The sequence below is a fragment of the Polaribacter litoreus genome, assembly GCF_054584775.1.
The window spans coordinates 1-57,671 of the sequence record NZ_JBTLRD010000010.1; the positions used below are offsets into that span (position 1 = coordinate 1).

55 protein-coding genes, 1 tRNA gene and 1 pseudogene (1 of these 57 running past the window's edge) are annotated in these 57,671 nt (G+C 30.2%); 20 read left to right on the forward strand and 37 right to left on the reverse strand.

Annotated features, from left to right (window positions below; all coding sequences use genetic code 11):
- Both ACW9UN_RS09965 and ACW9UN_RS09970 read left to right on the forward strand, forming a co-directional pair.
- Positions 1-225: pseudogene (locus ACW9UN_RS09965) on the forward strand (polyprenyl synthetase family protein); the annotation flags it as partial.
- Between the two features lie 200 nt (positions 226-425).
- Positions 426-563 (forward strand): hypothetical protein, encoded by a 138-nt coding sequence (locus ACW9UN_RS09970; protein ID WP_459486117.1) that lies wholly within the window; start codon positions 426-428, stop codon positions 561-563.
- On the opposite strand, the gene ACW9UN_RS09975 is transcribed toward ACW9UN_RS09970, so the two are convergent.
- Complete coding sequence (locus ACW9UN_RS09975; RefSeq protein WP_459486118.1) at positions 552-716, reverse strand: hypothetical protein; 165 nt, start codon at positions 714-716, stop codon at positions 552-554. The two genes, ACW9UN_RS09970 and ACW9UN_RS09975, sit on opposite strands and share 12 nt — an antisense overlap.
- A gap of 194 nt (positions 717-910) precedes the next feature.
- Here ACW9UN_RS09975 and ACW9UN_RS09980 point away from each other — a divergent pair, with 194 nt between their 5' ends.
- Positions 911-1,207: a hypothetical protein gene (locus ACW9UN_RS09980; RefSeq protein WP_459486119.1), complete on the forward strand. Its 297-nt coding sequence runs from the start codon at positions 911-913 to the stop codon at positions 1,205-1,207.
- Here the strand turns inward: ACW9UN_RS09980 and ACW9UN_RS09985 are convergent.
- Complete coding sequence (locus tag ACW9UN_RS09985; RefSeq protein WP_459486120.1) at positions 1,196-1,516, reverse strand: hypothetical protein; 321 nt, start codon at positions 1,514-1,516, stop codon at positions 1,196-1,198. The genes ACW9UN_RS09980 and ACW9UN_RS09985 overlap by 12 nt on opposite strands.
- Positions 1,517-1,698: 182 nt before the next feature.
- Here ACW9UN_RS09985 and ACW9UN_RS09990 point away from each other — a divergent pair.
- From ACW9UN_RS09990 to ACW9UN_RS10010, 5 genes are all read left to right on the forward strand, one after another.
- Positions 1,699-1,772 (forward strand) — tRNA-Ile (locus ACW9UN_RS09990).
- Positions 1,773-2,016: 244 nt separating this feature from the next.
- Positions 2,017-2,355, forward strand: a complete 339-nt coding sequence (locus ACW9UN_RS09995; protein ID WP_459486121.1) for an MGMT family protein — start codon at positions 2,017-2,019, stop codon at positions 2,353-2,355.
- Between the two features lie 168 nt (positions 2,356-2,523).
- Positions 2,524-3,663, forward strand: coding sequence for an Mrp/NBP35 family ATP-binding protein (locus ACW9UN_RS10000; RefSeq protein ID WP_459486122.1), 1,140 nt, complete (start codon positions 2,524-2,526; stop codon positions 3,661-3,663).
- 6 nt (positions 3,664-3,669) lie between these two features.
- Positions 3,670-3,906 carry a NifU family protein gene (locus ACW9UN_RS10005; RefSeq protein WP_459486123.1) on the forward strand — a complete coding sequence of 79 codons (237 nt, stop codon included), beginning with the start codon at positions 3,670-3,672 and terminating at the stop codon, positions 3,904-3,906.
- A 68-nt stretch (positions 3,907-3,974) separates the two neighbouring features.
- Entirely contained in the window at positions 3,975-5,030 is a 1,056-nt protein-coding gene (locus ACW9UN_RS10010; protein WP_459486124.1) for an NAD(P)/FAD-dependent oxidoreductase, read from the forward strand.
- Positions 5,031-5,291: 261 nt separating this feature from the next.
- Here the strand turns inward: ACW9UN_RS10010 and ACW9UN_RS10015 are convergent, their stop codons facing one another.
- The 4 genes from ACW9UN_RS10015 to ACW9UN_RS10030 form a co-directional block, all read right to left on the reverse strand.
- On the reverse strand, positions 5,292-5,933 hold the full coding sequence (locus tag ACW9UN_RS10015; protein ID WP_459486125.1) for an O-methyltransferase: 642 nt from the start codon (positions 5,931-5,933) through the stop codon (positions 5,292-5,294).
- Positions 5,934-6,058: 125 nt separating this feature from the next.
- Entirely contained in the window at positions 6,059-6,322 is a 264-nt protein-coding gene (locus tag ACW9UN_RS10020; protein ID WP_459486126.1) for a hypothetical protein, read from the reverse strand.
- Positions 6,323-6,325: 3 nt separating this feature from the next.
- Positions 6,326-6,892 (reverse strand): sigma-70 family RNA polymerase sigma factor, encoded by a 567-nt coding sequence (locus tag ACW9UN_RS10025; protein ID WP_459486127.1) that lies wholly within the window; start codon positions 6,890-6,892, stop codon positions 6,326-6,328.
- Between the two features lie 27 nt (positions 6,893-6,919).
- On the reverse strand, positions 6,920-7,420 hold the full coding sequence (locus ACW9UN_RS10030) for a nuclear transport factor 2 family protein (RefSeq protein ID WP_459486128.1): 501 nt from the start codon (positions 7,418-7,420) through the stop codon (positions 6,920-6,922).
- A gap of 139 nt (positions 7,421-7,559) precedes the next feature.
- Between ACW9UN_RS10030 and panB the strand changes: the two genes are divergently transcribed.
- The 5 genes from panB to ACW9UN_RS10055 are packed head-to-tail and all read left to right on the forward strand — an operon-like array spanning position 7,560 to position 10,638.
- Complete coding sequence (panB, locus tag ACW9UN_RS10035) at positions 7,560-8,378, forward strand: 3-methyl-2-oxobutanoate hydroxymethyltransferase (RefSeq protein ID WP_459486129.1); 819 nt, start codon at positions 7,560-7,562, stop codon at positions 8,376-8,378.
- Between the two features lie 60 nt (positions 8,379-8,438).
- Positions 8,439-9,377 carry a 2-hydroxyacid dehydrogenase gene (locus ACW9UN_RS10040; protein WP_459486130.1) on the forward strand — a complete coding sequence of 313 codons (939 nt, stop codon included), beginning with the start codon at positions 8,439-8,441 and terminating at the stop codon, positions 9,375-9,377.
- 24 nt (positions 9,378-9,401) lie between these two features.
- Complete coding sequence (locus tag ACW9UN_RS10045; RefSeq protein ID WP_459486131.1) at positions 9,402-9,860, forward strand: DUF1801 domain-containing protein; 459 nt, start codon at positions 9,402-9,404, stop codon at positions 9,858-9,860.
- A 3-nt stretch (positions 9,861-9,863) separates the two neighbouring features.
- Positions 9,864-10,250, forward strand: coding sequence for a VOC family protein (locus ACW9UN_RS10050; protein WP_459486132.1), 387 nt, complete (start codon positions 9,864-9,866; stop codon positions 10,248-10,250).
- 34 nt (positions 10,251-10,284) lie between these two features.
- A complete protein-coding gene (locus ACW9UN_RS10055; protein WP_459486133.1) occupies positions 10,285-10,638 on the forward strand; it encodes a hypothetical protein in 354 nt (117 codons plus the stop codon).
- A gap of 290 nt (positions 10,639-10,928) precedes the next feature.
- Here the strand turns inward: ACW9UN_RS10055 and ACW9UN_RS10060 are convergent, their stop codons facing one another.
- Both ACW9UN_RS10060 and ACW9UN_RS10065 read right to left on the reverse strand, forming a co-directional pair.
- Positions 10,929-11,213 carry an addiction module antidote protein gene (locus ACW9UN_RS10060; RefSeq protein ID WP_459486134.1) on the reverse strand — a complete coding sequence of 95 codons (285 nt, stop codon included), beginning with the start codon at positions 11,211-11,213 and terminating at the stop codon, positions 10,929-10,931.
- A gap of 1 nt (position 11,214) precedes the next feature.
- On the reverse strand, positions 11,215-11,517 hold the full coding sequence (locus ACW9UN_RS10065) for a type II toxin-antitoxin system RelE/ParE family toxin (RefSeq protein WP_459486135.1): 303 nt from the start codon (positions 11,515-11,517) through the stop codon (positions 11,215-11,217).
- Between the two features lie 84 nt (positions 11,518-11,601).
- Here ACW9UN_RS10065 and ACW9UN_RS10070 point away from each other — a divergent pair, with 84 nt between their 5' ends.
- The 3 genes from ACW9UN_RS10070 to ACW9UN_RS10080 all read left to right on the forward strand — a co-directional run bounded on the left by ACW9UN_RS10070 (position 11,602) and on the right by ACW9UN_RS10080 (position 15,781).
- Positions 11,602-11,781 (forward strand): hypothetical protein, encoded by a 180-nt coding sequence (locus ACW9UN_RS10070; RefSeq protein ID WP_459486136.1) that lies wholly within the window; start codon positions 11,602-11,604, stop codon positions 11,779-11,781.
- A gap of 333 nt (positions 11,782-12,114) precedes the next feature.
- Positions 12,115-14,853 (forward strand): class I SAM-dependent DNA methyltransferase, encoded by a 2,739-nt coding sequence (locus tag ACW9UN_RS10075; protein WP_459486137.1) that lies wholly within the window; start codon positions 12,115-12,117, stop codon positions 14,851-14,853.
- Between the two features lie 268 nt (positions 14,854-15,121).
- Positions 15,122-15,781: a PQLLE family protein gene (locus ACW9UN_RS10080; protein WP_459486138.1), complete on the forward strand. Its 660-nt coding sequence runs from the start codon at positions 15,122-15,124 to the stop codon at positions 15,779-15,781.
- A 228-nt stretch (positions 15,782-16,009) separates the two neighbouring features.
- Here ACW9UN_RS10080 and ACW9UN_RS10085 read toward each other — a convergent pair whose 3' ends face one another.
- The 11 genes from ACW9UN_RS10085 to rplU all read right to left on the reverse strand — a co-directional run bounded on the left by ACW9UN_RS10085 (position 16,010) and on the right by rplU (position 27,801).
- Positions 16,010-17,815, reverse strand: a complete 1,806-nt coding sequence (locus ACW9UN_RS10085) for a lysophospholipid acyltransferase family protein (protein WP_459486139.1) — start codon at positions 17,813-17,815, stop codon at positions 16,010-16,012.
- Between the two features lie 203 nt (positions 17,816-18,018).
- Positions 18,019-19,272, reverse strand: coding sequence for an aspartate kinase (locus ACW9UN_RS10090; protein WP_459486140.1), 1,254 nt, complete (start codon positions 19,270-19,272; stop codon positions 18,019-18,021).
- A gap of 108 nt (positions 19,273-19,380) precedes the next feature.
- Positions 19,381-20,628, reverse strand: coding sequence for a molybdopterin molybdotransferase MoeA (locus ACW9UN_RS10095; RefSeq protein ID WP_459486141.1), 1,248 nt, complete (start codon positions 20,626-20,628; stop codon positions 19,381-19,383).
- Positions 20,629-20,760: 132 nt separating this feature from the next.
- Entirely contained in the window at positions 20,761-21,753 is a 993-nt protein-coding gene (gene moaA, locus ACW9UN_RS10100; protein WP_459486142.1) for a GTP 3',8-cyclase MoaA, read from the reverse strand.
- Positions 21,754-22,167, reverse strand: a complete 414-nt coding sequence (locus ACW9UN_RS10105) for a YeeE/YedE thiosulfate transporter family protein (protein ID WP_459486143.1) — start codon at positions 22,165-22,167, stop codon at positions 21,754-21,756.
- Positions 22,168-22,228: 61 nt separating this feature from the next.
- Positions 22,229-22,786 (reverse strand): YeeE/YedE family protein, encoded by a 558-nt coding sequence (locus tag ACW9UN_RS10110; RefSeq protein WP_459486285.1) that lies wholly within the window; start codon positions 22,784-22,786, stop codon positions 22,229-22,231.
- A gap of 2 nt (positions 22,787-22,788) precedes the next feature.
- The gene (locus ACW9UN_RS10115; protein WP_459486144.1) at positions 22,789-24,021 is read right to left on the reverse strand and encodes a 3-deoxy-D-manno-octulosonic acid transferase; all 1,233 of its coding nucleotides are present in this window, start codon (positions 24,019-24,021) and stop codon (positions 22,789-22,791) included.
- A 224-nt stretch (positions 24,022-24,245) separates the two neighbouring features.
- Positions 24,246-24,956 (reverse strand): response regulator, encoded by a 711-nt coding sequence (locus ACW9UN_RS10120; RefSeq protein ID WP_459486145.1) that lies wholly within the window; start codon positions 24,954-24,956, stop codon positions 24,246-24,248.
- A gap of 19 nt (positions 24,957-24,975) precedes the next feature.
- Entirely contained in the window at positions 24,976-26,883 is a 1,908-nt protein-coding gene (locus ACW9UN_RS10125) for a sensor histidine kinase (RefSeq protein ID WP_459486146.1), read from the reverse strand.
- Positions 26,884-27,006: 123 nt separating this feature from the next.
- Positions 27,007-27,267: a 50S ribosomal protein L27 gene (rpmA, locus tag ACW9UN_RS10130; protein WP_298990115.1), complete on the reverse strand. Its 261-nt coding sequence runs from the start codon at positions 27,265-27,267 to the stop codon at positions 27,007-27,009.
- A gap of 27 nt (positions 27,268-27,294) precedes the next feature.
- Entirely contained in the window at positions 27,295-27,801 is a 507-nt protein-coding gene (rplU, locus tag ACW9UN_RS10135) for a 50S ribosomal protein L21 (protein ID WP_459486147.1), read from the reverse strand.
- A 267-nt stretch (positions 27,802-28,068) separates the two neighbouring features.
- Here rplU and ACW9UN_RS10140 point away from each other — a divergent pair, with 267 nt between their 5' ends.
- Positions 28,069-29,382, forward strand: coding sequence for a M16 family metallopeptidase (locus tag ACW9UN_RS10140; RefSeq protein WP_459486148.1), 1,314 nt, complete (start codon positions 28,069-28,071; stop codon positions 29,380-29,382).
- A gap of 47 nt (positions 29,383-29,429) precedes the next feature.
- On the forward strand, positions 29,430-31,475 hold the full coding sequence (locus tag ACW9UN_RS10145) for a M16 family metallopeptidase (RefSeq protein ID WP_459486149.1): 2,046 nt from the start codon (positions 29,430-29,432) through the stop codon (positions 31,473-31,475).
- 69 nt (positions 31,476-31,544) lie between these two features.
- Here the strand turns inward: ACW9UN_RS10145 and ACW9UN_RS10150 are convergent, their stop codons facing one another.
- The gene (locus ACW9UN_RS10150) at positions 31,545-32,417 is read right to left on the reverse strand and encodes a DMT family transporter (protein WP_459486150.1); all 873 of its coding nucleotides are present in this window, start codon (positions 32,415-32,417) and stop codon (positions 31,545-31,547) included.
- A gap of 112 nt (positions 32,418-32,529) precedes the next feature.
- On the opposite strand from ACW9UN_RS10150, the gene ACW9UN_RS10155 reads away from it, so the two are divergent.
- Positions 32,530-32,964 carry a cation transporter gene (locus ACW9UN_RS10155; RefSeq protein WP_459486151.1) on the forward strand — a complete coding sequence of 145 codons (435 nt, stop codon included), beginning with the start codon at positions 32,530-32,532 and terminating at the stop codon, positions 32,962-32,964.
- A 77-nt stretch (positions 32,965-33,041) separates the two neighbouring features.
- Here the strand turns inward: ACW9UN_RS10155 and ACW9UN_RS10160 are convergent, their stop codons facing one another.
- Together ACW9UN_RS10160 and ACW9UN_RS10165 are read right to left on the reverse strand one after the other, a co-directional pair.
- Positions 33,042-34,988, reverse strand: a complete 1,947-nt coding sequence (locus tag ACW9UN_RS10160) for a beta-helix domain-containing protein (RefSeq protein WP_459486152.1) — start codon at positions 34,986-34,988, stop codon at positions 33,042-33,044.
- 220 nt (positions 34,989-35,208) lie between these two features.
- Positions 35,209-37,947, reverse strand: a complete 2,739-nt coding sequence (locus tag ACW9UN_RS10165) for a TonB-dependent receptor (protein WP_459486153.1) — start codon at positions 37,945-37,947, stop codon at positions 35,209-35,211.
- Positions 37,948-38,203: 256 nt separating this feature from the next.
- Between ACW9UN_RS10165 and ACW9UN_RS10170 the strand changes: the two genes are divergently transcribed.
- Positions 38,204-40,459, forward strand: a complete 2,256-nt coding sequence (locus tag ACW9UN_RS10170) for an inorganic phosphate transporter (protein ID WP_459486154.1) — start codon at positions 38,204-38,206, stop codon at positions 40,457-40,459.
- A gap of 13 nt (positions 40,460-40,472) precedes the next feature.
- Here ACW9UN_RS10170 and ACW9UN_RS10175 read toward each other — a convergent pair whose 3' ends face one another.
- The 15 genes from ACW9UN_RS10175 to hppD form a co-directional block, all read right to left on the reverse strand.
- Complete coding sequence (locus tag ACW9UN_RS10175) at positions 40,473-42,674, reverse strand: patatin-like phospholipase family protein (protein WP_459486155.1); 2,202 nt, start codon at positions 42,672-42,674, stop codon at positions 40,473-40,475.
- A complete protein-coding gene (gene uvrC, locus ACW9UN_RS10180) occupies positions 42,664-44,469 on the reverse strand; it encodes an excinuclease ABC subunit UvrC (RefSeq protein WP_459486156.1) in 1,806 nt (601 codons plus the stop codon). The genes ACW9UN_RS10175 and uvrC overlap by 11 nt, the downstream gene beginning before the upstream one ends.
- Positions 44,470-44,499: 30 nt before the next feature.
- Positions 44,500-45,105 (reverse strand): DUF4230 domain-containing protein, encoded by a 606-nt coding sequence (locus ACW9UN_RS10185; protein WP_459486157.1) that lies wholly within the window; start codon positions 45,103-45,105, stop codon positions 44,500-44,502.
- A gap of 75 nt (positions 45,106-45,180) precedes the next feature.
- The gene (locus ACW9UN_RS10190) at positions 45,181-45,816 is read right to left on the reverse strand and encodes a lipoprotein signal peptidase (RefSeq protein WP_459486158.1); all 636 of its coding nucleotides are present in this window, start codon (positions 45,814-45,816) and stop codon (positions 45,181-45,183) included.
- Between the two features lie 119 nt (positions 45,817-45,935).
- The gene (locus ACW9UN_RS10195; protein WP_459486159.1) at positions 45,936-46,799 is read right to left on the reverse strand and encodes an aldo/keto reductase; all 864 of its coding nucleotides are present in this window, start codon (positions 46,797-46,799) and stop codon (positions 45,936-45,938) included.
- 1 nt (position 46,800) lies between these two features.
- On the reverse strand, positions 46,801-47,553 hold the full coding sequence (locus ACW9UN_RS10200) for an SDR family NAD(P)-dependent oxidoreductase (protein WP_459486160.1): 753 nt from the start codon (positions 47,551-47,553) through the stop codon (positions 46,801-46,803).
- Positions 47,554-47,792: 239 nt separating this feature from the next.
- Positions 47,793-48,725 carry a hypothetical protein gene (locus tag ACW9UN_RS10205; RefSeq protein ID WP_459486161.1) on the reverse strand — a complete coding sequence of 311 codons (933 nt, stop codon included), beginning with the start codon at positions 48,723-48,725 and terminating at the stop codon, positions 47,793-47,795.
- Between the two features lie 122 nt (positions 48,726-48,847).
- Positions 48,848-49,294 (reverse strand): hypothetical protein, encoded by a 447-nt coding sequence (locus ACW9UN_RS10210; RefSeq protein WP_459486162.1) that lies wholly within the window; start codon positions 49,292-49,294, stop codon positions 48,848-48,850.
- Between the two features lie 153 nt (positions 49,295-49,447).
- Positions 49,448-52,174: a TonB-dependent receptor gene (locus tag ACW9UN_RS10215; protein ID WP_459486163.1), complete on the reverse strand. Its 2,727-nt coding sequence runs from the start codon at positions 52,172-52,174 to the stop codon at positions 49,448-49,450.
- A gap of 216 nt (positions 52,175-52,390) precedes the next feature.
- Positions 52,391-53,959: a glucose-6-phosphate isomerase gene (gene pgi / locus ACW9UN_RS10220; protein ID WP_459486164.1), complete on the reverse strand. Its 1,569-nt coding sequence runs from the start codon at positions 53,957-53,959 to the stop codon at positions 52,391-52,393.
- Positions 53,960-53,962: 3 nt separating this feature from the next.
- On the reverse strand, positions 53,963-55,237 hold the full coding sequence (locus ACW9UN_RS10225) for a M23 family metallopeptidase (protein ID WP_459486165.1): 1,275 nt from the start codon (positions 55,235-55,237) through the stop codon (positions 53,963-53,965).
- Between the two features lie 153 nt (positions 55,238-55,390).
- The gene (locus tag ACW9UN_RS10230; protein WP_459486166.1) at positions 55,391-56,164 is read right to left on the reverse strand and encodes a DUF3108 domain-containing protein; all 774 of its coding nucleotides are present in this window, start codon (positions 56,162-56,164) and stop codon (positions 55,391-55,393) included.
- A gap of 102 nt (positions 56,165-56,266) precedes the next feature.
- Entirely contained in the window at positions 56,267-57,184 is a 918-nt protein-coding gene (locus tag ACW9UN_RS10235; RefSeq protein ID WP_459486167.1) for a tryptophan 2,3-dioxygenase family protein, read from the reverse strand.
- 3 nt (positions 57,185-57,187) lie between these two features.
- A complete protein-coding gene (locus ACW9UN_RS10240; RefSeq protein WP_397444914.1) occupies positions 57,188-57,451 on the reverse strand; it encodes a hypothetical protein in 264 nt (87 codons plus the stop codon).
- A 90-nt stretch (positions 57,452-57,541) separates the two neighbouring features.
- On the reverse strand, positions 57,542-57,671 hold the 3' portion of the coding sequence (gene hppD, locus ACW9UN_RS10245; RefSeq protein ID WP_459486168.1) for a 4-hydroxyphenylpyruvate dioxygenase. The gene runs 1,031 nt beyond the window's last position; only the last 130 of its 1,161 coding nucleotides appear in the window; its start codon lies beyond the right edge, outside the window; it ends in the stop codon at positions 57,542-57,544.

Here is a 57,671-nt window from a genome sequence, read left to right on the forward strand (position 1 = left end):
CAAAAGCTTGCCTATTTTTACAGAAAAAAATTAAAGGATAATTCAATTAAAATTACTGAGGTTACTAGAATATTTGAATTAAACGATATCCCTATTCTAATAAAAGAACAAATAGAAGATTATACAGAAAAAGCGTTTAGTACCTTATTAAAAATGGATATCAGCGAAGCCAATAAACAAAATTTAAAGAATTTAGGCTTATGGTTAATGAACAGAACGTGTTAATGTATAAAATAAGTTGCTAATTAAGTAAAAATAGAGTAATTAAATTAGTTCAACATCTACACAAATAAGCAATATCTATTTTTAGATAAGCTATTAGTAGCAATTAATTTTATACGGTGTTGGCAACAGTATTTTTATTAGTTGTTATCATTTCCTTTATTAGCACGATTATTTTTTATTAATCTTTAAATTATTGTGTTATGGTTGTAAAAGTTGAGGATCCACACAAGGATAGAAAAACTAAATTAAAAGAAGCTTTAAAAGGACTTTCTTATTCAGAAGCCTCTAAATTATTGTATGAATTTGAAAAAGAACTTACATCTGAATTAATCATCTAATTTAGAGTTAATCTTATTCAGAGTTTCTGATATTTTTTCTAAGTTCTCATTTAAATCACTTAAATGAGTGTTTGCTTTATCAATAGATGTTTCAACTCTATTTTTTAAATCTGTTAATTCATCTTTGATTTCTTTTAATTTTTTTTCCGACATTTTATTTAATTTTTAATTGTTTGTGTTTTCTTTTTTAAAATGTTTTTCAAATAAACCTAAATCTATTCCTAATGAAGAATTAGATGAATTTGATAGACGTTTTGGTTTTATGTTAAAAAATAATTTAGATAGTGTAGATTCGTATAATATGGTTAAAGATTATTTTTATTCAAATCAGAAATAAATTTTTTATTATGTTCGATTTTATTCATTCTTATTTATTAGAGAATAACTTTCAAATTAACAAAGAAAGTACAGCTATTATTTATTATAAGTACCTTTCAGATGTTGTTACTGATAGTGGAAAAAGAAATAGGTTTGAGGTTTTAATTCAAAAAGACAATCTAATTACTATTTCTCAAACTTTAGAAAACCATATAAAAAACTCGGAATCTCATTCTATTATTTGTCGTGATTTTTATGTTAAAAAAATAGAGGATTTAAAATACTTATTTTCAAGCAATCTTTGTTCTGAATATTTACTTTCGTGATTTTATATGAATTAATTCTCCAGACACAACAAGTCCAAATCTTGTTGTTAAAGCTAAATAATCATTAATATTTCCTTTTACGGGTTTTCTTTTTATACTTCCTTTATATTTAAGTAATTCATATTTCACTATAGATTCTAATTGATTTAAATAATTTTCTCTTGAAACTAAACTTTCTTTTTCTTTTGTTATTTCGTTGTTTAATAAACTTTCAATAGAATCAAAATGATATTCATTTTCAGAATATATATCTATTTTATCTTCTAATGATTTAAGCCTTTTAATTTTTTCATCTTTCTCTATTTCCATTCTATTTCTTTTTTATATTGTTGCCAACTGTGTAGTAAAACCCTTTCTTTTTCTCTTTTTTAAAATAGCCTTTTAATTTAAAGATATTTAAAAAATGAAAGTTTCCATTTAAAACACAAGAAATTCTAAATTTATTTGCAAATAATTTAAAATAAATAGTACATTTGCAAACCAAAATTATAGGTCCTATAGCTCAGTTGGTTAGAGCACCTGACTCATAATCAGGTGGTCCATGGTTCGAGTCCATGTGGGACCACTTTTTAAAACTCAACTAACTTATTATTAAGGGGTTGAGTTTTTTTATTGTCATAAATCCCCACTACATTTACCACATTAAAAAAAAGGTACTCTTACTATAAAGTTTATTCTAAGAAAAATATTTCATTTTAAAGCAAAAATTTTTATCTAAAAAAAATAAACGAGCATTTTAGGAATCATACAAATTCAACAAAATTTATAAGAATAAAAAACTACTTTTATCACGTTTTAAACGATAAATTATGACTAAAAAATCGGATAATTTTTTTGAAAAAGTTTATGTTGTAGCACGTAAAATTCCTTTTGGACGCGTTACAAGTTATGGAGCCATTGCCACTTATTTGGGTGCTGCAAGATCAGCAAGAATGGTAGGTTGGGCTATGAACAATTCGCACACACAATCAGAAGAAGTTCCTGCACACAGAGTAGTCAATAAAAAAGGATTGTTAACAGGCAAACATCATTTTAATGGCACCAATTTAATGCAACAATTACTAGAAAGCGAAGGCATTGTTGTTATTGATAATCAAATTCAAGATTTGGATAAAGTTTTTTGGAATCCTTCAGAACATTTGTCTTAATATCTCCTAATTTTTTAAAAATTTAGTAATAATTGCAACCTATCAATCCATAAACAAACATAATTTATTTACTTTATTTTATAATTTGTAAGGCGTATCTTTGTAGTGTAGACTAAGTAGTAAACTAAACGTTACTTACAACTATAGATAAAAGCCAAAAACGAAGGAATGAGTTTTAAAAAACAAGATATATACAACGCATTAGAAACGATTACAGCTCCTGGAGAAGGTAAAAGTTTGGTAGAAAATAATAATATTAAAAATGTAGTTATTTTTGGTGATGAAGTAAATGTAGATGTTACTATCAGCAACCCAACTTTACAAGCAAAAAAGAAAGTTGAAGCTGAAATTACCAAAGCCATTAAAACCAATGTTGATGAAAAAATTGACGTAAAAATCAATTTAAAAGTAGAAAAAGCAGCACCAAAAGAAGATCCGAATTTAATTAAAGGAAAACCAATCCCGAATATTAAAAATATTATAGCAATTGCCTCTGGTAAAGGAGGTGTTGGTAAATCTACAATAACCTCTAATCTTGCTATTTCTTTAGCAAAAATGGGGTTTAGTGTAGGGGTTTTAGATGCAGATGTTTATGGACCATCGCAACATATTATGTTCGATGTAGAAAAAGAAAAACCACTTTCTGTAAATGTAGATGGTCGTTCTAAAATGAAACCGATAGAAAATTATGGAGTTAAATTATTGTCTTTAGGCTTTTTTACAAATCCAGATCAGGCTGTAATTTGGCGAGGACCAATGGCATCTAAAGCTTTAAAACAATTAATTTTTGATGCTGCTTGGGGCGAATTAGATTTCCTTTTAATCGATTTACCACCAGGAACAGGAGATGTACATTTGTCTATTGTACAAGCTTTACCAATTAATGGCGCAGTTGTAGTTTCTACACCACAAAACATTGCATTGGCAGATGCTAAAAAAGGAGTTGCAATGTTTCAGCAAGACAGCATAAAAGTTCCTGTTTTAGGAATCATAGAAAATATGGCATATTTTACGCCAGAAGAATTACCTAACAATAAATACTATATCTTTGGTAAAGATGGTGCAAAAAACCTTGCAGAAGATATAAATACAACCTTTTTAGGAGAAATACCTTTAGTACAAAGTATTCGTGAAGCTGGAGATGTTGGGCATCCAGTAGCTTTACAAGAAGATACTGTTTTAGAAAAATCATTTAGCGATATTACCAAAGAAATGGTAGCTCAATTATTAAAAAGAAATGCAAATTTACCACCAACAGAAGTTGTTAGAATTACAACAATGAGTGGCTGTAGTGCAGTAAAAAAATAATGTAAAATGACAGCAGAAGAAACACATAAAAATGTAGAAAAAGCGCTAGATGAAATTCGTCCGTTTTTAATGAGTGATGGTGGTAACATAAAGTTACTTTCTATAGAAGATGCCATTGTAAAAGTGCAATTAGAAGGCGCTTGTACAGGATGTTCTGTAAATCAAATGACCTTAAAAAATGGTGTAGAAGCCACTATAAAAAAATATGCACCACAAATACAAGAAGTCATTAACGTAGCTTAACCTTGTGTGACTTTTGTCACATTCCATATAAATTTGAAAACCTATTTTTGTCCTTTTATTCAAGGAAAATGATTTCAACAGATATACTTATTATAGGTGCAGGACCCACAGGGTTGTTTACCGTTTTTGAAGCTGGTTTATTAAAGCTACGTTGTCATTTAATTGATGCTTTACCTCAAGCAGGTGGGCAATGTTCAGAAATTTATCCTAAAAAACCCATTTACGATATTCCTGCTTATCCAGAAATTTTAGCCGGAGATTTAACAGACAAATTAATGGAACAAATTAAACAATTTGAACCTGGTTTTACCTTAGGAGAAAGAGCAGATACTATTGATAAACAAGAAGATGGTTCTTTTATTGTTACTACAAATAAAGGCACAAAACATCATGCAAAAGTAGTGGCAATTGCTGGTGGATTAGGTTCTTTTGAACCAAGAAAACCACCTATACCTAATATTGCTAATTTTGAAGATAATGGGGTTGCCTATATTATTCGAGATCCTGAAGTTTATAGAAATAAAAAAGTAGTTATTGCTGGGGGTGGAGATTCTGCTTTAGACTGGTCTATCTTTTTAGCTGATGTAGCTTCAAAGGTTACTTTAATTCATAGAAGAAACGAATTTAGAGGTGCTTTAGATTCTGTTGATAAAGTGCAAGAATTAAAAGATGCTGGAAAAATAACTTTAATTACTCCTGCAGAAGTAAAAGGAATTATAGGAATTGATAAAGTACAAGGCGTTTCTGTGCTTAAAAAAGCAGAGGAACCATTTACCATTGAAACCGATTATTTTATTCCTTTATTTGGTTTATCTCCAAAATTAGGACCAATAGCAAATTGGGGCTTAGAAATCGAAAAAAATGCCATTAAAGTAAACAATGCTTTAGATTATCAAACCAATATTCCAGGAATTTATGCCATTGGCGATGTAAATACGTATCCAGGGAAGTTAAAGTTGATTTTATGTGGTTTTCACGAAGCAACTTTAATGTGTCAAAGTGCCTACAAGCGCATTTATCCTGATAAAAAATATGTGATGAAATATACTACTGTTGGTGGTGTAGAGGGTTTTGACGGAACTAAAAAAGAAGCACCAAAGGCAGTGATTAAAAAAATTGAATAATCGATTGATTTCTATAGACCTTTCAAGTTTTTAAAACCTGAAAGGTCTATTATCATAAGTACTATTAAGAATGTCTTTTCGACCTTGTAGAGAAATCTTTAAAATTTAGATTTTTCGACGCTATTGCATTCCATTAAAAATGATTATTTATACTTTAAAATAAATTGCTTAATTTAAGCATAAATTAAAATTTTGGTTGCGTTAACTTCAATACATTTTACTCCTTTTATGAATGGATTGGGGTTGAGTATTTTGTGTAAACTACTTTACTCTACTCACAGTTAATCCGTCTCTAATAGGCAGTAAAACCGTTTCTATTCTATCATCTGTATTTAGCAAGGCATTATAGGCTAACAATATTTTTGTGTCTTTGTCTTTAGGATGTAACTCTTCTACAATTTTTCCACTCCAAAGCACATTATCAGATAAAATAATTCCTCCAGGATTCATTTTATCAATAATTAAATGAAAATAATTAATGTAATTTGATTTGTCTGCATCAATAAAAACCAAATCGAAATTCTCTTTTAGTTCTGGGATAATTTTTGTGGCATCTCCAACAATCTGTGTAATTTGATTTCTAAAACCCGATTTTTCGAAATACTTATTTTGTAAAGTCTCTAATTCTTCGTTTTTATCAATGGTTATAATTTTTCCATTGGTGGATAAACCTTCGGCCAAACACAATGCAGAATACCCTGTGTACGTACCAATTTCTAAAATGGTTTGGGGTTGCACCAATTTGGCAATCATCGACAAAACTCTACCTTGAAAAGCACCACTTAACATTCTAGGGTTCAACACTTTTTGCCAAGTTTCTTTGCTTAATTCTTTTAATAAATTAGGCTCTTGTTGCGAATGCGCTACAACATAATTGTCTATTTTTTCTGGTAAAAAGTGCATTTAATAAGTGTTTTACTAATAATAAATAAGCTTTCAAAAATATAAAAAAACGGAATCTATATTGCTATAAATTCCGTCAATCTAACAAAAAATCAAAAATACGGTTTTGATAAAACCGAAAAAACTTAAGGTTTATAATTTTTTAATTGCCTCTTTAATTCTTCCTTATCTTCTTCTGTCATACAGTGTACAATATGTTTACAACTTTTAGCATGACCCTTATAAATTTTAGTTAATGTCATATTTTGCTTAGTATATTTTAAGCAAATTTTACATCGTAAAAAATGGATGTTTAATTTTATTTTATCTAATAATGTAGCTGCACCATACTGATTTTTATCGCATATGGTAGTTGCTTCATCGCAAGTAATCATCAATTTTTGAAACATTTTCTAATTATTAAACCAATTATCTTCCATACACTTTCTTAATTGAGTTCTGGCTCTGTGGATGATAACCCATAAATTTGACGCTGTTATGTCTAGTTCCTTACAAATTTCTTCGGTTTCAAATTCTTGAATGGTTTTCATTCTAAAAACCATAGCGTATTTTTCTGGTAAATTATCTATACAAACGTCTATTTGGCTTTTTAATTCTTCATTTTCTATGGTTTTTTCTGATGCATTATCCCAACTTTGTGGTACACGTTCTTCTAACCAACTACCTTCATTTTCGCCATCATTATAAAAGTTCATTCTAATTTCGGCTTGTCCTTTCTTAGAATTTATTTTTCTATAATGGTCTATTACTTTTCTTTTTAAGATGGATACTAACCAAGTTCTTTCAGTAGATTTTCCTTGAAAATTCTTTGCAGATTTTAATCCTGCAAAAAACGTTTCTTGTACCAAATCTTTTGCCAAATCACTGTTATTAACACGTACAACAGCATAATTAAACAGGTAATCTGCATAATTATCTATCCATTTATTTGGTGCTAAAGTAACTTTTGTTTTAGGCATCTTAAATTTTAAAAATCAAATATAATGCTATTTTTTTTCTTTTAATACCTTACAACTTTCTCTTCTTCGCATATCTACCAAATAAATAATTTCCCATGTGCCATTATTATAAAATAGTTGAAAAGAATTGGCTCCACAATGACTAAAATTGCCATTAAAATAAAACTCATAAGGTGTCCATACAGAAGCTAAATTTCCATCAATCTTAATATCAAAAGACAATAATTTTTCTAAATACATATGCTTAGGATTTTTATTTGCTATAGACGTTAACAATTGTTGTTTAGAATCTGTTTTTAGAATGTTTTCTCCTTTTTTATTGGTTGATGTTGTTTGTATTTTAACATCCTTATGCAACGTACTTTTTAGCAAAGTACTATCACCTTTGTGTAAGCCATCAAAAAAAGTTTCGATTACCTTTTTTATCTCTAAAGTACTTTTATTGTACTCTTCTCCACTTGGTTTTTCTTGCGCTGTAAGTGTTATCGAAAAAATAAGGATTACTAAATAAGTAATAATTTTTTGCATTGTACATCAATTTTAAAGCTCTAAATTTAATTAAATAACTGAAATACAATACAAATCAAAATCAAATTAACGAATTATTAACTCGTTAAACATCTGCTTTTATTTCTTACTTTTACCAAAGTCTAAAAATCTAAAAAATATGTCGACAGCAAAAAAACAGTACAAAAGAATTACTGTAAAATCTTTGGTAGATATGAAAGCAAATGGAGAAAAAATCTCGATGTTAACAGCTTACGATTATACCATGGCAAAGATCTTAGATAAAGCAGGTTTAGATGTGCTTTTAGTAGGTGATTCTGCTAGTAATGTTATGGCTGGTCATGAAACTACGCTGCCTATTACATTAGATCAAATGATTTATCATGCAAGCTCTGTTGTAAGAGCCATAGAACGTTGTTTGGTTGTGGTAGATTTACCTTTTGGTAGTTATCAATCAGATCCAAAAGAAGCTTTACGTTCTGCCATTAGAATTATGAAAGAATCTGGTGCTCATTCTATAAAATTAGAAGGTGGTAAAGAAATTAAGGAGTCTATAAAACGTATTTTAAATGCAGGAATCCCTGTAATGGGTCATTTAGGATTGACACCACAATCTATCTATAAATTTGGTACTTATACTGTAAGAGCCAAAGAAGAACAAGAAGCAGAAAAATTAATGCAAGATGCGTTAATGTTAGAAAAAATAGGTTGCTTTGCACTTGTTTTAGAAAAAGTGCCTGCAGCTTTGGCTCAAAAAGTTGCTGAAGCTATTTCTATACCAGTAATCGGAATTGGAGCAGGAAATGGTGTTGATGGCCAGGTTTTGGTTACGCATGATATGATTGGAATGACGCACGAATTTAATCCTCGTTTTTTACGTAGGTATTTAGACTTGTTTTCTGATATGACTGGTGCTTTTGAAAGTTATGTAGATGATGTAAAGTCTGGTGATTTTCCTAATGATAAAGAGCAGTATTAAGGCCCATCCTAACCTTCCCAAAGGGAAGGAATTTATTCTAAATTTTACTTTATTAAGAATATGAAAATTCTTCATTTAGATACAAATCACCCTTTATTAATAAATCAACTGAATGATTTAGGTTTTACAAATCATGAGGACTATACTTCATCAAAACAAGAAATCGAAGCCAAAATTCATTTGTATGATGGTTTTATCATTAGAAGTCGATTTAAAATTGATAAAACTTTTTTAGACAAAGCCACAAACCTAAAATTTATTGGTAGAGTTGGTGCTGGTTTAGAAAATATAGATTGCGATTATGCAGCATCAAAAAACATTGTACTAATTGCTGCTCCAGAAGGTAATAGAAATGCAGTTGGCGAACATGCTTTAGGAATGCTTTTATCACTTTTTAATAAATTAAATAAAGCAGATAGCGAAGTTAGAAAAGGAAAATGGTTACGCGAAGAAAACAGAGGAATTGAACTTGATGGAAGAACTGTAGGCTTAATTGGTTATGGAAATATGGGGAAATCTTTCGCAAAAAAATTACGTGGTTTTGATGTTGATGTAATTTGTTACGACATAAAACCTAATGTTGATGATGCCAATTGTAAACAAGTTACTTTATCAGAATTACAAGCTAAAGCTGATGTTTTAAGTTTACACACTCCACAAACTGAGCTTACTAAAAATATGATAAATACAGCGTTTATCAATAATTTTAAAAAGAATTTTTGGTTGATAAATACTGCACGTGGAACATCTGTAGTTACCAAAGATTTGGTTGATGCTTTACAAACGGGTAAAATTTTAGGTGCTGGTTTGGATGTTTTAGAATACGAAAAATCGTCTTTCGAAAACTTATTTTCTGATGATAAAATGCCAGAAGCTTTTCAATACTTAATCCATTCAGAGAATGTGCTTTTATCTCCTCATGTTGCTGGCTGGACAGTTGAAAGCAAAGAAAGATTGGCACAAACCATTGTCGATAAAATACAAGCAAAATTTTGTTAACTTGTTGTCATCAAAATTGATGTTATGCAATACAAAGCAAATTCACCAGAAGAGTATATTTCTCAAGTTCCTGAAGAACGAAAAGAAACTTTACAAAAATTAAGAAAAACCATAAAAGACAATTTACCTGATGGTTTTGAAGAAGGTATGCAATATAATTTTATCAGTTATTTTGTACCTCATTCTATTTATCCAGATGGTTATCATTGCAACCCAAAAGAACCTTTACCTTTTATGAGTTTTGCATCACAAAAAAACGCTGTTAACTTTTATCATTCAGGCATTTACGCTAATCAAGATATTTATAATTGGTTTGTTGCAGAATACCCAAAATACTGTAAACGTAAGTTAGATATGGGTAAAAGTTGTGTGCGTTTTAAAAAAATGGATGAAATTCCTTATGAATTAATTGCAGAATTAGTTCGTAAAATATCTGTAGACGATTGGATAAATACCTACGAAACTGCTTTAAAAAAGAAATAAAAAATGAAAAATAGAGTTACAGGAATTGGAGGCTTGTTTTTTAAATCTGATGATCCAAAAGCAGCAAAAGATTGGTACAAAAAACACTTAGGTTTTAATACTGATGATTGGGGTGCTACCTTTTGGTGGAAAGACAAACAAGGCAATGACGCTTCTACGCAATGGAGCCCTTTTGCCCAAAAAACAGATTATTTTGAACCTTCTAAAAAAGACTTTATGTTTAACTATAGAGTCGAAAATTTAGTAGAATTGTTATCAGAATTAAAAAAAGAAGGTGTTACCATTGTTGGTGAAATGCAAGAATTTGAATATGGTAAATTCGGCTGGATTTTAGATAACGAAGGTAATAAAATAGAACTTTGGGAACCTGTATATCAGGCTTTTAAATAAATAAAAAAAATAATTAACTATAAATCTAAATATTATGTTATATAAAAAAAGTAATTTATATAAGAGAGAAATCAACCAAACTGTCGAAAATTTAAATACTCAAAATAGTACCTCTAAAATTAAAGATGGCGCTAAAAGTGTAATTGATGGTGCAAAAGAAAAAATTAATGAAACTTTTACTGATGAAAACATAGAAAAAGTAAAACAAAAGGCCACTGAATTTACAGATGATGCTAAAGAAGCTTTTGATATTATTTCTGAAAAAGGATCAGAATTTGCACATGAAGCTGCAGAACATTTAGCCGAATTTGCTGATGATGCTCAAGAAGAAATTAAGGAAGCTACAGCCAAAGTAAAAAACTTCTTAAAGAAGATTACTAGTAAATAAGTAGATGAAGTTTTTATCCAACTATCCAACAGAGATTTTAATAATCACATTTTTTTATCTGCTGTTGAAAAGTTGTTCGATTGGAAAAAGGTACTATTTCTTTTATCAAAAATCATTTTTAAAAACTCGCCTTTAAAAAATAGTGTTTCTATCGTTCTCGGCTATGAGTAGTTGCGTGGTATAGCACTTAACTTTGCAAGTACACACCAAACTGAAAATTCGATAGGATTTTCAGAAGTAGGCGAGAACAAGCAATTACTTATAGCCATTGTTGTGGTGTCGTTTTTTTATTACGCAGATATTGGTTTCACGTTAATTTGTCCGCCAATGGCTTTAAGTACTTTCATTATTGTTCCAAATTGTGGTTTTGATCCGTCCGATAATGCTTTATATAAACTAGGTCTGCTCATACCAGTTTTTTCCGCAATTTTAGTCATTCCAATTGCCTTTGCAATATGTCCGATTGCAGCAATCAAATCAGAACTTTCTCCATCTTCGAGAACTGTATTCAGATATTCAGCAATCATTTCTTCGCTGTCCAAATAGTCCGCAATATCAAATTTTGTAGTTGCCATATCAATCATTTTTTATGCTGTTCCAGATTTTTTTCGCTTTCTCGATGTCCTTTTGTTGGCTTGATTTATCTCCGCCAATTAAAAGAATCACAATTTTACGCTCTTTTTCTTTAAAATATATACGATAGCCTTTTGCGTAATTGATTCGTATTTCGCTTATTCCATCACCAACAGGTTTACAATCTCCAAAATGTTCATCAGTTTCGAGTTTCTGAATTCGGAATAGGATTTTAGATTTCGCTCGAATATCTTTGAGTTTTCTAATCCACTTATCAAATTCAGATGTTTTTTCGATGATAATCATTTAAAATGTATCCACTTAGATACAAATATAGTTTAAATTTTGGATTTATCACAGAAATTTCGGTAATCTAAATGTTGGTCATAAATGCACCACAACTTATTACTAACTGTAAATTCTTTTTCTCAATTTAAAGCAAGTATTTATACAGAAAGTTATTTTGGTTTAGAAGTAAATTTATCAGAAAAAATAAGTACAGAGTTAAGGTTCAATAGAAATAAAAACAAATGGCATTACGTTAGAATAAAATTAAAGATAGCGCACTAAAATTCTCAACCAAATGGGCAGAAGAAACCAAAGAACGTGCTTAAAAAAATAGCAGTGAAGTGCAAACTACAAGGGTTGTACTTTTCTGCTATTTTAATGTATAAACTGAAACGAATAGCCTACAACTCCCTTACTACACTTACACAACAACCTTGTACACAAGCTAAAACCAGCCGAATATTTTAGCACTTATCGTTTTTACCAACGCTCTAAAAACCATAAGAGCTACAATTCCTCACCACTTCAGAACTGTAATTTTAACTTTCAAACAATAGAATAAAAAACTACTTTAGTACTTTGTAAAAAATTGAACTAAAAAAGAAATAAAACCAAATGGCATTAAGTTGGAATGAAATTAAAGACAGAGCGTTAAAATTCTCAAACGAATGGGCAGAAGAAACCAAAGAACGTGCTGAAAAAGATAGTTTTTGGAATGACTTTTTTAATGTTTTTGGAATATCACGAAGACGAGTGGCAACCTTTGAAGAACCTGTAAAAAAATTAAGTGGTAATCAAGGATTTATAGACCTCTTCTGGAAAGGTACTTTACTGGTTGAACACAAATCTAAAGGAAGAAATTTAGACAAAGCTTTTGAACAAGCTACCGACTATTTTCCTGGTCTTAAAGAACACGAACTACCAAAATACATTTTGGTTTCTGACTTTGATAAAATCAAATTGTTTGACCTCGACGAAAAAACAGAACACGAATTCCACGTTTCTGAATTGTATAAAAATGTAAAACTCTTTGGCTTTATAGCCGGCTATCAAAAAAGAACTTTTAAAGAAGAAGACCCAGTTAATATTAAAGCTGCTGAATTAATGGGCAAATTGCACGACCAACTCGAAGCGTTTGGTTACGAAGGGCATCATTTAGAAGTCTATTTAGTGCGTTTGCTTTTCATTCTGTTTGCAGACGATACCAGTATTTTCGAAAAAGATACATTTAAAGAGTTTTTAGACCAAAAAACAAATGAAGATGGTAGCGATTTAGGGGCATTAATGGCGCAGTTTTTCCAAGTTTTAAATACACCTAAAGAAAAACGATTTAAAAATTTAGACGAGCATTTAAACCAATTTCCGTATGTAAATGGTAAACTCTTCGAAGAGTTTTTACCAATAGCTTCTTTCAATTCAGAAATGCGTCGCATTTTATTAGAAGCTTGTGGTTTAGATTGGGGTAAAATATCGCCCGCAATTTTTGGTTCACTTTTTCAAAGTGTAATGAATCCCGAAGAACGTAGAAATTTAGGAGCGCATTATACATCAGAAAAAAATATTTTTAAACTTATTAAACCGCTATTTCTTGATGAATTAAGAGCAGAATTTGAAAAAGTAAAATCAAATTCTAAAAAACTAAAAGAATTTCATCATAAATTATCTACTTTAAAATTTCTTGACCCTGCTTGTGGTAGTGGTAATTTCTTAATTATTACTTACAGAGAATTACGTTTGTTAGAAATTGACGTTTTGCGAGAACTCTTTAAAAAAGGCGAACAGGTTTTAGATGTTTCTTCTATTCTTTGGTTAGATGTAGACCAATTTTACGGAATAGAATATGACGAATTTGCAGCAAAAATAGCCGAAGTTGCCATGTGGTTGATAGACCACCAAATGAATATGCGAGTATCTGAAGAATTTGGGCAATATTTTGCACGTTTGCCATTAAAAAAAGCGGCTAAAATTGTACACGGTAATTCTTTGCGCATCCAATGGGAAGACGTAGTACCTAAAACAGAACTCTCTTATATTGTTGGGAACCCTCCTTTTTATGGTAAAAAAGAGCAGACCAAAGAACAAAAAGAAGACATGAAATTAGTTTTTGGTAAAATAAAAGGAGCAGGTGTTTTAGACTATGTAACTGCATGGTATTACAAAGCCTCAGCATTCATTAATTCAACCAATATAAAAACTGCATTTGTTTCAACAAATTCTATTGCACAAGGTGAACAAACAGGGATTCTATGGAACGAATTGATAAATAATTTTAAAATAAAAATTCATTTCGCTCACCAAACTTTTCAATGGAAAAATGAAGCTAAATCAAATGCAGCTGTTCACTGCGTAATTATTGGTTTTGCTAATTTCGACATTAAAAATAAAAGCATTTTTATTTATGAAAATATTAAAGGTGAACCTTATCAAAAATCAGTTAAAAATATAAACCCATATTTAGTTGAAGGTAATGAAGTGGTTGTATTATCAAAACAGAAACCTATTTGTAATGTATCTCCAATGAATTATGGAAGTATGCCAATTGATAATGGTAATTTAATTTTAAGTGATGAAGAAAAAATAATCTTTTTAAATAAAGAAAGTTTTATTAAGCCATTAATAAAAAAGTATACAGGAGGTTATGAATTTATAAATAACAAAAAAAGATGGTGTTTATGGCTAGTCAATGTTAACCCAGAATTAATAAGAAAATCAAGTAGTGTTCTTGATAGAATAAAACTAAATAAAAAATTTAGAGAAAATAGTAAAAGAAAAAACACAAACAAACTAGCACTTACTCCTACTTTATTTGGTGAAATAAGACAACCTAATAAAAATTATCTTATTGTACCAAAAGTATCTTCTCAAATTAGAAAATTTATTCCAATGGCAATTCTCCCACCGAGTACAATTGCAAGTGGTAGTTCTTTAATAGTACCCAACGTTACAACGTATGAGTTTGGCATTTTAACTTCAAGTATGCATATGACTTGGGTAAATTATACTTGTGGCAGAATGAAAAGCGATTACCAATATTCCTCTTCAATAGTTTACAATAATTACCCTTGGCCATTTGAACCTAGCGATAAAAACAAACAAAAAGTAGAACAAAAAGCACAAAAAATTTTAGATGTAAGAGCTAAATTTCCTGATAGCAGTTTAGCAGATTTATATCATCCTCTTACGATGCCTTCAAATTTAGTGAAAGCACATCAAGAGTTGGATAAAGCAGTCGATTTATGTTATAGACCACAAGCTTTTACAAATGAAACTGCACGTATAGAATTTTTGTTTGATTTGTACAATCAATATACAGCACCTTTATTAACTGAAAAGAAAATCAAAAAAAAGAAATAGTGTACAAAATTACTATTTGTTAAAGAAGATGATAAGTCCAACAAAAAAAACGTTAAGAAAACAAAGAAAAACAGTAAATTAGGCACAGCAAAACATAAGGAGTGAAAAAAACCCAATAAGGAACACAAAACCAACTACAAGGAGCAGACCAAAAGCCATAAGGAAAAGAAAAAAAACTGTAAGGAATGCACCAAAACTTGTAAGGAATAGGCAAACATCCGTAAGGAGATAGCAATAAACACAATAATAACTAAAAACAATTGCAAAAATGGCAACAAAAAGAACATTATCAGAAGCAGAAACCTTAGAACAGTACAGAGTAGCACTCGAAAACACAGAAAGTCAAACAGAAATAGCCACTATTATGGCAGAATTTGGCTATGACGAAACCTTGTTAACAGAAGGCAAAACCTTATTAACAAAAACAAGAGAAGCCTTTGACTTCAACAAAAAAGAAGACGACGAAACCACAACATCTTATGGTAATTTTTCCGCTACAAAAGAAAATTTAGCAAAAACATACGGGCTACACAGAAAAAAAGCGAAAGTAATTTTCAGAAAAGAGCCCACCATATTAAGTAGATTGGCATTAACAGGTAGTTTACCATCAGCTTATATTAAATGGTTAGAAACCGTTAAGAAATTTTATGCAGTAGCCTCAGAAGATACAGCCCTACAAACCAAACTACTAAGGCTAAAGATAACCCCAGAAGAAATAAACGAAACCATTGCATTAATAACCAATTTAGAAGAAGCAAGAGCCGCCTATTTACGCGAAAAAGGAGAAAGTCAAGATGCTACCAAAGCAAAAGACAAAGCATTTGCAGAAATAGACGACTGGATGAGCGAATTTTATGCAGTGGCAAAGATAGCCTTAGAAGACAAACCACAACTTTTAGAATCAATCGGAAAATTTGTAAGAAGTTAGCAACTAGTGCATTCAGCACATTGCCAAGCGCAACAAAGAGCGTAAACTTAGTACACAAATTGCACATTCAAATCATAAACCAATCACAACAGTCTGCGTACAACCACGTGCAAAAAAGTACCATTACTAGCCAATTCACGAAAGTCCTAACGGACTTTCTATTGGCTATTTATTTGCTAACCTTAGTACTTAAACAATACAACTTTCTTATAGAAACAGGTAAAAAAACTACCCCTTATTCAGCTCAGCAGCCTTTTTCTCTAGCTCTGCCTGGAATTCTTCCATAACAGGTTTTACAGTGCTTTCTGGTATGTCTGCTACTTTAATGTACATTAAACCATCTACAGCATTGTTAAATTTTGGGTCTACATTAAAGGCCACCAAACGTGCATTTTGTTTCACGTATTTTTTAATTAAAACAGGAATTCGTAATGCGCCAGGCTCAATTTCATCTATAATTTTATCGAACTTTTGCATATCTGCTTTGGTAGCATCAAACACAAAATCTTTATCGCCATCTTTTAACTTTACCTTGTATTCTTTCTTCGGATAAATATATTGCGCAATATAAGGATCGTAATAATGAGATTTCATAAACTCAATCATCAATGATTTTGAGAAGTCAGAAAATTGATTGCTAATAGAAACACCACCCATTAAATATTTATGTTCTGGATATCGTAAAGTAACATGCACAATTCCTTTCCAAAGTAAAAACAGAGGCATTGGTTTTTGTTGGTATTCGCCAATAATAAAAGCACGTCCCATTTCTATGGTGTTTTCCATCATTTGATGCAATTCTGGCTCAATTCTAAACAAAGTTTGCACGTAAAAACCATTAATGCCGTATTTTTTATAAATTTCGCTTCCAAGGCCCATTCTATATGCACCTACTAAACAATTGGCAACACTATCCCACAAAAACAGATGATAATAATATTTGTCATATTTATCTAAATCTATGGCTTTGTTGGTGCCTTCCCCAACTTCTCTAAAGGTAATTTCTCTTAATCTACCAATTTCGTGCAGCAAATTAGGGATGTCTTTGGCATTAGCAAAAAAAACCTCATAATTTTTACTCTGCAATAATCTGCCTTTATTATCTCTTAAACGATCAACTTCATCTATAAAAGACGTTACATTTCGTTGTGCAGTAACCTTTCTTACTGGCCTTTTAATTTTTATTTTTTCGGAAGATAAAATGTTGTATTTCTTCTCAAAAGGATTTGCCAACATGTAGGTTTTTTTTCTAATAAAATCAGAAAAAGCACCTAGGTCTGTAAACCCATCTTGATCTTTAGGAAGAATAGGTTTTCCTATTCTTACTTTTATCACTTTACCTTCTTGAGAAATTACTTCAGAGGGCAATTTGGCCGTTCTTAAAGTGTCTGATATTTTAGATAAAAAGTAAAAAAAACGACTATTTTTTGCGTGAAAATAAATCGGAATTATAGGAACATTGGCTTTTTTAATAAAACGAACAGCACCTTCTTCCCAAGGTTTATCAACCTTTAATTTTCCATCTTGATAGGTAGATACTTCACCTGCAGGGAAAATTCCCAAAGGCTTGCCTTCTTTTAAATGCGTTAATGCACTTTTAATTCCTGCCACACTCGATTTTGCATCCTTTCTATTTTCAAAAGGATTTACAGGCATTACATAAGGCTTTAAAGGGGCTACTCTATGTAATAAAAAGTTGGCAATAATTTTATAATCTGCTCTTTTTTCGATGAGCAACTTTAGCAATAAAACACCATCAATACCACCTAAAGGATGATTAGAAATGGTAATAAATGGGCCATCTTTTGGAATTCGTTTTAAATCTTTTTCGGGGATTTCAAATTCTATGTTACAATCATCTAAAACACCGTTTAAAAAATCTAAATCAGACTTGGTTTTATTCTTATTATAAATTCTATTTAATACAGATATTCTAAGAATCTTTATCAACAACCAACCAACAAAAGTTCCTAGAAAACCAAATTTCTGTAAACCAATTACTTGTGCAATTTCTTTGGATGTTACTAATGCCATAATCCTTCGTTAGAACTGAAAGACAAACATAGTGAAAAAAACGAAATCGTAATTTTTTTAATGCAAAAGAATTCGATTCAGATAACAATCTAAATCAAATTCTTTATGTATTACCTCCTTATTTTTTTCTGAATAGCAATAGAGCGTTTTAATGCTTTTTTAAAATTAGCGCTAACAATGCAATTAGAATTAGGTAAAAAAAATTATTTCGGATTAATAACAATTTGTGAAGTTTCTTTATTTACTTGGGTTAGTAAAGAAATCCCTTTTTCTTCTATAGTTGCTATTGCTTTTTCATCAAAATGACGCACCGTATATAAATCTACTCCTTTTTGTACATCAATTTTAAATTGTGTTTTTAACTCTTCATAAAAAGCATCGAACTTATTAAATTTATTATCAATACAAACCGAAAAGCTAATTGCTGAGTTTTGAATTAAATTTACTTTTAGTTGATAATCGTGTAATTTTTGAAAGATAAAACTGATGTTATTTTCTACCATAAAAGAGAAATCTAATGCAGAAATAGATACTAAAATCTGATTTTTCTTTACAATAAAACAAGGTATGTATGGCACTAATCTTGTGCCTTTAGACACTTTTGTACCTGTTTCTTTAGGATTGACGAAAGAACGCACCAATAACGGAATTTCTTTTCTTTCTAAAGGTTGTAGTGTTTTTGGGTGTATTACAGAAGCACCATAAAAAGCCATTTCAATAGCTTCTTCATAAGAAATTTGTTCTAGCAAAGTTGTATCTGAAAATACTCTTGGATCTGCATTTAAAACACCAGGCACATCTTTCCAAATTGTAACACTTTCTGCATTTAAACAATAGGCAAAAATACCTGCTGTATAATCAGACCCTTCTCTACCTAAAGTTGTGGTGTTTTCGGTATCATTTGCTGCAATAAAACCTTGGGTAATATTTATTTTTGTTGTGTTTACATTTTCAGTAATTAGTTCTTCTGTAAGTTGCCAATCTACTTTGGCGTCTCTATAATTACTATCGGTTTTAACATAACTTCTACCATCAAACCAAACATTTTCTTGCCCTAATTTTGCTAAGTATGCACTAACAATTTTAGTAGAAAGCAATTCGCCAAAACAGATAATTTGATCGTATACATAATTGTATCTACGAGAAGTATTTCTTGATAAAAACCAACCTAATTCTCCAAAAAGAATATCAATATCTTTATAAATTTGGTCTTTTATATCAAACAGAGCACTCATTATATTTTTATGATACTCTTCTATAAAATTTAATTTTTCTGGTAAATGTTCTTCTTTATTGTAATATGCATCTATAACTTCTTCAAAAGCATTGGTCATTTTACCCATTGCAGAAATTACTACTAAGGTGTCTTTTGCGCCTTCGTTTTTAATGATATTGGCAACATTTTTTACACTTTCGGCATCTTTAACAGACGCTCCACCAAATTTAAAAATTTTCATTTTTTAAACGTATTAACTCAGTTTTGATATTTACTAGTCAACAAAATGATTTTAATAACAACAGTTTAAATACTGTTTTTGGTTACTTTAAATCACCTGTGCCAACATTTAGTTTCGGTATTTCAAAACAGGATAAACTTCTCCTTTTTTAAAGTTAACTTTATCATTAGGTAGTTGAATAAAAGCATCTGCATTTACCAAACTTGCCAAATCTCCAGAGCCATTTCCTGTAACAGGTCTTGCAACCAACTGCCCTAATTTGTACTCTAATTTAACTTGTAAAAAGTACACTAAATTGGGTTTGAATGTAATGTCTGCATCTAAAATGGCAGTTTCACGAGCTTCATTTAAACCTACTGATTTGTAATACCAAGCGCAAAAATACGCCAAACAATTTACAAAAGTAGAGATTGGGTTTCCTGGAAAAGCAAAAATAACAGCTTGTCTTTTAATGTTAAATTTTTGGATTTTATGAGCTTTAGAATCACTTTTAATTTTAGCCATTTTACGCCCAAACCAAAAAGGTTTTCCTGGTCTTTGAGCCACTTTATGGAATAATTTTTCGACTCCTAATTCGTCTAAAACTTCGGGTAAAAAATCGAATTTACCTTTACTTACTGCTCCACTAAAAAGCAACACATCATATTCTTGTAAATAACTTTCTATTTTTGATTTTAAAATGGGTTTATCATCTGTAATATGTGCAGTTTTTGAAGGGATTTGTAATCTTTCTAACAATGAAACCAATGTAAACACATTGCTTCTTCTAATTTGATGTTCTAACGGAATTTCATCAACACCAACTAATTCATCACCTGTAGAAACAATCATCACTTTTGGCAGTTTTGCCACTTTTACAGTTGATTTACCAACAGTTGCTAAAACACCAATTTCTGCAGCTGAAATCATTGTATTTTGATGAATTAAGACATCTCCCTCTACTCTGTCTTTTCCTTTTTGATGAATGTTTTGAAAGTCTTTGATTTCATCAATTAAAATTTGAGCAATGCCATTTTCGATAACTACATCTTCATATCGAATAACCGCATTTGCATTTTTAGGCAAAACAGCTCCTGTCATCACTTCAATACAATTCTCTTTGTTTTGTAGCGTTATTTGTGGACTTCCTGCAGCTTGAATTCCTTCTATTTTAAAATCTCTTTGTCCGTTTTTAAAACACGAATAATTGATTGCAATTCCATCCATAGAAACTCTATTAAATGGTGGAAAATCTCTGTCTGCCCTAATTTCTTCTTTTAAAATTCTACCAACAGATTTTAGAAACGGAATTTCTTCAACTCCAAAATCTTGTGCTGAATTTAATATGATATTTTTTGCTTCTTTTACTGAAATCATATCTTCTCTTAAAAGCCCACCCTAACCCTCCCAAAGGGAGGGAATTCAAAGCTGGACGTAAATATAAAACTCTTACTTACTCAATCTTTTTGATAAAGGTTTTTTCCCCTTTGGGGAAATTAAAAGGGGCTTTTACCCACCAATTGTACTCATACTCTCAGAAACATTTCCTTTTTTACGGTTTGCTTCTGCTATAAAACCATTTTCTGGTTTTTCTTTTACCAAAGATAAAAAGAGTTCTTTTAAATCATCATTAGAAGCACCTTTTCTGATAAAATCTCTTAGATTAAAAACGCCATCATCAAACAAACAATTTTTAAAAGTTCCTGTTGATGTTATTCTTATTCTATTACAATTGTTACAAATTGTTCTTGTAAATGCAGGAATAATTCCGAAAGTTCCTAGATGATTCTCAACTTTATAATTTCTAGAAGTTGATGATTTTTCAGACTGAATTTCATCCACAGAAAACTCGGTTTTGACTTCGTTTAAAATCTTTTTAAACGTCCAATTTTCTTGCATATCTCTTTGCCCTTTTCCGTTAAAAGGCATTTCTTCTATAAAACGAACTGCTACATTTTTGTCTTTTGTGAGTCTTACAAAATCAACAATTTCATCTGTATTAAAACCAGATTGTACAACAACGTTTAGTTTTAAATTTAAACTGCTTTTTTTTAAGAGTTCAAACGTTTTATACACTTCAGGAAAAACATCTCTTCGTGTAATTTGTGCAAACTTTTCTCTTTGTAAACTATCAATACTTAGATTGATATTTTTAACTTTTTTAAGCTTTTCAATTTTATCTATATGATGAGAAATTAAAGCGCCATTGGTTGTGATATTAATGGCATCTAACAAATCGTTAAAAGACAACATTTCTAAAAAACCCACAAAATCTTTACGCACAAAAGGTTCTCCACCTGTTAAACGCACTTTATTAACGCCCAATTCTGTTAACACACGAATTAAGCGATACATTTCTTTAAACGTCAATAACTCTTGTCTGGGAACAATATCTATTCCATGAGCAGGCATACAATATTGGCATCGCAAATTACAACGATCTGTAACTGCCAGTCGCACATATTCCATTTGTCGTCCAAAATTGTCTTTTAAATCGCTCATTTAATTTGGTAATTTCTTACTTACCAAACCATATAAAAAAGCACCTAAAAGTGCGCCAATTAAAATAATTAAAGCAGGTATTAATTTAAAGCCGAGAATTACAAAAACAGGTGCAGCACAAGCCCCTGAAATTCCCCAACCTAAGCCAAAAAGTGTTCCTCCAAAAACAGTACTGATAACTCCTTTTTTCTTTGGTTTTGGCACAATTTTGTTGCCATTAATGTCTTTTATTTTTCCGCTTTTAAACAACTGCATAATAATCGCTGATATTACAACTGCGCCTCCAATAATTCCGAACATATGAAAAGATTGAAATTTAAACATTTCGTAAAATCGATACCAAGAAATGGCTTGAGATTTACTCAATACAATTGCAAAAAAGATACCTAATAGTAAAAATTTTATGTTTTTCATTTATCTAGTTTTTAAATACCTACAAGGTTTTTGAAACCTTGCAGGAAAACTGTTTTTTTTGTTAAAATAATAAAGGAATAATAAACCAAGTTGCAATAATGCCACCAATAAAAAACCCAATTACGGCTAATAAAGAAGGCAATTGCAAACTACTTAACCCTGTAATTGCGTGGCCAGAAGTACAACCACCTGCATAACGTGTTCCAAAACCAATAAGCAAGCCAGAAACAATTAAAATTAAAAATCCTTTTAAAGAAAAGACAACCTCTTCACTAAAAATTTCATCAGGAAAATATTGATTTCCTACATCTGTAAAACCTAAATCTGTGAGTTCTTTTACAGTAGTTGGGTTTAAATCTATTGTTTGATTTGGCACTAAATAAGTTGATGAAATAAAACCCCCAATAATTAAACCAATTACAAACATTAGTGCATAATCTCGCTGTTTCCAATCTTTTTTAAAATAGTCTGATACTTTACCAGCACCAGCCATTGTGCATAAGGTTTCAAAATTTGTTGATGCTCCAAAATCCTTTCCAAAATAGAAATATAAGAAAAGCGATAAAGCTATAAGTGGACCACCTATATACCAAGCCCAAGGTTGTAAAATAAAATCTATCATTAAATGTTATCTTTTAAATAATTCATAATTAAATCTGAAGCTCCTAAATTATTGGTAATATATTTTTTATTAATGGCACCAGTTAGTTTTCTAAAATTTTCGTCATTTTTAAAATTGATGAAATTCTCAGTAAATTCGTCTTGATTTTTAATTGAAATACAACCACCAATTTTTACCAAATCTACAGCTTCTTTAAATTTGTCGTAATTATTTCCAATCACTACAGGAATTCCGAAAGTTGCGGGTTCTAAAATATTATGCAAGCCCGTTTTTAATCCTCCACCAACATAAGCTAAATCTGCTGCTGCGTAAATTTTGGTTAAAATACCAATCGTATCAATAATAAAAACTTGATATTCTGCTAAGTTTTTATCCTCTTTATCTGAAAATAAAACTATTTTTTTATTGATGGATTTTTGTAAAGCAACAATTGCATCAGCTTTAATATTATGAGGCGCAATAATAAATTTTTCGTCTTTTGTTGCAATATTGTTGATGTAATTGACCAACAATTGCTCATCTTCTGGCCAAGTGCTTCCTGCAACAATGGTGTATTTTCCATTTTTAAATTCGCTAATAAAATCGAGTACATTGTCTTGTTCTAAAATTTTAGAAACCCTATCAAAACGTGTATCACCAGCAACTGTTACATTTTTAAAATTGATGGAATTCAATAATTCTTGAGAGGTTTTATTCTGCACAAAAAAGTGATGAAAAGCTTCTAAAGATTTTCGCATAAAACCACCATAACTTTTAAAGAACAATTGTTTTTCTCTTAAAATACCCGAAACTAAAATTGTAGGAATTTCTTTTCTTTTAAGCTCATTTAAAAGATTTGGCCAAAATTCATACTTAATAAAAATGGCCATTTTAGGGTTTACAATTTCTACAAACTTTTTAGCATTCGATTTAGAATCTAAAGGCAAATAACAAACAACATCTGCTAAATTATAATTTTTACGAATTTCGTATCCTGAAGGAGAAAAAAAGGTAACTAGAATTTTATACTGACTGTATTCTTCTTTTATTTCTTCTATAATGGGTCTTGCTTGTTCAAACTCTCCCAAAGATGCTGCATGAAACCAAATTGTATTCTTGTTTTTTAATTGTGAAATTTTAAAAAATGATACTTTTCTACCATCAACAAAAAGTTTTATTTTTTTATTGAATATCGCTATAATAGGCAGCAAAATTTGTGCTTTAAAAACGAGTATGTTGTAGAGTATATTCACAGGTTGTAAAAGTACAAAATAGATGTTTCTAAATATCACAAAAAAAGCTACTCATTTATTTTATGAGTAGCTTCTATAGACACAATAAAACGTTAAACTATAATATCCCCCAACATTATACTTATAATTACTGCGCTATGTTATAAATTTAAGGTAAAAAACAGATATCTACTTAAAAAATGTTCTGAAATACAAATATAATGTTCTAAAAATCAAAATATTTACTATAAATTTAAACTTTTCAAAACATCTTCTTTGTATTTTTTTCCAATAGGAATTGTATAATTGGCAATTTGAAGTGCGTTCTGATTAATTTTAGTAACATAAGTACAGTTAACAATATACCCTCTTTGTGTTCTTATAAAATTAGCATTTAATTTTTCTTTTATTTCGCTTAAACTTGTTCTTTCTACTAGCTTTTTTTGATTTGTACAATAAATTTCTACATAAATATGATCGCTTTTTATAAATAAAATCTCGTTGAAAAGAATTTTTTTAAAACTATTTTTTTGTTTTATAAAAATAGAATTTTTGGATAATACTTTACGATTGGTTTCTTTTTTTTGAAAGTTGTATATGGCAATTTCAATTGAAGTAAATAATTCGTTTTTAGAAAATGGCTTTACCAAATAAGCATAAGGTCTAACCTCTTTGGCGGCATTTACTGTATTAGAATCGGCGTTTGCGGTTAAAAAAATAAATGGAAATTGATAGGTTTTATTTATTATTTTAGCTAAATCTATACCTGTTTTTTGACCAGATAAATGAATGTCTACAATTGCAATATCTGGTGTTTTTTGTTCTATAATTTCTATGGCTTCAGAAAAATTTAGCGCTGGCTCTAAAACATTGTAGCCTAAAGTTTGTAACGTTTTACAGATGTTATCTGCTATAATTATTTCATCTTCTACAACTAACACTTTTATTTTACTCATATCATTATCAACTATAATATTAAATTATTTCTTTTCTCATTTTAGTATCTTTAAACAAAATTTTAAATTTTGCTCCTAGATGGTTTGTAATTTGTAAATTTCCTTGTAATTGCTTTACTAATCTTTCTACTAATTTTAATCCAGAACTTTGTGAATTTGCAATATTAAAAGCTGTGGGTAATCCTGGGCCATTATCTTTAAAAATTAATTCGTAATTTTTAGAAGGATTTTTTAACAAAGAAATATAAAGTTTGTTTTTCTCTTGTTCTTTAAATGCATATTTAAATGCATTGGTTACTAATTCATTTAAAATTAAAGCTAACGGAATTGCGGTATCTAGATCAAAATAAATTTCGTTTACATGTATATCTAAACTTAAATCATCTTCGTGTTTGTATAAAAAGGTAAGTTCTTTAACTAATGAATTGATAAAATCGTCAAACTTAACTAAACCAGATTGATTACTATATAATTTCTGATGGATTAAAGACATCGATTTTATTCTACTTTTTCCTTTTTCTAAAAGTTTTATTACATTTTGGTCTTGAATTTCTTCTGTTTGCAGATCTAACAGGCTTGTAATCAATTGAAAATTATTCTTTACACGATGGTGCATTTCTTTGATAAGCAATTCTTTTTCTCTTAACGATTTTTCTACTAAGTTATTTTTTTGAATTAATATAGACGATTGTTTTCTAAGTCTTTTTAGAGTTGCAAAAGTAAAAATCAATAGAAAAAAACAAAGTAAGGCTATAATAAGATATAACTTTGTTAGTTCCTTTTCACTTTTAATTTCTTTTTCCTTAGCTTTTTGAGCTTCTGTGATTTTAAAACTTGCCAGTGAAGCAGATAATTCTTCTGAATATATTTTTCTAGTTAGTTCTATGGCTTTGTGTTTGTAAGCTAGAGCTTCGTTATAATACTCTTGCCCTTGTAGAGCCCTTGAGCACATATTTATAAGTTCAAATAAACCATTTGAGTTTAAATTTTTACCTAATTTTTCAAACTTACGGGTTAATTCTAAAGCATTTTTTACTCCAAATTTTTTGAAAATTACTTGTAATACTGGAGAATCTTTATCAAGACTAGAAACTAATTGGGCATATAATAAGTATGATTTTTCTCTTGCATAAGAATTGTACAATTCATCAATAAGTATAAATACTTCTTTATCATAACCACCTTTATAAATGTATGCATTGATAAGGCTTTTAATTATATCATAATACACAAAGCTTTTTTCAGGAATTTGCTTTTGAAGTTCAAGGCCTTTTTCACATACCTCAATATATTCATTTAGCTTTTGTTCATGAATTAAATAATTGGTCAAATAGTGTAAAAATATGATCTGTAATTTAACATCACCCAGTTCTTTTGCTTTTTCTATACAATCTAAATTTAATTTTTTTCCTTTTTCAATATTTCTTTCTATGTAGTACATTACAACTGGATGCGTTTTTAGCTTAGTTGTTGCCCAAGTGTAATTATTATCTTTTTCAGTAAATTGATTTACATAGTTTTCGAGTTTTACTTGTTCAGAATTTGCTTCTTCTAAATGCGCATCGTCTCTTAATTTGGTAATTAAAATCCATTTTGTATTAAAAAAATCTACATCTATTTTTTTTTGTTTTATTGGGTCTTTAACCTCTCTATTGATATAATTTAGTACGCTTAAATAATCTGTATTAGTACTTTTAGACAGGTGAGATATTAATTGAAAGTAATCTGAATACTCTAGTGGTTTCTTGTCTAAAAATCTTTTTAAAAATTCTTTATCTGTAGATTCTTTTAATTTGTTTGTGTAATAAGCTGCAGAATCTAAATTATTATTAATAATATACTCCTCTGCTTTATGAAAATCTAAATTAGATTGAGAAAACAGTTGTAGGCAGAAAAAAAGGGAACTAATTTTAAGAGGGATTTTCATGAAAGTGTTTATTAAATAACCCCTAAATCTAAGTAAACATTTTTAAATATCCGATAAAATTAAAACAAAAAAACGCTCAAACTGTATTGTTTGAGCGTTTTTAAATTGGTAAAATCGAATGTATTAAGCCTCAAATGGAGTTACTGATACATAAGATTTATTATCTCTTTTCTTTTGAAATTCTACAATTCCATCAACCTTTGCATGTAAAGTATGATCTTTACCCATGTAAACGTTTTCACCTGGATTGTGAGCAGTACCTCTTTGACGAACAATAATATTGCCAGCAATAGCAGCTTGCCCACCAAATATTTTTACACCTAGTCGTTTCGATTCTGATTCTCTACCGTTCTTCGAACTTCCTACTCCTTTTTTATGTGCCATTGTATTATGGTTTTAAAATTGAAATTTTTATTTAGTTAGCGCTTCAATTAATTCTGCCTTTTTTAAAGAAGTGTATCCAGAGATACCTTGCTCTTTTGCAGCAGCTTTTAATTCTGCAACAGTCATAGAACTATAATCTGTTGTAGCCTCTTCACTTACCTCAGCCTTAGGAGCAGCTTCTTGAGCAGGAGCAGCTTCTTTTTTTGCTGATTTTTTAGCACCAGTAGCAGCAATAGATTCAATTTGAATCTCGCTTAAATACTGTCTGTGTCCATTTTTCTTTCTGTATCCTTTTCTTCTTTTCTTTTTGAAAACGATAACTTTATCACCTTTTAAGTGACCTAGAATTTGAGCTGTTACTGAAGCTCCTTCTATAGCTGGGGCGCCAATAGATACTTTACCATCATCATCTAATAAAAGAACATTATCAAAAGTTACTTTTGATCCTTCTTCTCCTTGTAAACGATGAACGTATACCTTTTGGTCTTTTGCTACTTTAAATTGCTGCCCTGCTATCTCTACGATTGCGTACATACTATTAATTTTGCGTATTTATACTTATTAATGCATTTAATTTCTTTAAAATGCGGATGCAAATATACAGCTTTTTTAAAACTTAACAACATCATCTACAATAAATTAATATTTTTCATTTTATTAGTATAATCCTTTTATTTTAACGGTTATTTTAACATTTGCTTCATTATTTTTGATTTTTGTAAATTGACCTTAGTTTTTTTGTTACAAACAAGACTAAATTGCGTCAAATAAAAACACATATTATAAACTAAATAAAAATCAATGAAGAAAAGTATTTTATCTCTTGCTTCTGCTATGCTGCTTGCCTTTACAGTAAATGCACAAAAAGTAGAATTTGAAGAGTATGATTTAAGTAATGGAATGCATGTAATATTGCATCAAGATGATGCTGCACCAGTAGTTGTAACCTCTGTAATGTATCATGTTGGTGCTAAAGACGAAGAACCTGGCAGAACAGGTATGGCTCATTTCTTTGAACACTTGTTGTTTGAAGGAACTAAAAATATTAAAAAAGGAGAATGGTTTAAGATTGTTTCTTCTAATGGTGGTAGAAATAATGCAAATACTACAGATGATAGAACGTATTATTATGAGATTTTTCCATCAAACAAATTAGAATTAGGACTTTGGATGGAGTCTGAGCGTTTATTACACCCAATTATTGGACAAGATGGTGTAGATACACAAAATGAAGTTGTAAAAGAAGAAAAACGATTGCGAGTAGACAACCAACCTTATTCTCGTTTTTTAGAATACGTAAAAGAAAACATCTTTAAAAAGCATCCTTACAAAGGTACTACCATTGGTAAAATGGAACATTTAGATGCTGCTACTTTAGAGGAGTTTATTGCATTTAATAAAAAATTCTATGTGCCAAATAATGCTACTTTGGTAGTTGCTGGAGATATTGATTTTGAATCGACAAAAAAAATGATTCAAGATTATTTTGGTCCTATTCCTAGAGGTGAAGAGGTCACTAAAAACTTTCCTAAAGAGGAGCCAATTACAACTGCAATGACAGCCAAAGGATATGATCCAAATATTCAAATACCTGCAATAATGGCTGCCTACAGAACACCTTCTATGAAAACTAGAGATTCTAGAGTGTTAGATATGATATCTTCTTACTTAAGTAGTGGAAAAAGCTCTGTATTATACAAAAAATTAGTAGATGATAAAAAAATGGCATTACAGGCTGGTGCTATTAATGCAAGTCAAGAAGACTATGGAACTTACATTTTGTATGGTTTACCACAAGGCGATACTAAATTACAAGATATTATTAATGAAATTGATACAGAAATTGTAAAAATGCAAACCGAGTTAATTTCTGAAAAAGCGTATCAAAAACTACAAAATAAGTTCGAAAATAATTACGTAAACGCTAACTCTAGCGTAGAAGGTATTGCAAGTTCTTTAGCAACATTTAATGTTTTGTATGGAGATACAAACTTAATTAACACAGAAATCGATATTTTTAGATCTATTACAAGAGAAGAAATTAGAGAGGTAGCTAAAAAATATTTGAATCCAAATCAACGATTAATTTTAGAATATTTACCAGAAAAAAAATAATAAAACTTTAATCGTAAGATTTATTTCTTAATTATAAGACACAAAATATGAAAACAAAAATTTTATCATTAATAGCCCTTTTTGTAGCCACAATTGCTGTTAATGCGCAAATAGATAGAAGTAAAATGCCTAAACCAGGGCCAGATCCTGAAGTAAAGTTGGGCAAACCAGTTAAAATTACCTTAAAGAATGGTTTAAAAGTAATTATTGTAGAAAACCACAAATTACCAAGAGTTTCTGCAAACTTATCTATAGACAATAAACCTTATTTAGAAGGAGAAATTGCAGGAGTTTCTAGCATGATGGGTAGCTTATTAGGTAGAGGAACTACAAATATCACTAAAGATGAGTTTAACGAAAAAGTAGACTTTTTAGGTGCCAATGTATCTTTCTTTAGCTCTGGCGCTTATGCAACTTCTTTAACAAAATATTTTCCAGAAATTTTAGAATTAATGGCAGATGGTGTAAAAAACTCTCAGTTTACACAAGAAGAATTTGATAAAGAAAAGCAAGTAACTTTAGACAATATAAAATCTAACGAAAAAAGTGTTACTGCTGCTGCTAGAAGAGTTGAAAACGTTTTAACTTATGGTAAAAATCATCCTTTTGGAGAATTTACATCAAAAGAAAGTGTAGAAAAAATAACTTTAGATGATGTAAAAAACAACTATAAAACCTATTACAAACCTAATAATGCTTATTTGGTTATTGAAGGCGATATAAACCCAAAAGAAGTAAAAAAATTAGTAAAAAAAGCATTTTCAGATTGGCAAAAAGGAGAAATCCCTAACTATGAAATTCCAGCAACAGAAAATGTAGCTACTACAGAAATTAATTTTATAAACATGCCTAACGCAGTTCAATCTGAAATTGCTGTGATTAACAATATCGATTTAACTTTAGGCGATAAAGATTACTATGCTGCATTAATGGCCAATAACATTTTAGGTGGTGGTGGTACTGCACGTTTATTTATGAATTTACGTGAAGATAAAGGGTATACTTATGGTTCTTATTCTAGTTTAAGACAAAATAGATATGCAGGTACTTTTAGAGCAACTGCAAGTGTTAGAAATGTGGTTACAGATAGTTCAGTTGTAGAAATTTTAAAAGAAATTAATAAAATTAGGTACAAAAAAGTAACTGCAGAAGAACTACAAAACTCTAAAGAAGAATATATTGGTGGTTTTGTTATGGATGTACAAAAACCAAGAACTGTAGCAAATTTTGCTTTAAATATAGAACGTTATAACTTACCAGAAGATTTTTATGCAAACTATATTAAAAATATTAAAGCGGTTACTTTAGACGATGTTCAAAATGCAGCCATTAAATATTTTAAGGGCAATAAAGCAAGAATTGTAATTACAGGTAAAGGTATTGATGTACTTAAAAATCTAGAAAAAACAGATTATGTAATTAAGTATTTTGATAAATATGGAAACCCAACAGAAAAACCAGAAATGACCATGCCAATTCCTGAAGGAATGACTGCTGCAACTGTTGTTGATAAATATATTGAGGCTATTGGAGGTAAAGACAAGGTTATGGAAATTAAATCTGTAATGATGACCTCTACTGCCAAAGTGCAGGGTATAGATGTAACTTCTGTTGATAAAATGGCTGCACCTAATAAAATGTCTAAAGTGATTACAGGAATGGGCCAAGTTTTTCAAAAAATTATTTTTGATGGAGAAAAAGGATACCAAGAAGTACAAGGTAGAAGAATGGATATGACTCCTGAGCAACTTAAAGAGTTTAAAACACTGTCTTTACCAATTTTAGATGTGAGTTATAAAACAGGTACTTTAGACAGAATTGAACCTATTGATGGCATTAACTATTATGTTGTAAAAAATGGCACAACAGAAGTTTTTTATGATATGAAAACTGGCTTAAAAGCCAAAGAAGTTAAAACTGTAAAAACTCCACAAGGAGAAGTACAAGTACCTCAAACTTTTGGCGATTATAAAGCTGTAAATGGTGTTTTATTTCCGTTTGCATTAGGTACTAAAATGGGACCTATGGATTTGAATTTTACAATAACAGACATAAAAGTTAACGAAGGAGTTTCTGATGAAGATTTTAAATAATTTTTCTTAGAATAACAAAACTAAAAAGAGTCAAAATGAAAATTTTGGCTCTTTTTTATTACCTAAAAATTACCTTTTCTTGTTTACCAAATACACGCCCAACAAAATAATAGTACCGCCTAAAAGTTGAATGATACCAAATTCTTCACCATCAATTAAACCCCAAAAAACAGCTACTAAAGGAATTAAATAGGTTACAGATGATGAGAAAATTGGTGTAGAAATCTGAACCAATTTATTATACATTATTTTAGCCAATCCTGTGCCAAAAACCGCTAAAACAGCTACATAACCCAAAGCCATTAATCCTTCTGTATTGTAAACATAATCACTAAAAAAACCAGTAGCATATAAAACGATGATTGCCGGAATAAAAATCAATAAAAAATTACCAGTAACAATGGCTCTTGGTGGTACATCTTGCAAATATTTTTTTACCATATTTACATTTAAAGCGTAGCCTACAGAAGCTATCAACACAAAAATAGCATACCAATAATTCTGATTTTCATTTATAGAAGCATCAGTCAAAATTAAAATAGCACAGCCAACCAAACCAATTAATATGCCATAAAACTGCACTTTTCTGAAAGAAAACCCAAACAGTAACGCACCAAAAATAAGCGTATTAAAAGGGGTAAAACAATTTAAGATAGACACAACAGCACTATCTATTTGATGTACAGAAAAAGCAAACAAAAAAACAGGAAAAAAACTGGCTGCAAAAGCGGTAAACGTAATGTATTTCCAATGTTTTCTTTTAATTTTTTTTACAGAGGATGCTGATGTTGAAAACAAAAAAAGTGCTGTAAAAATAATACGTAAAGCACCCAATTGAATTGGTGTTAAACCAATTAACGCTTTTTTCATTAAAATAAAAGAACTCCCCCAAACTAGCGCAAGTAAAATTAAATACAACCATTTTTGCTGTTGATTATTCATTTTTGCTGTATGTATTTCAGTATCAGTTAAATTTTGTGCAAAAATCTTACAATTATTTAGATTCGCATCTAATTATTGATAAATTTGTAAGATAATTTAATAATCGATTCTAATGAAAACAAAAAAAATAGTATTTACCATAGCCATAGCTTGTTTTATTGTAACCGGATGTAAAAAAGAAACACCAAAAGAAGTTAAAAAAGAAAGTGTAGCATTAGCTATTTCTGGAATGACTTGCGAAATTGGTTGTGCAAAAACCATTCAATCTAAATTGTCTAAAAAAGAAGGTGTTTTAGACGCTAAAGTTATTTTTACAGACAGTATTGCAAATATTGAGTTTGATGCCAATACAACGTCTAAAAAAGACTTAATTGCTTTTGTTGATGGCATTGCAGGTGGTGAGTTGTATAAAGCTTCTGAAAGCTCAAAAGTAGCACACGCTTGCACAGAAGATTGTAAAAAAGATTGCGAAAATAAGATGGCTTCTAAAAAAGAATGTAAACAAAACTGTAAAATGGCTTGTTGCGCTACAGAAGGCACAAAATAAATTTGTATTGAAAACAAAAAAAGCAGGCTTAAAGCCTGCTTTTTTTATGGTAATAAATTTTCTTTTTCTTTTAGTTCTTATAATTCAGCATTAATCCAAGTCCAACTAGAAATATCAACTTGAGAACCCGTATTGTAAGCTCCAGTTAATGTAGCAGCAACACTATCAATAATAACATTAGCTAAAGGTCCATCATCAGCCATATCAATATTAGTATCATAACCACTTAAATAAAGGTTGGTGATTGTTGCCCCAGATTGTTTTTTGAATTGTAATGCGATTCCACCAGTTGTAGAAATTGCAGTTACATTGGTAAACATAGGATTTTCGTTTTCTTTATCAGCTTCAAAAGCAGTAGAAAAGTTATCGATAGTATGAGAAATGTATGTATTTGTTACAGAACCATTCCAACCTTCTGTCCAGTCGATAGAATCATCCTCATTATTTTCTAAATAAATATTGGTCACTGATACTGTACCTCCAAAAAACTCAACACCATCATCTGCACCATTAATTACAGCAACATTTTCAACAGTAGTTCCAGAACCTACAGCATAAAAAGAAATTCCATTGTATTCAGATTCTGAATTAATAGCTGCTCCTGTACCTTTAATTACTAAGTTTTTAATAGAACCAGAACTATCGTTGTCAGTTGTTCCACCATAAATAAATCCACCAACTTCTGCAGTTGAATTAGCACCTGATGTTGTACTTGCTTTTCCACAGATAGTTAATCCACCCCAATCTCCAGGTTCTGCTCCAACAGAAGACATAACTACTGGATTAGCAGGAGTACCTTGAATATCAATTTCACCATCAATTAAAACAGCGATATATACATCTACACCACCAGCTCTAGCGCTAATTTTTGTTCCCTCTGGAATAATTAATTTACCACCAGCTTCAACAATATAAGACGAGCTTAGTCTATATTTTTTAGAGCTATCTAAAGTTAATGTTGTGCTTAAAGTTCCACTTAAATCTACAACCTCTGTTAATTCTGCACTTGCCCAAGAAAAAATATCAATATCTACAGTTGCTGCAGCATTATAACTTAATGCAGGATCTGCAGTTGCACCATCAATAATAACATTTGCTAATGGTCCATCATCAGCCATATCAACAGTAACATCATAACCCACTAAAGATAAGCCTGTAATTGTAGCACCAGATTGCTTTTTAAATTGTAAAGCTGTGCCACCAACAGAAGAAACTGCAGTTAAGTTTGTTAATTTAGGGTTTCCATTTTCTTTATCAGCTTCAACCACAGTAGAAAAATCTGCCTTTGTGTTTACAACGTAAGCATTGTTAACTGTACCATTCCAACCTTCTGTCCAATCGATTGCATCATCTTCGTTATTTTCTAAATATAAATTGTTTACAGAAACTGTACCACCGAAAAATTCTACACCATCATCAGCACCATCAATAACAGCTAAATTTTCAACTACTGTTCCTGAACCTACAGCGTAAAAAGAAACTCCATTGTATTCTGATTCTGCATTAATTGCAGCACCAGTTCCTCTAATAATCAAGTTTCTAATAATACCTGAACTATCTCCATCTGTTGATCCTCCATAAATAAAACCACCAACCTCTGCTGTTGCATCTGCACCAGCTGTTGTGGTTGCTTTACCACATAATGTTAAACCACCCCAATCTCCAGGAGCACTATTTGTAGATGCCATAATTACAGGATTACCTGCAGTACCATTTACATTAATTTTACCACCTTGTAAAACAGCTATATATATATCTACGCCATTAGCAACTGCATTAATTTGAGTACCTGCAGGAATATTTAACGTTACACCATCATCTACAAGAAAAGACCCACTTAATGTATAAGAAACAGAGGAATCTAAAGTATAATCTTCCTCTAACTTACCATTCATTATACCATTTTTAAGGTTTTCTATTACAGGAGAATCTACTGTAATAATCGGTTCTGGATCATCACCACAACTTGTAAAAGTAAATGCTAAAATTGTAGCAAATAGAAATAAGAATTTAAAATTTTTCATTTTTTTTATTTTATTTTTTTGTTTGTTTCAGTCCCACAAAAATGATATTAATTGTTGTCTTATTGTTTAAGTAAATATTAAGTGATTGTTAATGTTAAAAAAGAAAAAACGGTTTTTGTTAACTTAGTGTTACGTCAATAAAAAAGATCGGTTTTTAACATTAAAGTCAAAAAAACCGATCTTTTATAAGTTTTAAAAAAAGTAGTTTAATTCTGTTTTTTTAAAAAGTATATTTAAAATTTAATGATAGCTGACTCCCTTTTTTGTACTGTAAAACAGTTTCTGTAGTAGTTATACCTGTATTTAAATTTCTAATATCTTGTGTTTGTCTTATTGAAGGGTTTAATAAGTTTCTACCAATAAATCGAGCTGTTAATTTTTCTGTGATTTCTTTGCTCAATACTAAATCAAGTGTTACAAAACCTTTTTCAATAATTTCTTCATTGAATAAAGTATCGCTACTTGCAAAACTTTCTGGGCTACCTAATGCAAATATTTTATCAGAAGAATAGTTACCAGATAAGGTAGCTATAAATTCTTTTTCTTTTTTATTGCTATAAGAAAGTGCAGAGTTAAGAATAAAATCTGAGGCACCTTGTAATGAAGATTCTGTTTTGTTATTGTATTGAAAATTGGTTAATAAATCTTGAGTTAACCACATTTGAGTAACATTACCTGTTAGGCTCATTAAGTTTTCTTCATCTTCATTTTTTAAAAATCCAACTCTACCCTCTACTTCAATTCCAAAAATATTTGCTTCATCTCCAGTATTATTAAATTGAAAAATACCAGCAGAACCTCTTGCTTGAGCTAAGTTGATAGGATCTTCAATTTTTTTATAAAATGTTGTTACAGATACCAACTCTTCACTACTAGGATAAAATTCCCATTTTAAATCAACATTATACACATTAGATCTTTCTATATCAGGGTTTCCTTTGGTTACCCTTCCTGTTGGAGATACGTATTCAAATGGTGCAAATTCTTTAAATTCTGGTAAGGTTTGAGAAATACTTGTTGCAAAACGAACAAAATTTCTGTCATTTAACTCATATTTTAAATTAATACTTGGGTTAATGTTGTTATAATCTCTGCTTAAAGAGCCTGTTCTTCCTTGAAAATTGGCAACATCCCATTCCACATATATTTCGTCTCTTTCATATCTTACACCAACATTACCACTAAATTTATTAAATTGAAAATCGAAATCTGCAAAACCAGCAATAGCATCAAAGGTACCATTATACCTGTCTAATGGTCTTTCTACCAATCGTAAACCATTATTAAATGCTGTAGAAGTAAATGTTGATGAAAACTCATCTACACTTGGTACTTGAAAACCATCTGCATCAACACCGATAAAAAGAGATCTAAAGTTTCTTTCTTTATGTCTGTAGTTTACACCAAAATTAAGTTTGTAAGGTAAATTATCATCTTCATCTGCTTCACCTAAAGACCAACTATCTTTTACGTATGCATTGATTTCGTTATCCTCAATTTTTTGGCTTGATTTTCTTTGTTGAAAAGCACTGTTATTTGCATATTGAACAGTTGTAGGGTTTAAGATACTTACCTCATTTCTAATTCTATTTGGTTCTTCTGCTAAAATAAAATTGAAACCTACAGCCCATTTTAAGGTATTATTTTCAAACAAGTTATGTTCTCCTAAAACTTGATTTACAAACATTAATGTTTGTTTAAAATTTTGGTCTCTTACAAAAGCGCCATCTTCTTCGGGTTCTTGCTCAAAAACAAAACCTGTTCCATTTCTACCTTGTTCATACAAATAATCTATACTTTTTGCAACAAACAAAGAGTTGTATTTGATTTTATGATCATTATTTAACTTTAAACCAAGGTTAGCGTATGCAGTTGTATTTACATTAGAATTAAATATTTCTACATCATCAAAAATTTGCTCAACAATGTTGGCTCTTGCTATTTTAAATAATCCATTTTGATAATTAAATGACTTTGAATGTGATGCTGTTGCAAATATTGACAACTCTTTACCAAAAACATCAAACTTAGTGCCACCAGAAAGTGAAAGACTGAAGTTTAAAGGTGTACTTTGACTTTTAGTATCCCAACCTTGTCTTGTAATTAAATCTTGAACGGCAAATTGCTTTTGATGAAAACCCATAGTTACATCATCTGTAATAATGGTTCTTCTAAAATCACCAAATTGCTCCATAACGTTTGTGTTAGAACCTCCAGATACACTAATTGAGAATTCTTTTCTTCTGTAACCCTTGGTTTCTACATTAACGTTACCTGATGCTTGATCTAAATAATTAGAAGTTGCATAGGTTTTACTTATACCAACATTCTCAATAATACTTGTTGGAAATAAACTTAGGTTGATGTTCTTATTATCAACATTATCAGATGGTATTGGTAAACCATTCATTGTTGTAGATAAATATCTGTCACCTAAACCTCTTACATAAATATCTCCTGTTCCCTCACTCTTGGTAACACCAGAAATTTTTGTAGTTGCATTAGATGCATCAGATACACCAGTTTCGGACAATCTTTGCGCTCCAATACTTTCTACAATTACTGTAGCGTTTTTCTGTTTTGTTAAAAGCGCCGATTTTTTATCTCTACCAACAGCTGCCCTAACAACCACATCATCTAAAGCAACACCTTCTTCTGCAGACATTAGTTGATTAATAGTTACTGTCTGACCTGCTTTTACTGTAAATGTTTTCTGAATGGTTTTATATCCTAAAAAACTAAATACAACTGTGTGTGTACCAGCTGGAACAGTAAGAGCGTATTTACCATCAAAATCTGTAGTTGTACCAATTGTAGTACCCTTAATAAGTACATTTGCAAAAGGTAAAGGTTCGTTATTGGTTTCTTTATCAGATAATAAACCTGTTAATTTACCTTTATCTTGAGCTATTAAAAACTGACTCAAAGCAAAAAAAGTAATCAATAAAAATTTTTTCATTCTATGTGTATTATTTACTGCTGCAAAAGTCCGTTTGTTTTGTAAAGTCTATGTTAGTTGTAAATTATGGTTGAGTTAATTAGTTGTTAACTTAGTGTTATCAAACCCAATTTGTAAATAGTAATTTGTTGGTGGTGAATACAAAATAAAAATGATACTTTTACTTGCGAATTGTTGGGCAAATTTCATAACATTAAGATAACATTATCAATATGCTGTGTATTTAACTTTGCTTTTTTAAATTGATGACCCAAAAATGGAAGATCCATATATTTTAATGCTAATTGCATTAGCTGTTTTAGCTATTGTAGATTTGGTAGTAGGCGTAAGTAATGACGCTGTAAACTTTTTAAATTCAGCAATTGGCTCTAAAGCTATTTCTGTTAGAAATATTATGATTATTGCTAGTGTTGGTGTATTCTTTGGTGCAGTTTCTTCTAGTGGAATGATGGAAGTAGCTCGTAAAGGTATTTTTAACCCAAGTATGTTTGTATTTCAAGATGTAATGTACATTTTTATGGCAGTTATGATTACAGATATCTTGTTATTAGATGTGTTTAACTCTTTAGGTATGCCCACCTCAACAACAGTTTCTATTGTTTTTGAATTGTTAGGTTCTGCTGTTGTAATTGCGTTGATAAAAATTACACAAAATGACACCCAAAGTTTATCTGCAATCTGGGAATATATTAATTACAGTACTGCATCAAACATTATTTTAGGAATTTTATTATCAGTGGTTGTTGCTTTTACTGTTGGTGCCATAGTACAATATTTTTCTCGTGTAATTTATTCTTTTAATTTTGAAAGTAGGCCTGCTTATATTAATTCTTTATTTGGTGGTTTTGCGATTACAGCTATTACCTATTTTATTATCATTAAAGGGTTAAAAGGAACGCAATTTTATGGAAGTTTAAAAGGATATTTAGAAGGTAATACTTTAGAGATTATAGGAGCTAGTTTTATAATTTGGTCTATTCTATCTCATTTAATTACCAAAGTTTTTAAATTGAATATCTTAGTACTAATTATTGGTGTTGGTACCTTTTCTTTAGCTATGGCTTTTGCAGGTAATGATTTGGTAAACTTTATTGGAGTGCCTATTGCTGCATTAAATTCTTACGAAGCCTGGAGCGAAGCTTTTAGTATTTCTGGTACTTCTCCAGATACTTTTTCTATGGGCAGCTTGGCTAAAAAAGTACCTTCTAATATATGGTTATTACTGTTGGCTGGTGCAATTATGGTGGTTACACTTTGGACTTCTAGCAAGGCACAAAATGTAATAAAAACAGGTATAGATTTATCTAGGCAAGGAGAAGGACATGAGAAATTTCAACCCAATAATTTATCTAGAGTTGTGGTTCGTTTTGCCATGTTTTTAAATACTGGTGTAAACTACCTAATACCTAGTAAGACACAAAATTTTATTAATAAAAAATTTGAAAAACCAGTTGTTCGATTACCTAAAGATAAAACCTTTGAAATGCCAGCCTTTGATTTGGTTAGAGCTTCTGTAAACCTAATTATGGCCAGTGTTTTAATTTCTATTGCCACTTCTATGAAGTTACCTTTATCTACAACATATGTTACTTTTATGGTGGCCATGGGTACTTCTTTAGCAGATAGAGCTTGGGGACGTGAAAGTGCAGTGTACAGAGTAGCTGGTGTATTAAATGTAATTGGTGGCTGGTTTTTAACGGCAATTATTGCTTTTGTAGCTGCTGGTATTGTGGCTTATTTAATAAGTTTAAGCATTGCATTTATACCTATTCTTTTGTTATTAGTTGCCTTTTTAATTACAAAAAACTCCATTGCACACAGAAAAAAAACAAAAGAAATAAAAAGAAAAACACATATAGAACGATCTGAATTAATTACCATTAATGGTGTAATTGAAGAAAGTTCAGATCATATTTCTGGTGTTGCTAGTAGAGTTAGTAAACTGTATACAAATGTTGTGAATGATTTGGCAAATCATGATTTAAATAAATTACGTAAAACAGATAAACACGTAGAAAAATTAAATAATGAGATTGATGATTTAAAAGACAACGTATTTTATTTTATTAAATCTTTAGATGAAACCTCTGTACAAGCCAGTCGTTTTTATATTATGGTTTTAGGCTATTTACAAGATGCAGCGCAATCTATTAGTTATATTTCTAGAGCTAGTTTTAAACATGTTAACAACAACCATAAGAATTTAAAAAAGGGACAATTAAAAGATTTAAAAGCTATAAATAACGATCTTTCTCAAATTCTTGATAATGTTAGTGATGTTTTTAAATCTCGTGGTTTTGAAGATTTAAATTCTATTTTAATTCAAAAAAGAGTTTTATTAGAAAATGTGTCAACATCTGTAGAAAAGCAAGTAGCAAGAATAAGAACAGATGAAACAAGTCCAAAAAATTCTACCTTGTATTTTAGTATTTTACTAGAAACTAAAGATTTAATGAAAGCTTTAATGAACTTGCTTGAAACCTATGAAGAGTTTTATCTAAGCACAAAGTAATTTTTTATTGTTACTAAAACCAAAAACCTAGATTAAATACCCAAAAGTTTTGTAAAGTTCCTGGAGACCATGTATACTTTAATTCTATTGGGCCAATTAAACTATTGTAACTATACCCCAAGGCATAACCAGATTTGATATCTTTAAATATTTCGATATCTTTAAACACATTACTGTCTAACCTTGCATAATTTGCTATAAAAGTGGCATAGTGATTTTCTGCAAAAGCATATCTTAATAAAAATTCTGATTTCACAAACGAATCATCAGATAACTCTGCAAAATCATATCCATATAAAGATACAAATGTGTTTACATAATTTTGGTTATATCCTCCTAAATAAAAGTCGAATATGTTATTTGAATCAGCACTATTTAGCGTAAAACCTGCTTCATTAGTGTTTTGAAACGTTAATTTATTAAAAAATGTTGTAGCAAAACCTAAAGTTCCTCGGGTTTGTGCAAAACTACTAAAAGCATCATTATAGCCAGTTGCATTCAAATACCATTTAAAATTTAAATTAGCAAAGTATCCTTTAGTTACAAAATATTTTTTATCGTAAGTATCTAGTTTTAAGTAACCAAATACATTATAATAGTTTGTATTATCTATAACTGTTTTTTCGTTATTTACTAAAATTGTTTCTGTAGTTGCTTTTAAAAATTTATGTTCTACACCTAATCCTAAAGCAAATTTTCTATCGAAAGTAGTTTGTACAAAAAATTGATTTGTAATATCTGTATAACTTACATTGATAGTGCTAATATTTGGAAACTGAGACGTGATAGGGTTAAATTTAGAATTGGTTCTGAAATGGTTGTATCTAGATTTCAAACCATAACTTATGTAAAAACCATTGTCTACAAAATAGTTTAAATTGTATCGTAAATTATCGCCTAAAACCACATCTAAAGAAAATAAATCGTTATTTCTTAAAACGTGTTTTTGGCTATAGTTTACCAAAACGCCAGATTTATAAAGTAAATCGTAATGACCACCTAAGCTTACATATGCGTTATCTTTACCTTCTTTTAAATTAAAGCTTAATAGGTAAGAACTATCTTTTTGATGTTGTAATTGATAAGCTATTCTATCGTAATTTTTTGTGGCAGATAAAAAGTTAATTCTTTTTGATATTTCTTGTCTAGTAATGCTATCTCCCTCTCTAATTTTTAGCTTTCCTAATACAAAAGCTCTGGTGTAATTTTTAGAGCCTGTTAAGTTAATTGCTGTAATGTAGCGCTTATTGGTATTGATAACAAGGGGCTTTTTTTCTTTTTTTCCTTTTTGTTTATCAGCAAGTTCTTTAAAAATTTTACGGTACTTTTTGGCTTCTATTTCTCCTTTTTCTAAGATTTCATCCTTTTTATCAAAATCTACAACACTAAACTTAAAAATATCTGGATGAATGTATACATCTAGCTTTTCTTTTTCTTTTTTGCTTTTATTATACATCTGATAACTCACAATTTGATTCAAAATTTCAATAGCAGAAGTTAGGTTTTCTTTTTCAACCAACCTACCTTCTACATCTACACCAATTATAATATCCATTCCTTTAGATTTCATAATAGATACCGGAAAATTATTAGCAACACCACCATCTATAAGTAATTTATCATCAATAACTACAGGATTTAATAGTGTTGGAAATGAACCGCTTGCTCTTAAAGCTAAGGGTAATGAACCTTTTTCTAACAATACTTCATTGCCTGTTTCTACATCTGTTGCTACGCAAAAAAACGGAATAGAAAGTTTAGAAAAGTCCGATATATTTTCGGTACTATCTAATAGTTCAAATAACAAGTTTAAAATGTTTTGACCTTTAGATACCCCTTTTGGTAGGCCCACTTTTCCTTTAGTAACAGGCAAGGTAATTTTGGTTTTTTCTAAATACTCTTTTTCAAAAAAAGTTGCAGAACTTCTGGGCAGCTTATCTCTTAAAAGACTAACAAAATCGGTTTTTTTTACAATCTCCTCAATTTCAATTGCAGAAAATCCAGTAGCATACAAACCACCAATAATGGCACCCATACTAGTACCACCAATATAATCTAATTGAATACCGGCTTTGTCAATTTCTTTTAAAATACCTAAATGTGCAAAACCTTTTGCTCCACCACCACTTAATACTAAACCTATTTTGGGTTGTTTTTGTTGTGCTATAACCAATATTGGAAAAGCTATTGCTAAAAGAAAGAGTTTAACTTTCATTTTCTTTTTTAGGATGATAATATTCATGCACTTTTACAGCTCTTGCATTTCCAATTACTTCTTTTAAAGCATCAAAAGAAGCTTCTTTAACACGTTTTGCCGATTTAAATTTACGCAATAAATTGGTAATGGTTTGTTTGCCAATGTCTGGTATTTGTTCTAGCTCTGATTGAATGGCACTTTTACTACGTTTATTTCTGTGAAACGTAATTCCGAATCTGTGTGCCTCGTTTCTTAAAAACTGGGTAATTTTTAAGGTTTCCGATTTTTTATCTAAGTACAAAGGAATTGGATCATCTGGATAATAAATTTCCTCTAAGCGTTTAGCAATACCAATAATTGCAATTTTGCCACGTAAGCCTAAAATTTCTAAACTTTTTACTGCAGATGAAAGCTGCCCTTTTCCACCATCAACAATAATTAATTGAGGTAAAGATTGGCCTTCTGCCAATAAGCGTTTGTACCTTCTAAAAACAACTTCTTCCATAGATGCAAAATCATCTGGGCCAACAACTGTTTTTATGTTATAATGTCTGTATTCTTTTTTGCTAGGTTTACCATCTCTAAACACCACACAAGCTGCAACAGGATTGGTTCCTTGTATGTTAGAATTATCAAAACACTCTATATGCCTTGGTTCTTCTTTTAAACGCAAATCTTTTTTCATTTGCGCCATAACTCGTTTTACATGCCTATCTGGATCTACAATTTTTATCTGTTTAAACTGCTCTTGTCTGTAATATTTTGCATTGCGTTCAGAGAGTTCTACAATTCGTTTTTTATCGCCTAATTTGGGGATGGTTACTTTAATATCTTCACCAATATCAACTTTAAAAGGCACATAAATTTCTGGTGATTGCGAATGGAAACGTTGCCTAATTTCTACAATAAAAAGCTCTAATAATTCTTTGTCGGTTTCGTCTAGTTTTTTCTTAATTTCTGTGGTATGAGATTGAATAATTGATCCATTAGAAATCTTTAAAAAATTGGCATATCCATGGGTTTCATCAGAAATAATACTAAAAACATCTACATTACTTATAGACGGATTTACAATAGTACTTTTTGCTTGATAACTGTTTAAACGATCTAGCTTTTCTTTAATTTTTTGAGCCTTCTCAAATTCCATTTGCGTTGCAAACGAATGCATTAAATTGGTTAAACGCTCTATACTTTCTTTAAAATTACCTTTAATAATATTTCGAATTTCTTTGATAGATTCGTTATAATGTGCTTCAGTTTCTAAGGCTTCGCAAGCTCCTTTACAGTTTTTTAAATGATATTCTAAGCATACTTTATACCTACCTTCGTTAATTTTCTGTCGACTTAAATCGTAGTTACAGGTTCGTAAAGCGTACACATCTTTTATAACCTCTAACAGTACTTTTACAGTGCGTACAGAAGTATAAGGCCCATAATATTCAGAACCATCTTTAATAACTCTTCGTGTTAAAAAAATTCTTGGAAAACGTTCTTTTTTAATGCACAACCAAGGGTAAGTTTTATCGTCTTTTAACAAAACATTGTATCGAGGTTTGTACTTTTTAATTAAGTTATTTTCTAATAAAAGTGCATCTGTTTCTGTATTTACAACAATGTGTTTTATACTGTTTATGTTTTTAACCAACACTCTGGTTTTACCACTATCGTGCGTTTTTGTAAAATAAGAACTTACCCTTTTTTTTAAGTTTTTAGCTTTACCAACATAAATAATTTTGTCTTCCTTATCAAAATATTGATATACACCAGGAGCATTTGGTAAGGTTTGTATTTGAAGTTCTAAAGATGCAGACATGCCCAAAAGTAATTAATTTTGAGTGATAATTTAATCGATTTGTGCTTCAAATTCTGTTAAAAAAATAGAGTTGGTATTATCTACAACTTGCCATCCATAAATAGCTGATAGTTGATAAATTTTAGAAATTTCTTCGAAAAAACGTGTTTTTGCTTCTTTTTTTAAGTGGGTTAACGCAGCTGTCTGTTTTATTTTTTCGATGCTTTTTTGGTTGATTTTATTTAAATCTTCTTTAGAAAAAGTATTAAACTGACTTTCTTGTAAATCAAAATATTTAATATCTGGTGCAATAGTAACCTCTTCTTTAGGTATTTTGTTGATGTAAATTTTCTTTTGTAAAGAATCTATTTGAATTTCTAATTTTGATAAATCGTAACCCACTTCTACTTTAGCATTAACAGTTACAATAGCTTGTTTATCAAAAGATAAATAGTCGTAAAAATATTTTTTAGAATCTTTAAAATTGTACACTTCAGAAAAAGTACTGCCAGAAACCACTAACTTACTTAAGTTTTTAATGGAATGTACCACTACATTTATTTCTTCTTGTGTTTGATGTTTATCTTCTTTTTGATACCAAAACTTTGCAATAAAAAAGCCGATTAAAAAAACGAGAATGTACCTTGAAACCTTCATAAATATAGTGTGTTAGCAATTCGATAAAAATTACAACACAAGTTACTAAAAAACAAAATGTAAATTAGAAAAAGATTATTCTTCTGTAGTTGTTGCCTCAATTTCTTTAGTATCTTCTTTGGGGAAAGCTTGTTTGCTAAAAATAAAAAGTAAGGCTACACCAATAGAAATATAGGAATCTGCTGGATTAAAAATATATTGAAAAAAAGTAAATGGATCTCCGCCAACAAACGGAATCCATTCTGGTAAATCTCCACTCCAAATAGGAAAATAAAACATGTCTACCACTTTACCAAAAAACAGTTTACCATCTGTGGTTTCTGGAAAAAGAGTAGCCACCTCATGTTTTGGATGATTAAAAATTACTCCGTAAAAAATAGAATCGATAATATTACCAACAGCACCAGAAAAGATTAATGAAATACCAATAATTACGGCATTATGTACTTTACGTTTTATAGTGCCTTGTAACCAATAAATAATAGCACCTACAGCTACAATTCTGAATATTGTTAAAAAAAGCTTACCAGCATTACCCCCAAATTCAATGCCCATTGCCATCCCGTTATTTTCTACAAAATGGATTCTAAACCAGTCAAAAACTTTAACTTCTTCACCTAAAACAAAGTTAGTTTTTATATAGATTTTTATAACTTGATCTAAAATAATGGTGATTAAAATCGTAAGAATTGCAATATTCTTTTTTGACATTTCGCTGTTTTTGAAGCCACAAAAATAAGAATATTATTCAGAATAGATTACTCTTAATTTAAACTCTATATCTATGAGTTTTTTTACCGTTTTTTTTTGTTAAAGTTTTAATAGCACTATTAATCTACTTCTCTTCCTTTACTTGCTTGTAAAAGCTCAAACCAATCTTCTAAATCTAACTTTATAGAAAGCGCTTTATTTGCGTTTAAAATTCGGTTTGTATTGGTTGTACCAATTACTGGAGATATTTTTGCGGGGTGTTTTAAAATCCATGCAAGTAAAAGAACGTCTTCAGAAACTGCGTATTTATTCTTTAATTTTTCTAGTACAGCCTTAATTCTTTTCGATTGCTCATTTTCTGCTCTAAAAACCTTGCCTAATGGACTCCAACACATAGGTTGTATTTGGTTTTGTAACATCTGATCTAAACTACCATTGTTCATTGCAGAAGGTTGACTTAAAGAAAACTCAACTTGATTTACGGTAACCGGAATTTTATCGTTAATTAACGTTACTTGAGATGGTGTAAAATTAGATACTCCAAAATTCAAGATTTTTTGTTGTTCTTGTAGTTCTAAGATGGCATCTCTAATTTCGTTAGGATCCATTAGCGGACTTGGTCTGTGCAATAAAAAAGTATCTAAATAATCTGTTTTAAGATTTTTTAACGATTGATGTGCACTATCAATAATATATTTTTTAGAATAATTATAATGCTTTATTGTATTGGTTCTTGCATTTCCCACCAATTGAATACCACATTTAGAAATCAATTTTATCTTATCTCGATCAATTTTACTTTCAATCAAAGCTTTTCCGAATTCTGATTCAGTAGAATAATCCCCATAAATATCTGCATGGTCAAAAGTGGTATTTCCATTTTGCACACAGAATTGAATCATTTCAATTTGCTCTTTGGTAGAAAACTGCTTTCCCCATTTTCCCCAAGACATGCATCCTATTACTATTTCTGATTTTGGCATTTTATTCTTTATTTATTATTGTTGCACTTGCTTGCGCTGTAGGATATACCACTAAATCTTCGATATTTACATGATAAGGTCTTGTAACTACAAAGTTGATAATGTCTGCAATATCTTCTGCCTGTAAGGCTTTAAAACCCTTGTAAACGGTTTTGGCTCTTTTTGTATCTCCTTTAAAACGTACATCAGAAAATTCGGTTTCTACCAAACCTGGATGAATACCTGCAACTCTGATATTGTATTCGTTTAAATCTAATCGCATGGATTTATTTAAAGCGTTTACAGCGAATTTTGAGGCACAATACACATTACCATTCTTATAGACTTCTTTACCTGCTGTAGAGCCAATATTTACAATAAAACCTGAGTTATTATCAATCATTTTTGGAATAATTGCTTTTGATACATACAATAGGCCTTTTACATTGATATCTAACATGGCATCCCAATCATCAATATTACCTTCTTGAATTGTAGTTAAACCGTGTGCATTACCTGCATTATTGATTAAAATATCGATATTTTGAAAATTTTTAGGCAACGATTGTATTGCTTTTTGTACTTCTTCTCTTTTAGAAACATCGAAGTTTAGTGTAATTATTTCTGTTTGATTGCTTAATGTTTCTTGTAATTTAGTTAATCGCTCTTGTCTTCGACCACAAAGAATTAATTTTATATTATTTTGGGCAAATAATTCTGCTGTAGCCTTACCAATTCCGGATGTAGCGCCTGTTATAAATGCTGTTTTTTTCATTTTTTTAATTGTATTTTAATACAGTTCTATTGATGTAGGTTAGGTTTTGTACAAACATCTTTTTACTGCGCTTAAGTTGACAAATAGTGTATAAAAATAGTGAAAGAAATTTACTTTATTTTTATTTTAAAAAACTACTTTTTGTCAATTGTAAACAACGAAAAAGCCACCCTCCTCAGGGTGGCTTCTCTTTCGATTGATTATTTAAAATAACCAACCAAAAATCAACTAACCAAACTTTATTTTAAATTTCTTCTATCTTTTGTTTTTCTTATTACTTTAGTACGTTTTCTGTTGTTATTCCTTACAACCTCTTTAGCACTTTTAACATTCTTTTCACCTTTTAAATATTGTATAAAACCTCTACCTAAAAACTCATATGTTGTGTCTGAACTAAGGTGATAAAGACTTATCCTTCCATCATTAACAACGCTTAATTCAAACTCTTCTATATCTCCACCATCATAATTCAATGTTAAAATTTTAAGGTCGTCAAAACCATTTACATCAAATATTTCATATCCTCCTACATAATCCCAATTAATGTTTGCAATTTGTGTGCCAAGATTATCTTGAGAACTATAAAATGTTGTTATATTTTCTGGTGTAAATCCTAAGTAGTTTTCATTATCAAAAGGATTTTCGCTACCTCCAACTACATTAATTTTTTCCCAAGCTTCGTATTCTTGTAAAAAATATTCTATGTTTTCGTAAAACAACCTGTCGTAATCGAAATTGTTAATGCTATATCCTACTAAATAGTATGCTACATTTTCTCTATAATTGTACAATCTAATTTCGCTGTTAGAAATAATATCTACTTCAAAATCGTTAAAACCATCTACATCGTGATTGGTTTCTAAAAGGCCATTGAAAGCATTGTAAGTTCCTACATCAATTCCGAAACCATTTCCTGTTCTTCCAATATCCACAATATTATTATTTGCATATAAAATGCCATTGATAAACGATAATGTAAATGCTCTAGATACATAAGGTACATCTCCAGTACCTGTTGTTCTATGATAATCTACATACCATAAATCGTAACCACTAACAACATCTTCTAAAGTTAATGGATATTCTTCTACAAAACCATCATTATAAATGGTACAAGAAGTTAATAATGACCCTGTAATAATAATCGTAAAAAGTAGTTTTAGCGTCTTCATAAGCTTTCTGTTTTATGGTTATACTTATCAATATTCAAATTACGTGCCAAAAAAAATCCATTCTTATATGAATGGATTAAACTATTGATTTTAAGTTTCTTAAAAATACAAATAAAAAGAATTTATTTTACTTTTTGAAGTAATTTTATACTGTAATATGCTAAATTTCCATTGATTCTATAACTAATTACGGCTTGATTTTCTTTTAACTTAAAGGGAAATTTTTTTATTTGTGGTATTGGATTATTCAATTCTTTAGTTGGGTTTTTATCTAAAACAAGCTCGTTTTGTTTGCTTACTGTGTTAAAATAACCAATGATAAATTTACCAGATGTTGCATTTTTAGTTTGAAGTTTTGTTGTTTTATTTCTAAAATATATGTTCTCAAACTTAACATCTTTGTTTGTTATATAGTTGATTTTTACACTAGTTCCTTTAACGCCTGGCTGATCTCCTGCCCAATTTTCATATACTGCAGTTGATATTTTAAATGGTGCATTTTTATCAAATTGTAAACTGCTACATTGAGAAAAACTGATAATAAAAATTAATATTGATAAATGTTTCATTGTTGATTTTTATTGCATTCCCTCCAAATTATGTGCCAAGATAAAAACAAATTTAAATTTAATGTTACAATAGCCTACAAAATAAAAAGAGGTAGCAATTGAATTGCTACCTCTTTTTTTACATTATTCCTTAATGATATAAGGCTATTTAATTTAGAAATTGAATCTAAGTGCTGCGTTCCAAGTAGTACCGAAACCAAACCAAACTGAATTTCTTACATCAATACCTTCCCAAGTATCAAAGCTTCCATCAGCAGCAATATTTGTATTAGATTCTGCAATGTATACTGTATCAAAAACATTGTTAACATTTACTCTAAACGAAGAGTCCATACCTAAAAACGTAAATCTTGCAGTTGCTCCTAAATCTACTAAACCATAAGAAGGTAATTTTAAAGCACCATCATTATCTTCAGTATCAAAGTCTTCGATTGAATAATCTGCATATAAACCGTCTACAAAACGATAGTTAGCATCAAAGCTAATTTTATCACTTAAGTCATAATCTAAACCTAAACTAGCCGTTGTTTGAGCAGCATCACCTACTTTAACATCTTCTAAATATAAAGTACCTGTACCTACTAAGGTTTGGTTGTCATCAAATAAAGATGATTCAAAATCTTTAGTATATCTCCAGTCTCCTAAAGAAAACATACCTGTTACTTTTAACTTATCTGTAGCATAATATGTAGCTTCACCCTCAATACCATTGTGTTGTACATCTATATCTGTAAATTGCGCTGTACCAAAATTTGAAGAGTTTGGAATAGGGAAACTTCTTGATAAGAATCTATTACCCCAAGTAGTTGCGTATGCATTAATTTTTATGTCTAATTTACTAGTTTTATAACCATACCCTAACTCAAAAGATACAATTTCTTCATTCTGTAAATCTTCAGAGATAGCGTTACCAAAGTTTGGAAAAACTGCATCGAATAAGGGTTGTCTAGAGATAAAACCTGCATTAAAAAATACGTTTGATTTTTCGCTAAAGTTATAGTTAGCACCACCTTTTACATAACCACCAGTCATGTTTTTTGTGTCAGAAACTGGATTATTTGCTGGTTGATTGAAGTAATCTTCTCTTTGAAAAGATTGATTAGAAACCCCAAACTGTAAAACTGCAGTTATTTTTTCTTCATCGTTATATTCAACTAAACCGTTAACACCTTGCCAACCTACAACACCTACGTTATAGTAATCCATTTTTACAGTTTTTAAACCTGTATCGTTGAATGGAGAAGCTTTTACAACGTGATTTATAATTTGTCCAGCTGAATTTTCATTTCCTGTAGAAAAGTATCCATCTAAACCTAATAAATCATTTAATACTCTGTAGTGATATCCTCTATAAGATCTTAAGTCTACACCAATAGAAGCATTGAATTTACCAAAAGTTGCATCTAAACTAGAGATACCTCCATACCAATCGTGAGAGTTCATAGAAGCTCTTCTTACTAAAACTGCTCTATTTACATTATCGTCTCTAAAACCATTAGAACCAATTAACTGACCAGCGTAATCACCAACAGATCCAGTATATGCAGCAGTAGATGCTCTATTTTCAGCCACTAAAGCATCAAAATTAATAGTACCATCTGCATTTCTGGCTCCTCTACCATCTTCATTGTAGTGTTCAGTTAAATCTTTTCTAAAAGGTAAAATGTCTAAAGTTGCATTTCTAAAGTTATTTCCTCTAGGACCTGTTCCACCTCCACGACCCCAAGAGCCATAAAGAGAAGTATTTAATTCTAAGTTTTCAGAAATTTCCCAATCCCAGTTAAAGGTAGCTAAAGGTTTGTTGTAAAAGTTTCTTCTTAAGTTGTATTCTTCTCCGTTTAAAGTACCTCCATTAGAGTTCCATCTTCTATCAATACCACTATCTCCAAAGTTTTGGTAATCTCTAATTGATACCCAAACATCTCTTTGGTGGTGCCATTGACCTGCCCCTAAGAATGATAAATTAAATTTTGATTTAGACCCTTCTGGTTCATAACCTACAGCTGCAAAATACGTATACCCTTCACCAGAAGTGTTGTCTACGTAACCATTACCTTCCCATCTTGATAATAATACTGAAAATGCCCATCCTTTGTCATTTGTACCAGTATTGTAAGAAGCTCCTGTTTTTAAGTAACCATCGTTACCAACCATTTGAAAGAAAGAACCTCCTTGAGTTTTTTGAGCTGCTTTTGTAAAAATAGAAACAGTACCACCTACAGATGGAACAGCTAATCTAGAAGCCCCTAAACCTCTTTGAATTTGGATTCCAGAAGCAACATCTGTTAAACCTTGCCAGTTAGACCAGTATACCCAACCGTTTTCCATATCGTTAACAGGTTGACCATTGATTAAGAAAGAGGTATTACTTTGATCGAAACCTCTTAAAGAAATTCTAGAATCTCCATAACCACCACTAGTTTTAGTAGCATACACACCAGGTGTGTTGTTCATAATTTCTGGAAATTCTTGGTTACCTACTTTTAAAGAAATTTCTTGTGGAGTAATTGTAGATACAGCAATTGGAGTTTCTCTCTCTTTTGCAATATCAATTACACCAGAAGTAATTACAATTTCATCTAAAGTGTTGCCTAATTCTAATTGAATAGTTCCAACGCTTGAAGAAGAAAAAGCTACTTCTTTACTTTTGTAACCAATGTAAGAGATTACAAGTGTACCAGAGTTTTTTGAAACGTTTAACGTAAACTTACCGTTAAAATCGGTGTCTGTACCGTTTTTTGTTCCTTTTTCTAAAACACTTGCTCCTGGCATTGGTTGGTTTGTTTCGTCAACAACAGTACCAGTAATTTTAGTTTGCCCTAATACTGTGGCTGACACAAATAGTAACGCAACAAGTAATAAGTTTTTAAAATTTTTCATCGTTTAATTTGTTTATTGAATGATGTCGCAAAATTCTTGCTTTTACAGCATTGGTATGTTAACCTAATGTTAAGTTTTAACGTAAAATTAAGATATAATAAAGCACAAAAAAAGTGTTTAATTTTTAAAAATCAAACACTTATGTATAAATCGCTTTATTACTAAAAACTTAATTTCGAGTTAACCTTTTACTAAGTTAAAGATGATTAAAGAAACCTACTGTTTATTCAGTAATTTTTTAGCTAGTTCTTTACCTAATTCAACTCCAAATTGGTCATAACTGTAGATATTCCATAAAATACCTTGTGTGTAAATTTTATGTTCGTAAAGAGCAACTAACTTTCCTAAAGACTTAGGTGTAAGTTTATCGAAAAGTATTGCATTACTTGGTCTATTACCTTCAAAGACTTTAAAAGGAAGTAATTGATTGATTTGATCTTCATCACCAGAAAATTGCAATTCTAAATGCACCTCTTCTTTTGTTTTTCCAAAAGCCAAAGCTTCCATTTGCCCATAATAATTTGCCATTAATTTTTTATGATGATCAGACAAACCATATAGTGACTCTTTATAACCAATAAAATCTGCAGGAATTAACTTTGTTCCTTGATGTACCAATTGCATAAATGCATGTTGCATATTTGTACCTGTACTACCCCAAACAATTGTACCTGTTTGATAATCTATTTTATCGCCATTTCTATCTACACCTTTACCATTACTTTCCATAATAGCTTGTTGTAAATAATCTGGAAGTTTCTTTAAGTATTGAGAATAGGGTAAAACTGCTTCTGTTTCTGCCATATAGAAGTTGTTATACCAAATGCTAATTAATGCTAAAATTACAGGAATATTATTCTCAAATTCTTCATTTCTAAAATGGATATCCATTTCTTCTGCACCATCTAATAAGGATCTGTAATTATCAAAACCAACAGACAAACTAATAGATAAACCTACTGCAGACCATAGAGAAAAACGACCACCCACCCAGTTCCACATTGGGAAAACATTCTTTTTATCGATACCAAAACTATCTACAGCTTCTAAATTTGTAGAAACCGCTACAAAGTGTTTAGGAATATCAAAAATAGTAGCCGATTTTAAAAACCAGTTTTTAATAGTTTCTGCATTAGATATTGTTTCTTGCGTTGTAAATGTTTTAGATACAATTACAAAAAGAGTCGTTTCAGGATTCAAATTTTTTATGATTTCTGAAACGTGATCTCCATCTACATTAGATACAAAGTGTGTGTTTAATTGATTTTTATAAAATTTAAGTGATTCTACAATCATATCAGGTCCTAAATCAGAACCACCAATACCAATATTTACAACATCTGTAATAGATTTGCCTGTATACCCTTTCCATTTACCAGAAATTACTTTGTTAGAAAAACTTTTAATTTTTCTTAAAGCTGTTTGTATTTGAGGTTTAATATTTTTACCATCAACCAAAACAGGATCATCAGAAGTACTTCTTAAAGCAGTATGTAGTACTGCCCTACCTTCTGTTACGTTAATTATATCACCAGAAAATTGACTTTCAATCGCTTTTTTTAGCTCTACTTCTTTTGCCAATTCTATTAATAAATCTATAGTTTCTTTGGTGACTCTATTCTTAGAAAAATCTACTGATAAATCATCAAACTGTAAAGAAAAGTCTGATACTCTATTTTCATCTTTATACAAATCTTTAATAGTGATATTTTGAATATCGTTAAAGTGATTTGCTAGTTTTTGCCAAGTTTGTGTTTTAGTTGGGTTGTGATTTGGTAAAGCCATTTTTTAGTTTTTTGCTATGATTTCATTTACTTCTGCAGGCTCCTCTACAGGAACTCTGTTGTAATCTAATTGATATTTTAGGGGTTGTATGAATTTAAAAAAGATTGGTTTAATTTCTTTTTTCATGGGTTTTGCTTCAGGCAATTTTATTTTAGGGTTTAGAGGATCTACTTGTCTTCCATTTTTCCAAAAACGATAACAAACATGAGGTCCTCCAGTATTACCTGTCATACCCACATAACCGATAACATCTCCTTGTTTTACATATTGTCCTTTTTTTACGGCTTGCCTACTCATATGTAAATACTGAGTAGAATAGGTGCTGTTATGTTTAATTTTTACAAATTTTCCATTACCACCTCTTCTTGTAGATTCTGTAACTGTTCCACTTGCTGTTGCTATAATTGGAGTTCCTATTCTAGCTGCAAAGTCGGTTCCTTTATGTGGTCTTATTCTATTGCCATAATACGCAATTCTTCGTCGTAAATTATATCTTGATGAAATTCTGTATTGGAATTTTATAGGTGCCTTTAAAAAGAAACTACGCAACATATTTCCTTCCTCATCATAATATTCTGGAATTCCAAGGATAGAATCTGCAACAAATCTAAAGGCGTATAAATCTTTGTCTTTGTGTTTAAATACTGCCGATTTTACTTTACCATATCCTGCAAAAGTACTATCGTCGATAAACTTTTCTTCATAAAGTATCTTAAAAGAATCTCCTTTTTGTAGTCGATAAAAGTCTAAAGTCCAAGCATAAATATCTGCAATGGTGTAGGTTAAATTAGGGTTTATTCCTAAGCTATCCATAGTTTGAGAAAAACTAGAATATACGATACCTTCTACTTCTTTTTCTACAACTTTAATCGGTTTTTTATAATTTTTAGCAATAATAATTGAATCTTTAAAATCTACTATAGTTGCATTAATTTTATCGTGTTTATAAATAAAAACCTGAGCTTTTTCTGTAGAATCTTTGCTTGCTAAAATAGTGTACGGTTTACCTGCACGTACTCTTCTAACATCAAAAGTATCTTTAACAACAGCTGCAATTTGATTTATTTTAGGATACATCACATGATGCCTGTCTAAAATAATTCCAAAACTTTCGCCACTTTCTATGGTATCTTGAATTACTTTGTAATCATCAATTTTATAGCCAAATCTAATTTCTGGTTTTGGTGCTTCTTTCTTAACAATTACAGGTTTTGGTGCTTCTTTTTTACAAGATGAGAAAGAGAGAATAAAAGCTAAAAAAATAAGTGTTTTTTTCAATGAAAATGGACTGTTTTAGATCGATATCAAAAATACAAATAAAATTGATTTCTTTTGAATCTAAAACAAGAAGTTGCTAAATCGTTTTTTATTATTTCTTCTGATAAAATCCAATGGCAAATTTTACCTTAAAAAGAAAGTAACAATGCTAAACTATTTTATTTTTTCGAAATTATTAGCCAATCCTTTATAAGCTTCTAACTCTGCCCTTAAAGAACCTACAGCCAAAGAGGCTTGCATTTTAATGGGTATTTTGTTGGCATCATCTGTAATCCAAATGGTAACACTTTCTTGTTCTTTAAATATTCTTCCAGACTCTACTAATGGTCTAAATATCATAGACTTTACCTTACCAAACTTTGTTCTTAACACTTCTCTACCTAAAAAACGAAGCTTAAAAGGATACACTTTGCTATCTAAAAACATATCTAAAGCTATTTCATCACCTTTTTTAAGGTGTTTAGTATCTGTATTTCTTAAATAATAAAAAGAAGACAACATATCTTGCACGTTTGTAAATGCAACAGAAGTATCTTTTTGATTTGTAAAATCTTGTACATAAGCTTTATTAGAAGTGTAATTAAAAGAGGTTATTCTGTGTTTTTTGTAGCCTCCCTCATTTATTTTTCTTTTAAATAAATACGGTTTTATGGAATCCTTATCAAAATAAGATTCGTACAAATCATCAACCTCAAAAAACCATTTAATCATGCCAGATGTCCAACCAGTACCTTTTGTATAAAATACTTGTTTGCCTTTAAACTCTTTTTCATGAACTTCTAAGATTGCAGAGCCAGCACGCAAAAAACCACTATAACTCATTTTATAACGCAACCACTCACCACCTTTAAAAGCATGTTGGGAATTTTGGCCATAACCAATTGTAAAATAGAATACTGTAAAAATTAAACAGATGAACTTTTTCATAATAGTCAAACTTATGAAAAAGGAATGACAAAACCCGTTCCAAAATAAAAAAAAGCCAATAACTAACCTTTAAAAAACTACTATTTAACGATTTGTTTAGATTTAAAACGTACCCCAGTTTTCTAATTCTTCTTTACTCCATAAATACGGATAAAAAATTCTTCTTTGATATTTAGGGTGCATGTATTTACGCCAGTTGCTGCCACCTGTAGCTTTTAATTCAGAATCGCTACCACCAATATATTTACTTGCTGCATTATAATGTGCCATAACCCATTTTACATTTACAGTATAATCGTAATGACGCATGGCTTTGATTAAAGTTTCCTCTTTTTGGACTTCTTTAGGCAATTGTTTGAATTTTAAAGAGAGGTTGATGTCGTTATAATCTTCCATAAAATCGATAAAATCTCCCATGTATTTTTTTTCAAAAAGATTTAACAAGGTTGATTTTTGGCCAGTGGTGTAATTTTTACCAGCTGCTTGCCAATACAAATGATTGTATGCATTTTTAAATGATGAATTTCTATCAATTGTATTTCTGTAACGAGCATCTATTAAATTGATCAATTCTGTAGATGCAAATTCAATTTTACGATATTGTGCTGACTGAAAGCCACTTGCAGGAGTTAATGTGTTTCTAAATTTTAAATATTGATCTCTTTCCATTCCTTCTGTCATCACATTAAAAGAACTACATAACATATCGAAATAACGACTAATTCTACCCAAATGCATCGAAAATTTATCGGCTGTTAACACAATTGCTTTTGCTACTTGTTCAATTTCCCAAAGAATCATTTTAAACAACAATTCATTTACTTGATGATACATGATAAATACCATTTCGTCTGGCTGATTGGTTCTTGGAGTTTGTAAACCCAAAAGTGCGTCTGTCTGAATATAATCCCAATAAGTAATTGGTGTACTGTGTAGCAAACCCTCTAACATAGCATCTACGGGAACACCTAGTTTATCGTATTTTTCTTCTATAGCCTTTAAAATTTGGTCTCTTTCCATCTTTTAGCTAGACTTTGGGTATTTTCTATCCGACTCAATATTGTTATCCTTTAGGATTTGATAAAACGTTTTTGATGAAATTCCGTACTTTTTACAAACATCCAAAACAGAAATTTTCTTTTTTTTGGTGTATAATTTAACAATATCTTTTTTCTTTTTTTCTTCTAAAAAAGCAATTAACTCTAGAGTAAGTTCTACCTCATCTAGCTCATTTACTTTTGCAATATCTTTAATATCTCTGGCTATTTTTCTTACAATTCTTTTCATGTAAATAATATTTGTGGGCTATTTTAAATACTCAAAGATAAAAAACAAAGGTTTAATAGTCTTCATAGCTATTTAACCTTTGTTATAACTTTATAAAGTTCCTCTTTTTGCTTGTTCTCTTTCTATAGATTCGAATAATGCTTTAAAATTTCCTGCTCCAAAACCTTTGGCTCCCATTCTCTGAATAATCTCGAAAAACAAAGTGGGCCTGTCTTCTACT

Bases quoted from the DNA above. Each gene is read 5' to 3' on its own strand.
- ACW9UN_RS09970 (WP_459486117.1), top strand. From the start codon at position 426: ATGGTTGTAAAAGTTGAGGATCCACACAAGGATAGAAAAACTAAATTA.
- ACW9UN_RS09975 (WP_459486118.1), bottom strand. From the start codon at position 716: ATGTCGGAAAAAAAATTAAAAGAAATCAAAGATGAATTAACAGATTTA.
- ACW9UN_RS09980 (WP_459486119.1), top strand. From the start codon at position 911: ATGTTCGATTTTATTCATTCTTATTTATTAGAGAATAACTTTCAAATT.
- ACW9UN_RS09985 (WP_459486120.1), bottom strand. From the start codon at position 1,516: ATGGAAATAGAGAAAGATGAAAAAATTAAAAGGCTTAAATCATTAGAA.
- ACW9UN_RS09995 (WP_459486121.1), top strand. From the start codon at position 2,017: ATGACTAAAAAATCGGATAATTTTTTTGAAAAAGTTTATGTTGTAGCA.
- ACW9UN_RS10000 (WP_459486122.1), top strand. From the start codon at position 2,524: ATGAGTTTTAAAAAACAAGATATATACAACGCATTAGAAACGATTACA.
- ACW9UN_RS10005 (WP_459486123.1), top strand. From the start codon at position 3,670: ATGACAGCAGAAGAAACACATAAAAATGTAGAAAAAGCGCTAGATGAA.
- ACW9UN_RS10010 (WP_459486124.1), top strand. From the start codon at position 3,975: ATGATTTCAACAGATATACTTATTATAGGTGCAGGACCCACAGGGTTG.
- ACW9UN_RS10015 (WP_459486125.1), bottom strand. From the start codon at position 5,933: ATGCACTTTTTACCAGAAAAAATAGACAATTATGTTGTAGCGCATTCG.
- ACW9UN_RS10020 (WP_459486126.1), bottom strand. From the start codon at position 6,322: ATGTTTCAAAAATTGATGATTACTTGCGATGAAGCAACTACCATATGC.
- ACW9UN_RS10025 (WP_459486127.1), bottom strand. From the start codon at position 6,892: ATGCCTAAAACAAAAGTTACTTTAGCACCAAATAAATGGATAGATAAT.
- ACW9UN_RS10030 (WP_459486128.1), bottom strand. From the start codon at position 7,420: ATGCAAAAAATTATTACTTATTTAGTAATCCTTATTTTTTCGATAACA.
- panB (WP_459486129.1), top strand. From the start codon at position 7,560: ATGTCGACAGCAAAAAAACAGTACAAAAGAATTACTGTAAAATCTTTG.
- ACW9UN_RS10040 (WP_459486130.1), top strand. From the start codon at position 8,439: ATGAAAATTCTTCATTTAGATACAAATCACCCTTTATTAATAAATCAA.
- ACW9UN_RS10045 (WP_459486131.1), top strand. From the start codon at position 9,402: ATGCAATACAAAGCAAATTCACCAGAAGAGTATATTTCTCAAGTTCCT.
- ACW9UN_RS10050 (WP_459486132.1), top strand. From the start codon at position 9,864: ATGAAAAATAGAGTTACAGGAATTGGAGGCTTGTTTTTTAAATCTGAT.
- ACW9UN_RS10055 (WP_459486133.1), top strand. From the start codon at position 10,285: ATGTTATATAAAAAAAGTAATTTATATAAGAGAGAAATCAACCAAACT.
- ACW9UN_RS10060 (WP_459486134.1), bottom strand. From the start codon at position 11,213: ATGGCAACTACAAAATTTGATATTGCGGACTATTTGGACAGCGAAGAA.
- ACW9UN_RS10065 (WP_459486135.1), bottom strand. From the start codon at position 11,517: ATGATTATCATCGAAAAAACATCTGAATTTGATAAGTGGATTAGAAAA.
- ACW9UN_RS10070 (WP_459486136.1), top strand. From the start codon at position 11,602: ATGCACCACAACTTATTACTAACTGTAAATTCTTTTTCTCAATTTAAA.
- ACW9UN_RS10075 (WP_459486137.1), top strand. From the start codon at position 12,115: ATGGCATTAAGTTGGAATGAAATTAAAGACAGAGCGTTAAAATTCTCA.
- ACW9UN_RS10080 (WP_459486138.1), top strand. From the start codon at position 15,122: ATGGCAACAAAAAGAACATTATCAGAAGCAGAAACCTTAGAACAGTAC.
- ACW9UN_RS10085 (WP_459486139.1), bottom strand. From the start codon at position 17,815: ATGGCATTAGTAACATCCAAAGAAATTGCACAAGTAATTGGTTTACAG.
- ACW9UN_RS10090 (WP_459486140.1), bottom strand. From the start codon at position 19,272: ATGAAAATTTTTAAATTTGGTGGAGCGTCTGTTAAAGATGCCGAAAGT.
- ACW9UN_RS10095 (WP_459486141.1), bottom strand. From the start codon at position 20,628: ATGATTTCAGTAAAAGAAGCAAAAAATATCATATTAAATTCAGCACAA.
- moaA (WP_459486142.1), bottom strand. From the start codon at position 21,753: ATGAGCGATTTAAAAGACAATTTTGGACGACAAATGGAATATGTGCGA.
- ACW9UN_RS10105 (WP_459486143.1), bottom strand. From the start codon at position 22,167: ATGAAAAACATAAAATTTTTACTATTAGGTATCTTTTTTGCAATTGTA.
- ACW9UN_RS10120 (WP_459486145.1), bottom strand. From the start codon at position 24,956: ATGAGTAAAATAAAAGTGTTAGTTGTAGAAGATGAAATAATTATAGCA.
- ACW9UN_RS10125 (WP_459486146.1), bottom strand. From the start codon at position 26,883: ATGAAAATCCCTCTTAAAATTAGTTCCCTTTTTTTCTGCCTACAACTG.
- rpmA (WP_298990115.1), bottom strand. From the start codon at position 27,267: ATGGCACATAAAAAAGGAGTAGGAAGTTCGAAGAACGGTAGAGAATCA.
- rplU (WP_459486147.1), bottom strand. From the start codon at position 27,801: ATGTACGCAATCGTAGAGATAGCAGGGCAGCAATTTAAAGTAGCAAAA.
- ACW9UN_RS10140 (WP_459486148.1), top strand. From the start codon at position 28,069: ATGAAGAAAAGTATTTTATCTCTTGCTTCTGCTATGCTGCTTGCCTTT.
- ACW9UN_RS10145 (WP_459486149.1), top strand. From the start codon at position 29,430: ATGAAAACAAAAATTTTATCATTAATAGCCCTTTTTGTAGCCACAATT.
- ACW9UN_RS10150 (WP_459486150.1), bottom strand. From the start codon at position 32,417: ATGAATAATCAACAGCAAAAATGGTTGTATTTAATTTTACTTGCGCTA.
- ACW9UN_RS10155 (WP_459486151.1), top strand. From the start codon at position 32,530: ATGAAAACAAAAAAAATAGTATTTACCATAGCCATAGCTTGTTTTATT.
- ACW9UN_RS10160 (WP_459486152.1), bottom strand. From the start codon at position 34,988: ATGAAAAATTTTAAATTCTTATTTCTATTTGCTACAATTTTAGCATTT.
- ACW9UN_RS10165 (WP_459486153.1), bottom strand. From the start codon at position 37,947: ATGAAAAAATTTTTATTGATTACTTTTTTTGCTTTGAGTCAGTTTTTA.
- ACW9UN_RS10170 (WP_459486154.1), top strand. From the start codon at position 38,204: ATGGAAGATCCATATATTTTAATGCTAATTGCATTAGCTGTTTTAGCT.
- ACW9UN_RS10175 (WP_459486155.1), bottom strand. From the start codon at position 42,674: ATGAAAGTTAAACTCTTTCTTTTAGCAATAGCTTTTCCAATATTGGTT.
- uvrC (WP_459486156.1), bottom strand. From the start codon at position 44,469: ATGTCTGCATCTTTAGAACTTCAAATACAAACCTTACCAAATGCTCCT.
- ACW9UN_RS10185 (WP_459486157.1), bottom strand. From the start codon at position 45,105: ATGAAGGTTTCAAGGTACATTCTCGTTTTTTTAATCGGCTTTTTTATT.
- ACW9UN_RS10190 (WP_459486158.1), bottom strand. From the start codon at position 45,816: ATGTCAAAAAAGAATATTGCAATTCTTACGATTTTAATCACCATTATT.
- ACW9UN_RS10195 (WP_459486159.1), bottom strand. From the start codon at position 46,799: ATGCCAAAATCAGAAATAGTAATAGGATGCATGTCTTGGGGAAAATGG.
- ACW9UN_RS10200 (WP_459486160.1), bottom strand. From the start codon at position 47,553: ATGAAAAAAACAGCATTTATAACAGGCGCTACATCCGGAATTGGTAAG.
- ACW9UN_RS10205 (WP_459486161.1), bottom strand. From the start codon at position 48,725: ATGAAGACGCTAAAACTACTTTTTACGATTATTATTACAGGGTCATTA.
- ACW9UN_RS10210 (WP_459486162.1), bottom strand. From the start codon at position 49,294: ATGAAACATTTATCAATATTAATTTTTATTATCAGTTTTTCTCAATGT.
- ACW9UN_RS10215 (WP_459486163.1), bottom strand. From the start codon at position 52,174: ATGAAAAATTTTAAAAACTTATTACTTGTTGCGTTACTATTTGTGTCA.
- pgi (WP_459486164.1), bottom strand. From the start codon at position 53,959: ATGGCTTTACCAAATCACAACCCAACTAAAACACAAACTTGGCAAAAA.
- ACW9UN_RS10230 (WP_459486166.1), bottom strand. From the start codon at position 56,164: ATGAAAAAGTTCATCTGTTTAATTTTTACAGTATTCTATTTTACAATT.
- ACW9UN_RS10235 (WP_459486167.1), bottom strand. From the start codon at position 57,184: ATGGAAAGAGACCAAATTTTAAAGGCTATAGAAGAAAAATACGATAAA.
- ACW9UN_RS10240 (WP_397444914.1), bottom strand. From the start codon at position 57,451: ATGAAAAGAATTGTAAGAAAAATAGCCAGAGATATTAAAGATATTGCA.